54 protein-coding genes, 1 tRNA gene and 1 pseudogene (1 of these 56 cut by a window edge) are annotated in these 54964 nt (G+C 73.1%); 28 read left to right on the forward strand and 28 right to left on the reverse strand.

Annotation, left to right across the window (positions count from 1 at the left end; genetic code table 11):
* On the forward strand, positions 1-303 hold a 303-nt coding region (locus JJV70_RS00005; RefSeq protein ID WP_219045383.1), incomplete at its 5' end, for a transposase.
* A gap of 18 nt (positions 304-321) precedes the next feature.
* On the opposite strand, the gene JJV70_RS22295 is transcribed toward JJV70_RS00005, so the two are convergent.
* The 4 genes and pseudogenes from JJV70_RS22295 to JJV70_RS00020 all read right to left on the reverse strand — a co-directional run bounded on the left by JJV70_RS22295 (position 322) and on the right by JJV70_RS00020 (position 2419).
* On the reverse strand, positions 322-918 hold the full coding sequence (locus JJV70_RS22295; RefSeq protein ID WP_308294610.1) for a DUF2332 family protein: 597 nt from the start codon (positions 916-918) through the stop codon (positions 322-324).
* A 52-nt stretch (positions 919-970) separates the two neighbouring features.
* Positions 971-1372, reverse strand: a pseudogene (locus tag JJV70_RS22300) (DUF2332 family protein); the annotation flags it as partial.
* A gap of 20 nt (positions 1373-1392) precedes the next feature.
* A complete protein-coding gene (locus JJV70_RS00015) occupies positions 1393-2055 on the reverse strand; it encodes a DUF1707 domain-containing protein (protein WP_219045384.1) in 663 nt (220 codons plus the stop codon).
* Positions 2056-2110: 55 nt separating this feature from the next.
* Positions 2111-2419, reverse strand: a complete 309-nt coding sequence (locus JJV70_RS00020; RefSeq protein ID WP_219045385.1) for a hypothetical protein — start codon at positions 2417-2419, stop codon at positions 2111-2113.
* Between the two features lie 398 nt (positions 2420-2817).
* Here JJV70_RS00020 and JJV70_RS00025 point away from each other — a divergent pair, with 398 nt between their 5' ends.
* The 4 genes from JJV70_RS00025 (at position 2818) to JJV70_RS00040 (ending at position 6220) form a co-directional block, all read left to right on the forward strand.
* Entirely contained in the window at positions 2818-3852 is a 1035-nt protein-coding gene (locus tag JJV70_RS00025) for an ATP-binding cassette domain-containing protein (protein WP_219045386.1), read from the forward strand.
* Positions 3849-4700, forward strand: coding sequence for an ABC transporter permease (locus tag JJV70_RS00030; protein WP_219045387.1), 852 nt, complete (start codon positions 3849-3851; stop codon positions 4698-4700). Before JJV70_RS00025 ends, JJV70_RS00030 begins: the two co-directional genes overlap by 4 nt.
* Positions 4701-4838: 138 nt before the next feature.
* A complete protein-coding gene (locus JJV70_RS00035) occupies positions 4839-5705 on the forward strand; it encodes an Fpg/Nei family DNA glycosylase (protein WP_219045388.1) in 867 nt (288 codons plus the stop codon).
* Positions 5706-5722: 17 nt separating this feature from the next.
* Positions 5723-6220: a (2Fe-2S) ferredoxin domain-containing protein gene (locus tag JJV70_RS00040; RefSeq protein ID WP_257573110.1), complete on the forward strand. Its 498-nt coding sequence runs from the start codon at positions 5723-5725 to the stop codon at positions 6218-6220.
* 658 nt (positions 6221-6878) lie between these two features.
* Here the strand turns inward: JJV70_RS00040 and JJV70_RS00045 are convergent.
* The 4 genes from JJV70_RS00045 to JJV70_RS00060 form a co-directional block, all read right to left on the reverse strand.
* The gene (locus JJV70_RS00045; protein WP_219045389.1) at positions 6879-7781 is read right to left on the reverse strand and encodes a universal stress protein; all 903 of its coding nucleotides are present in this window, start codon (positions 7779-7781) and stop codon (positions 6879-6881) included.
* A 95-nt stretch (positions 7782-7876) separates the two neighbouring features.
* Entirely contained in the window at positions 7877-8275 is a 399-nt protein-coding gene (locus JJV70_RS00050; protein WP_219045390.1) for a hypothetical protein, read from the reverse strand.
* On the reverse strand, positions 8272-8511 hold the full coding sequence (locus JJV70_RS00055; protein ID WP_219045702.1) for a hypothetical protein: 240 nt from the start codon (positions 8509-8511) through the stop codon (positions 8272-8274). The genes JJV70_RS00050 and JJV70_RS00055 overlap by 4 nt, the downstream gene beginning before the upstream one ends.
* A 325-nt stretch (positions 8512-8836) precedes the next feature.
* Positions 8837-8923: transfer RNA gene (locus tag JJV70_RS00060), tRNA-Leu, on the reverse strand.
* Positions 8924-9180: 257 nt separating this feature from the next.
* Between JJV70_RS00060 and JJV70_RS00065 the strand changes: the two genes are divergently transcribed.
* The 3 genes from JJV70_RS00065 to JJV70_RS23085 are packed head-to-tail and all read left to right on the forward strand — an operon-like array spanning position 9181 to position 10923.
* Positions 9181-9861, forward strand: a complete 681-nt coding sequence (locus JJV70_RS00065) for a hypothetical protein (RefSeq protein ID WP_219045391.1) — start codon at positions 9181-9183, stop codon at positions 9859-9861.
* A 1-nt stretch (position 9862) separates the two neighbouring features.
* The gene (locus JJV70_RS00070; protein ID WP_219045392.1) at positions 9863-10306 is read left to right on the forward strand and encodes a phage holin family protein; all 444 of its coding nucleotides are present in this window, start codon (positions 9863-9865) and stop codon (positions 10304-10306) included.
* The gene (locus JJV70_RS23085) at positions 10282-10923 is read left to right on the forward strand and encodes a DUF3618 domain-containing protein (RefSeq protein WP_219045393.1); all 642 of its coding nucleotides are present in this window, start codon (positions 10282-10284) and stop codon (positions 10921-10923) included. The genes JJV70_RS00070 and JJV70_RS23085 overlap by 25 nt, the downstream gene beginning before the upstream one ends.
* 250 nt (positions 10924-11173) lie before the next feature.
* Here JJV70_RS23085 and tnpB read toward each other — a convergent pair whose 3' ends face one another.
* The 3 genes from tnpB to JJV70_RS00090 all read right to left on the reverse strand — a co-directional run bounded on the left by tnpB (position 11174) and on the right by JJV70_RS00090 (position 13812).
* Entirely contained in the window at positions 11174-12631 is a 1458-nt protein-coding gene (gene tnpB, locus JJV70_RS00080; protein WP_219045394.1) for an IS607 family element RNA-guided endonuclease TnpB, read from the reverse strand.
* Positions 12628-13212: an IS607 family transposase gene (locus JJV70_RS00085; RefSeq protein ID WP_219045395.1), complete on the reverse strand. Its 585-nt coding sequence runs from the start codon at positions 13210-13212 to the stop codon at positions 12628-12630. Before JJV70_RS00085 ends, tnpB begins: the two co-directional genes overlap by 4 nt.
* Before the next feature lie 111 nt (positions 13213-13323).
* Positions 13324-13812, reverse strand: coding sequence for a hypothetical protein (locus JJV70_RS00090; RefSeq protein ID WP_219045396.1), 489 nt, complete (start codon positions 13810-13812; stop codon positions 13324-13326).
* Positions 13813-13868: 56 nt separating this feature from the next.
* Between JJV70_RS00090 and fdhD the strand changes: the two genes are divergently transcribed.
* Entirely contained in the window at positions 13869-14711 is an 843-nt protein-coding gene (gene fdhD / locus JJV70_RS00095; RefSeq protein WP_219045397.1) for a formate dehydrogenase accessory sulfurtransferase FdhD, read from the forward strand.
* Here fdhD and JJV70_RS00100 read toward each other — a convergent pair.
* Entirely contained in the window at positions 14666-15670 is a 1005-nt protein-coding gene (locus tag JJV70_RS00100; RefSeq protein ID WP_219045398.1) for a bile acid:sodium symporter family protein, read from the reverse strand. The genes fdhD and JJV70_RS00100 overlap by 46 nt on opposite strands.
* A 267-nt stretch (positions 15671-15937) precedes the next feature.
* On the opposite strand from JJV70_RS00100, the gene JJV70_RS00105 reads away from it, so the two are divergent.
* The 5 genes from JJV70_RS00105 (at position 15938) to JJV70_RS00125 (ending at position 21747) form a co-directional block, all read left to right on the forward strand.
* Positions 15938-17764 carry a long-chain fatty acid--CoA ligase gene (locus JJV70_RS00105; protein ID WP_219045399.1) on the forward strand — a complete coding sequence of 609 codons (1827 nt, stop codon included), beginning with the start codon at positions 15938-15940 and terminating at the stop codon, positions 17762-17764.
* A gap of 131 nt (positions 17765-17895) precedes the next feature.
* Complete coding sequence (locus JJV70_RS00110; protein ID WP_308294611.1) at positions 17896-18732, forward strand: aldo/keto reductase; 837 nt, start codon at positions 17896-17898, stop codon at positions 18730-18732.
* A 308-nt stretch (positions 18733-19040) separates the two neighbouring features.
* Complete coding sequence (locus tag JJV70_RS00115) at positions 19041-19625, forward strand: sigma-70 family RNA polymerase sigma factor (RefSeq protein ID WP_219045400.1); 585 nt, start codon at positions 19041-19043, stop codon at positions 19623-19625.
* Positions 19622-20374: an anti-sigma factor domain-containing protein gene (locus JJV70_RS00120; RefSeq protein ID WP_219045401.1), complete on the forward strand. Its 753-nt coding sequence runs from the start codon at positions 19622-19624 to the stop codon at positions 20372-20374. Before JJV70_RS00115 ends, JJV70_RS00120 begins: the two co-directional genes overlap by 4 nt.
* Before the next feature lie 20 nt (positions 20375-20394).
* Complete coding sequence (locus JJV70_RS00125) at positions 20395-21747, forward strand: deoxyribodipyrimidine photo-lyase (RefSeq protein WP_219045402.1); 1353 nt, start codon at positions 20395-20397, stop codon at positions 21745-21747.
* 96 nt (positions 21748-21843) lie between these two features.
* On the opposite strand, the gene JJV70_RS00130 is transcribed toward JJV70_RS00125, so the two are convergent.
* From JJV70_RS00130 to JJV70_RS00150, 5 genes are read right to left on the reverse strand one after another with little or no spacing between them, the layout of a single operon-like run.
* On the reverse strand, positions 21844-22698 hold the full coding sequence (locus JJV70_RS00130) for a DUF1295 domain-containing protein (RefSeq protein WP_374227218.1): 855 nt from the start codon (positions 22696-22698) through the stop codon (positions 21844-21846).
* The gene (locus JJV70_RS00135; RefSeq protein ID WP_219045403.1) at positions 22695-24020 is read right to left on the reverse strand and encodes a cyclopropane-fatty-acyl-phospholipid synthase family protein; all 1326 of its coding nucleotides are present in this window, start codon (positions 24018-24020) and stop codon (positions 22695-22697) included. The genes JJV70_RS00130 and JJV70_RS00135 overlap by 4 nt, the downstream gene beginning before the upstream one ends.
* Complete coding sequence (locus JJV70_RS00140) at positions 24017-25312, reverse strand: cyclopropane-fatty-acyl-phospholipid synthase family protein (protein ID WP_219045404.1); 1296 nt, start codon at positions 25310-25312, stop codon at positions 24017-24019. The genes JJV70_RS00135 and JJV70_RS00140 overlap by 4 nt, the downstream gene beginning before the upstream one ends.
* Entirely contained in the window at positions 25309-26049 is a 741-nt protein-coding gene (locus JJV70_RS00145) for a DUF1365 domain-containing protein (RefSeq protein ID WP_219045405.1), read from the reverse strand. The genes JJV70_RS00140 and JJV70_RS00145 overlap by 4 nt, the downstream gene beginning before the upstream one ends.
* Positions 26046-27317, reverse strand: coding sequence for an NAD(P)/FAD-dependent oxidoreductase (locus JJV70_RS00150; RefSeq protein WP_219045406.1), 1272 nt, complete (start codon positions 27315-27317; stop codon positions 26046-26048). Before JJV70_RS00150 ends, JJV70_RS00145 begins: the two co-directional genes overlap by 4 nt.
* Positions 27318-27552: 235 nt before the next feature.
* On the opposite strand from JJV70_RS00150, the gene JJV70_RS00155 reads away from it, so the two are divergent.
* The 4 genes from JJV70_RS00155 (at position 27553) to JJV70_RS00170 (ending at position 32565) form a co-directional block, all read left to right on the forward strand.
* Positions 27553-29322 carry a molybdopterin-dependent oxidoreductase gene (locus JJV70_RS00155; RefSeq protein WP_308294612.1) on the forward strand — a complete coding sequence of 590 codons (1770 nt, stop codon included), beginning with the start codon at positions 27553-27555 and terminating at the stop codon, positions 29320-29322.
* 118 nt (positions 29323-29440) lie between these two features.
* Positions 29441-30097: a fasciclin domain-containing protein gene (locus JJV70_RS00160; RefSeq protein WP_219045408.1), complete on the forward strand. Its 657-nt coding sequence runs from the start codon at positions 29441-29443 to the stop codon at positions 30095-30097.
* A 236-nt stretch (positions 30098-30333) separates the two neighbouring features.
* On the forward strand, positions 30334-31293 hold the full coding sequence (locus JJV70_RS00165; RefSeq protein ID WP_219045409.1) for a LysR family transcriptional regulator: 960 nt from the start codon (positions 30334-30336) through the stop codon (positions 31291-31293).
* A 123-nt stretch (positions 31294-31416) separates the two neighbouring features.
* On the forward strand, positions 31417-32565 hold the full coding sequence (locus JJV70_RS00170; protein WP_219045410.1) for a S1 family peptidase: 1149 nt from the start codon (positions 31417-31419) through the stop codon (positions 32563-32565).
* Between the two features lie 108 nt (positions 32566-32673).
* Here the strand turns inward: JJV70_RS00170 and JJV70_RS00175 are convergent, their stop codons facing one another.
* From JJV70_RS00175 to JJV70_RS00185, 3 genes are read right to left on the reverse strand one after another with little or no spacing between them, the layout of a single operon-like run.
* A complete protein-coding gene (locus JJV70_RS00175; protein WP_219045411.1) occupies positions 32674-32988 on the reverse strand; it encodes a 4a-hydroxytetrahydrobiopterin dehydratase in 315 nt (104 codons plus the stop codon).
* 50 nt (positions 32989-33038) lie between these two features.
* Entirely contained in the window at positions 33039-34151 is a 1113-nt protein-coding gene (locus JJV70_RS00180; RefSeq protein ID WP_219045412.1) for an MBL fold metallo-hydrolase, read from the reverse strand.
* On the reverse strand, positions 34148-35239 hold the full coding sequence (locus JJV70_RS00185; protein WP_219045413.1) for an aminotransferase class I/II-fold pyridoxal phosphate-dependent enzyme: 1092 nt from the start codon (positions 35237-35239) through the stop codon (positions 34148-34150). The genes JJV70_RS00180 and JJV70_RS00185 overlap by 4 nt, the downstream gene beginning before the upstream one ends.
* 170 nt (positions 35240-35409) lie before the next feature.
* Between JJV70_RS00185 and JJV70_RS00190 the strand changes: the two genes are divergently transcribed.
* Positions 35410-35829 carry a CBS domain-containing protein gene (locus tag JJV70_RS00190; RefSeq protein WP_219045414.1) on the forward strand — a complete coding sequence of 140 codons (420 nt, stop codon included), beginning with the start codon at positions 35410-35412 and terminating at the stop codon, positions 35827-35829.
* 84 nt (positions 35830-35913) lie between these two features.
* Here the strand turns inward: JJV70_RS00190 and JJV70_RS00195 are convergent, their stop codons facing one another.
* The 7 genes from JJV70_RS00195 to JJV70_RS00225 all read right to left on the reverse strand — a co-directional run bounded on the left by JJV70_RS00195 (position 35914) and on the right by JJV70_RS00225 (position 45017).
* Positions 35914-37914, reverse strand: coding sequence for a prolyl oligopeptidase family serine peptidase (locus tag JJV70_RS00195; protein WP_219045415.1), 2001 nt, complete (start codon positions 37912-37914; stop codon positions 35914-35916).
* A 97-nt stretch (positions 37915-38011) separates the two neighbouring features.
* Positions 38012-39400: a M20/M25/M40 family metallo-hydrolase gene (locus tag JJV70_RS00200; protein WP_219045416.1), complete on the reverse strand. Its 1389-nt coding sequence runs from the start codon at positions 39398-39400 to the stop codon at positions 38012-38014.
* On the reverse strand, positions 39393-40223 hold the full coding sequence (locus JJV70_RS00205) for a M55 family metallopeptidase (protein WP_219045417.1): 831 nt from the start codon (positions 40221-40223) through the stop codon (positions 39393-39395). Before JJV70_RS00205 ends, JJV70_RS00200 begins: the two co-directional genes overlap by 8 nt.
* Before the next feature lie 79 nt (positions 40224-40302).
* Positions 40303-41010, reverse strand: a complete 708-nt coding sequence (locus tag JJV70_RS00210; protein WP_219045418.1) for a class I SAM-dependent methyltransferase — start codon at positions 41008-41010, stop codon at positions 40303-40305.
* 64 nt (positions 41011-41074) lie between these two features.
* Entirely contained in the window at positions 41075-43486 is a 2412-nt protein-coding gene (locus JJV70_RS00215) for a SpoIIE family protein phosphatase (protein ID WP_219045419.1), read from the reverse strand.
* Positions 43487-43602: 116 nt separating this feature from the next.
* A complete protein-coding gene (locus JJV70_RS00220; protein WP_219045420.1) occupies positions 43603-44448 on the reverse strand; it encodes an SAM-dependent methyltransferase in 846 nt (281 codons plus the stop codon).
* 125 nt (positions 44449-44573) lie between these two features.
* A complete protein-coding gene (locus tag JJV70_RS00225) occupies positions 44574-45017 on the reverse strand; it encodes an SRPBCC family protein (RefSeq protein ID WP_219045421.1) in 444 nt (147 codons plus the stop codon).
* A gap of 159 nt (positions 45018-45176) precedes the next feature.
* Between JJV70_RS00225 and JJV70_RS00230 the strand changes: the two genes are divergently transcribed.
* From JJV70_RS00230 to JJV70_RS00250, 5 genes are all read left to right on the forward strand, one after another.
* Positions 45177-46205 (forward strand): Rv2578c family radical SAM protein, encoded by a 1029-nt coding sequence (locus tag JJV70_RS00230; protein ID WP_219045422.1) that lies wholly within the window; start codon positions 45177-45179, stop codon positions 46203-46205.
* 193 nt (positions 46206-46398) lie between these two features.
* A complete protein-coding gene (locus tag JJV70_RS00235) occupies positions 46399-47583 on the forward strand; it encodes a helix-turn-helix domain-containing protein (protein WP_219045423.1) in 1185 nt (394 codons plus the stop codon).
* A gap of 433 nt (positions 47584-48016) precedes the next feature.
* Positions 48017-48373: a hypothetical protein gene (locus JJV70_RS00240; RefSeq protein ID WP_219045424.1), complete on the forward strand. Its 357-nt coding sequence runs from the start codon at positions 48017-48019 to the stop codon at positions 48371-48373.
* Entirely contained in the window at positions 48363-48587 is a 225-nt protein-coding gene (locus JJV70_RS00245; RefSeq protein WP_219045425.1) for a hypothetical protein, read from the forward strand. The genes JJV70_RS00240 and JJV70_RS00245 overlap by 11 nt, the downstream gene beginning before the upstream one ends.
* Positions 48588-48781: 194 nt before the next feature.
* The gene (locus JJV70_RS00250; protein WP_219045426.1) at positions 48782-49270 is read left to right on the forward strand and encodes a GNAT family N-acetyltransferase; all 489 of its coding nucleotides are present in this window, start codon (positions 48782-48784) and stop codon (positions 49268-49270) included.
* A gap of 171 nt (positions 49271-49441) precedes the next feature.
* Here JJV70_RS00250 and JJV70_RS00255 read toward each other — a convergent pair whose 3' ends face one another.
* A complete protein-coding gene (locus JJV70_RS00255; RefSeq protein WP_219045427.1) occupies positions 49442-49933 on the reverse strand; it encodes a HEAT repeat domain-containing protein in 492 nt (163 codons plus the stop codon).
* A gap of 508 nt (positions 49934-50441) precedes the next feature.
* On the opposite strand from JJV70_RS00255, the gene JJV70_RS00260 reads away from it, so the two are divergent.
* The 4 genes from JJV70_RS00260 to JJV70_RS00275 all read left to right on the forward strand — a co-directional run.
* The gene (locus JJV70_RS00260) at positions 50442-52226 is read left to right on the forward strand and encodes a 3-hydroxyacyl-CoA dehydrogenase family protein (RefSeq protein WP_219045428.1); all 1785 of its coding nucleotides are present in this window, start codon (positions 50442-50444) and stop codon (positions 52224-52226) included.
* An 86-nt stretch (positions 52227-52312) separates the two neighbouring features.
* Positions 52313-53116: a TetR family transcriptional regulator gene (locus JJV70_RS00265; protein WP_219045429.1), complete on the forward strand. Its 804-nt coding sequence runs from the start codon at positions 52313-52315 to the stop codon at positions 53114-53116.
* 350 nt (positions 53117-53466) lie between these two features.
* Positions 53467-54807, forward strand: a complete 1341-nt coding sequence (ccrA, locus tag JJV70_RS00270) for a crotonyl-CoA carboxylase/reductase (protein WP_219045430.1) — start codon at positions 53467-53469, stop codon at positions 54805-54807.
* Between the two features lie 26 nt (positions 54808-54833).
* Positions 54834-54964, forward strand: the 5' end (the start) of a protein-coding gene (locus JJV70_RS00275; protein ID WP_219045431.1) for a protein meaA. It continues 1900 nt past the right edge of the window; only the first 131 of its 2031 coding nucleotides appear in the window; its start codon is at positions 54834-54836; the stop codon falls past the right edge of the window.

Consider the following 54964-nt stretch of genomic DNA (forward strand, 5'->3'; position numbering starts at 1 on the left):
GACTGCACCGCTTTCCCCGCCTCGGGCGCCGAAGCCGCCTGCGGAGAGGCGATGGTGGTCGCCGATAGCGGCTACCAGGGCACCAGCGCGATCATTCCGCACCGCCGCCGAGCCGGACAGGAGCACCTTCCGGGCTGGAAGGAGGAGCACAACGCCTCCCACCGCCGGGTGAGAGCCCGCGTGGAGCACGTCTTCGCCCGGATGAAGACCTGGAAGATCCTCCGTGACTGCCGCCGCCGTGGCGACGGTGTCTACTGGGCGGCCATCGGCATCGCCCACATGCACAACCTCGCCCACGGCTGACCCCTTACGAGACAACCTTTAGGCGGGTGTACGGGCAGGCAGACCGTGCGGCGCGGCGTAGGCGAGGGTGACGGCGGGCTCGCCGTTCAGCCACGCGGTGAGCCTGAACGGCCGCTCCTCGCCGACCCGTTCGGGCTCGAACGCCAGGTGCAGGAAAGCGCGGCGCGGCCCGGAGTCCGCCGCGAGCCGGTCCAGCTCACCGCGCACCCGGTCCCACTCCTCGCGCGGCACGTACTGACGCATGACGGAGTGCCAGACGACGGTCAGGGTGCCGTCTCGCAGCGAGAGACCGCGCAGGAAGTCCGCCGCGCCGGTGGCCGTCACCTCGGCCGGGACCGCCCGCGCGAGCCGCAGTGCCCCGGCCAGCCGGGCGTGCCGCGCACTCTGGTCAGGCCAGACGTAGGCGCGCAGCGCGAGGGAGCCGCCGGGCGGGCCGGGGTCCACGGGGTCGAGGTCGCAGCCACGGCGTTCGGTTACCTCCAGCGCCGGGTGCCGGGCGGCGCCCCGCGTCAGCCACGAGGGCGGAGTGCCGCGCCAGGCGTCCTCCAGTACCACCTCGGCGTCCGGCGCACCCCAGGCGTAGCCCTCGCCCACGCAGCGGAAGCGGTCGGGCACGCAGGTTGAGCCCCGCGCTGGCGCCCAGTTCGAAGAGCCGGACGGGCAGTACGGCGCGCTCGGTTGCCCACAGCAGCCCGGCGACCAGCAGATTGCCGCGTCCGACCTCGTTGGTCTGCGGCGGGCGCCGCAGCCACGTGCGCACCCAGCCGAGTTCGGTGGCGACGGTGGCGCGGAACGCCCTCCAGACGGCGTTGGCGTCGGCGGGCTCGAACGTTCCGCCCGCGCTCGGGTAGGAGGCGGCCAGCGCGGGTGCGCGGCCGTCCAGCACCAGCGCGTGGACGGCGCCGCCGAGCCGCAGCGCGAGCGCCTGCGGACCGGTGGCGTCCTCGTACCCGGCGATCGCCTCGGCGCACGGGCCGCCCGCGCGGACATCCTCGGCGGCCCGGGCGAAGAGCTCGCCGTACAGCGGCGATCCCAGCTCCGCGCACGCCGTGGCCTGGTGCGCGATCATGTCCGCCGCGTGCTGGTAGGTCACCGCCTTCCCTCCGGGCGGCCCTGGCCGTCCCCGGGCAGTTCCTTGCTCCCCTTGGCCCCCTTGCCCAGCGCCCGCCGCTCGACGCCGACGCCGCCCCAGAACGCGAACCCGGTGACGGTGATCCGCACCGCCCCGGGTGCGCCTGATCCGGCAGCGGAGTGGTCGAAGCCGCCCATGATGCCCACCCCGCGGATGAGGACTTCGGCGTCGGGCGGGACGATGACGTTGACGCCGCCCATGATGGCGGTGGCCTGGATGACGATCTCGCGGTCCTCGAACCGCGCCTCACGCAGGTCGATCTCCCCGCCGCCCCAGAAGGCGACAGCGGTGAACCGCCGTGGGGCGACCCACGTCCCCTTGCGCACGAAGCCGCTCATGAGCGCGAGCGCACCGGTGGACGTCGCCCGCCCGCCGAACCGCGCGGCCCAGTCCCGGCCCCGCGCGGCGGGCCGCACGTCCTGTTCCGGCCCGGCTCCCTGCGGCAGGTCGGCGGTCAGCGGCACCAGTTCGCTCCGGGTGCGGGCCTGGTAGACGGCGTCCAGGCGCTCGCCGAACTCCTCGGTGGTCAAGCGGCCTTCGGCCAGCGCGTCGCGCAGCACTTCGGCGATCTGGTCCCGCTCGGCGTCCGACGCCCGCATCTCGGGCAGCTTGTCGTTCATGCCCCGCACCCTACGCAGCGCCTCCCCCGGCCGCGACGTGCCGGGACAAGGCCGCTCAGCCCCACAACGGCTCAGCCAGCGCGGCGACGACCACACCGCAGGCGAGGACGGCGGTGGCGACGCGGGTACGGCCGCGGCGGCTGAGGACGATGGCCGTGCCGGACAGGATCAGCGCGACGCCGTACAGGCCGAGGGTCAGGATGGACGGCTTGGCGAGGAAGCGGAGCACCATGGTGAGGGCCACCCCGGCCATCACGACCGCCGCCGCCACGCCCCGGACCAGCCGGGCCTGGCGCGGCGTCAGCCGGCCGTTTCCACGGGGGGCCTGGAAGGTGGTCGCGTCATTCTCACCGAGTGCCGTCATAGCCCAGGAGCGTAATGCTTTCCCCAACGGTTCTGCGCCCGCCCCCGGCCCGGACGCCCGACGACACGCGCCTTCGACTCACCTCGGAACCTGGGGTCACCCCCATGCCGGACACGTGTTCGATTCTCTGGTGAGGGTAGCTCCATAGCCACACCCCTCCAGGACTCCGGGTACGGCGGGCGCTGACGTCCGGTGTACGGGCGCGAGCGAGGCACACAGGCGAGGCGCCGGGGGCGGGCAGGGGCGGAGCGAGGACGGCGGGCGGAATACGTTGTCAGTGGTGCGCGTCACACTGAGGGAGTGGCGTGGAGGCTCACTGGAGGTGCCGATGAGAAACGGAGCCGCGGGCCGTCAGCACCACCGCAGGACCACCGGAGCAGAGGGAAAGCGAGCACACCATGACAGCGCACAGGGTGGCGCGCCGCGCCGACCCGGGCGACCAGCCAGCGATCGAGACCTCCGGGCTGGTGAAGACCTTCGGCCAGACCCGCGCGGTTGACGGCGTGGATCTCCTCGTGCCCGCCGGCACGGTCTACGGCGTCCTGGGACCCAACGGGGCAGGCAAGACGACGGCCGTGAAGGTGCTGGCCACGCTGCTGCGGCCGGACGGCGGCGAGGCCCGGGTCTTCGGGCATGACGTGCTGCGCGAGGCCGACGCCGTGCGCAGCCGGGTCAGCCTGACCGGCCAGTACGCCTCGGTCGACGAGGACCTGACCGGCACGGAGAACCTGGTCCTGCTCGCCCGTCTGCTGGGCCACGGCAAGCGGGCGGCGCGCGAGCGTTCCGGGCAGCTGCTGGAGGCGTTCGGGCTGAGGGACGCGGCGAGTCGGCAGGTGAAGAACTACTCCGGCGGCATGCGGCGGCGCATCGACATCGCCGCGAGCATTCTGAACACACCGGATCTGCTGTTCCTGGACGAGCCGACGACGGGCCTGGATCCGCGCAGCCGCAACCAGGTGTGGGAGATCGTGCGGGCTGTCGTCGCCCAGGGCACCACCGTTTTGCTGACGACGCAGTACCTGGACGAGGCCGATCAGCTCGCCTCCCGCATCGCCGTCATCGACAAGGGCAAGGTCATCGCCGAGGGCACCAAGGGCGAGCTCAAGGCATCCGTCGGTGCCGGCTCGGTGCACCTGCGGCTGCGTGCGCCAGAGCAGCGCGCGGAGGCCGCCCACGTCCTGGGCACCGCCCTGGGGGTGGAGCCGCAGCTGGAGGCCGACCCCGTGGCGCTGACGGCCCGGGTGGGCGACGGCGCGCGGGACGCCGCCGAGCAGGCGTCGAAGGCGCTGGCTCAGCTGGCGTGCGCCGGGATCACCGTGGACAACTTCTCCCTGGGGCAGCCCAGCCTCGACGAGGTGTTCCTCGCCCTGACCGACCGCCCCGCCACCCCGCAGCCGACACCGGAGCCGCAGCCGAAGGGAGTTTTGGCATGACCGCCACCCCAACCCAGACCCGCGGCGAGGAGCTGGCCCCGGTCACCGCCGACAGCCTCGCCCCGCTCCTGGTCAGCGCGCAGCGCCCGCCCCGGCCCAGCGGCTGGGCGACGTCCGTCGCCTTCGGCTGGCGGGCGGTGCTCAAGATCAAGCACGTGCCGGAGCAGCTGTTCGACGTCACCGCCTTCCCGATCATGATGGTGCTGATGTACACGTACCTCTTCGGCGGTGCACTGGCCGGGTCCACACAGCAGTACCTGCAGTTCCTGCTGCCCGGCATCCTGGTGATGAGCATCGTCATGATCACCATGTACACGGGCGTCGCGGTCAACATCGACATCGAGAAGGGCGTGTTCGACCGCTTCCGCACGCTGCCGATATGGCGGCCCTCGCCCATGGTCGGTTACCTCATGGGTGACATGCTCCGGTACGCCATGGGCTCGGCGGTGATGCTGGCGGTGGGCCTGATCATGGGGTTCCGGCCTGCGGGTGGCGTGCCCGGAGTGCTCGCCGGGGTGGCCCTGCTGGTCGTGTTCTCGTTCTGCTTCTCGTGGGTGTGGACGATGTTCGGGCTCCTGCTGCGCACCGAGAAGTCGGTGATGGGCGTCAGCATGATGGTGCTCTTCCCGGCCACGTTCCTCAGCAACATCTTCGTCGACCCGAGCACGATGCCCGGCTGGCTGCAGGCGTTCGTCAACAACAGCCCGATCACCCACCTGGCGTCGGCGGTGCGCGGGCTGATGGCCGGTGAGTGGCCCGCAGCGGAGATCGCCTGGTCGCTGGGCTGGGGTGGTGTGCTCGTCGCCGTCTTCGGCACCGTGACGATGCGGCTGTACAACCGCAAGTGAGCCACGCCCGCCGCCCCGTGCCCGGCCGGTGGCCGCTCGGTGTGCCTCCGGCGCTCACCCGCTGCGCGCCGGGCGGGTGACCGGGCGGCCGGAGCCGGAGGGGGTGCCGCGCGGGCGTGGCTGGGGGACACTGGGCGCATGCCCGAACTGCCCGAGGTCGCGGCGCTGCGCGACTTCCTCGCCGAACGGCTGACCGGGCGGACCGTGCAGGCGGTACGCCCGGTCGCCGTCAGCGTGCTGAAGACGTTTGACCCGCCGGTGACCGCGCTGGAGGGTGCCGCCTTCACCGGCGTCGCCCGGCACGGCAAGTTCCTCGCTCTGGCGGCCGGTGAGCTGCACCTGGTGGTCCATCTGGCGCGGGCCGGGTGGCTGCGCTGGCAGGAGTCACTGCCCGCCGCCCCGCCCCGGCCGGGCAGGGGCCCGCTGGCAGTGCGCGTCCAGCTCGCGGGGCCGCAGCGGGCCGGGTTCGACCTCACCGAAGCGGGCACGCGCAAGCGGCTGGCCGTCTACTGCGTGCGCGACCCGGCCGAGGTGCCCGGCATCGCCCGCCTCGGCCCCGACCCGCTCGCGCCCGGGTTCACCGTGGAGACCCTGCGCGCCCTGCTCGCGGGCAAGCGGCACCGGATCAAGGGCGTGCTGCGGGACCAGAGCGTCATCGCCGGTATCGGCAACGCCTACTCCGACGAGATCCTGCACGCCGCCCGCCTCTCCCCCTACCGGCTGGCCGACGACCTCACCGAGCACGAGAGCCAGGTCCTCTACGACGCCCTGGACGCGACCCTGCGCGACGCGTTGGAGCGGGCCCGGGGGCTGGCAGCCGGGGAGCTGAAGGCGGAGAAAAAGGTGGGGCTGCGGGTGCACGGACGGGCCGGGCAGCCGTGCCCGGTGTGCGGGGAGACGATCCGTGAGGTGTCCTTCGCCGACTCCTCGCTTCAGTACTGCCCGCGCTGCCAGACCGGCGGCAAGGTGCTGGCCGACCGCCGCATGTCGCGCCTGCTCAAGTAGCCCGTAGGCTGCGGCGGATGACCACCGCTCCCGCCACCCAGCCCCCGTCCCCCGGCCCCGGCACGTCCACGCCCGTACCACCCCCGGCGCCGGAGCCCGCGTCCGGGCCGTCCGCGTCCGAGCCGTCCGCGTCAGCGCCCCGGGCGCCCGCGCCGTCCGCCTGCACGCTCGTCGTCTGCCGGGGGTGCTGCTGCGGTGATCCGGTCAAACACCCGCGGGTGGACCACGCCGCCCAGCTGGCGCGGCTACGGGCGGCGGCCCGGGCCTCGGGCGGACGGGTCGCGGTACGGACGTCGCCGTGCCTGGGCCCGTGCGGTCAGGCCAACGTGGTGGTGGTGCGCCCCTCACCGGCCGGACGCCGCCGGGGCGGGCGCCCGGTATGGGTGGGGTGGGTCATGGACGACGTCAGTGTGGCGGAGCTGCTGGAGTGGGTGACCACGGGCGGCCCGGGGCTGGCGGACCCGCCCGAGACCCTGGCCCTGCAGTTCGTGGAGCGCCCGAAGCCCCCGCACTGACCCCCGCCCGCCGCGCCATCCCGAAGCCCGGTACGCCGGACGCGTGCGATCCCCCGGGGCAGGCTGCTCCGGGGGATCGCACGCGCGCACCGGCTGGGCCGGTGGGCCGGCTGACCGGCGGCCGGATCAGCTGCGGGCGCACTGTCGCGCGCCGCCCGGGCGGGCACCGGCCCCACCCCGTTTCGGGATGCGCCCGGCGGGGTTCGGCGCCCGGCCCGGGAGACGTGCGCATGCGGCGGCCTCCGGCGTTCCGCGGTAGGCGGGGGCGGCTTGGGGCCGCCACCCCGCCGATCTGCTGCCCGTGGGGATTCCGCACGTGGTGTAACCACCGTTGGCGTGACCACTGTCGGAAAGGTTCGGGGCGCCGCCCGGCGCGCCACGCCACGGTGGGACCTCGGCGTCGGCAGCTGACGCGGGGGCGGCCGGTGCGGCTATCCAGCAGGGCGTGCCCGCCGGGGTCGCGGACACGAGGCGCATGGGGCGCATGGTGACTTTCTCCGGTTTCTCGGGCGCAGCCGCCGCAGACACTCCATGCGACAACATCACTACGCTCCGTCATTGCGACGGTAAGCCACGCCCCCCGGCGCCGCACGCGGAACACCGCCATCCAGGGGCAGCCCCACCGCGTCGGGCGCCCAGCCCCGGCCCGGCGCCCGGCTCAGGACTCCGGCGGCGGAATGACGGCGATCGGGCACCGCGCGTGCAGCAGCACGGCGTTGGTGACCGAGCCGAGGAACATGCCCGCGTGCCGCATGCGGTGCCGGTGCCGGCCGACGACGAGGAGGTCGGCGGCGTCGGAGGCGTCTACCAGGCGGCCCGCGGCATCACCGGGCGCGACCACCCAGTCCACGTCCAGATCGGTGTGAGGGCCGCCCGTGACATGCTCCAGCCGGTCCCGCTGCGCCCGCGCGGTCTCCCGGACGATCTCGGGCCCCTCCGGGTCGGTGACATCCATCTGCGCGGCGCCCAGCAGCGCCAGCGTGGAGAACGGGACCGGGTAAGTGGTGACGACCTGCAGCTGGGCACCGCGCAGCCGCGCCTCACGGACGGCGAACTCGATGACGGTGTCCACGGTTTCGGCGGGCTCCAGGGCCAGCACCACGCGTCCCACCGGCTCCCGCACGGCCCCGCGTCCGCGCTCGTGGTGCGGGACGACGACGACCGGGCAGTGCGCATGCGCCGCACAGGCCCGGCCGTTGGAGCCCAGCAGCAGACTCTTGAACCCGCCGCGCCCGCGCGAGCCCAGCACCAGCAGGTCACCCTGCCCGCCCAGTTCGGGCAGCGTGGCGGCGGGCGTGCCGCTGAGCGTGGTGAACCGCATCTCCGGCAGCCCCTCGCGCCCGGCCAGCTGCCGCCGCACCTCGACCAGCACCGGGTCCTCCTCGGCGGGCGGCGCGGCGGGCGGCGGCTCAGGCGCACCGTGGATGTTGGGCGGCCACGGCCACACATGCACGGCCAGCACCTCCGTGCCGCGCAGCCGCGCGGCCTGCAGCGCCCACTCCAGGCCGCGCATGCTGTGCTCGGACCCGTCCACCGCGGCGATCACCGGCTGCCCGGTCATGTCCGCCACCTCCTTCACCCTCCCCAGCCCGCCCCGTCAACTGGCTGCGCGGCTGAACCTGAAATCCGCCGTCCAGGCTACCCGGGGCGGGCTGGTCAAGAGCCGTGGGGTGCCTGGCGCCTGGCCTTCATCTCCGCCTCGAACACGTGGCGGCGTCCGGCCACGAGCGCGTCGCGGACGTCACCCTCCAGCTGCCGGGACGCGGCGTAGTACCCGTCGTCGTACGCCTCCACGAGCTGGTACGTCCAGTGGCCGGGAACGACGTCCAGCCCCACCAGCTCCGTCTCGACCCGAGCGGCCAGCTCGCCGCGCCCCGCCTCGCGGAGCAGCGCCAGCACATCGTCCAGCATGAGGTCGGCGTGCCCGGTGAGCTGGTGGAAAGCGTAGAGGTGGCCGCGGGCACGCTCCGTGGTCTCCAGTGCCTCGGAAAGCTTGCCCGCGGCCGCCACAGCGGCGTCGGCGTCTTCAAGCCCGCGGCGCGCGGGGGCCGTCACGAAGTGAACAGCTTGCGCTCACGGTGCTCGTACTGGGAGAGGGCTACCCCCAGTGCGAAGAAGGTCGGCGCCCACTCGCCGACGAAGATGCCCCACCGGTCCGCCCGGTCCAGACCCGCGTGTTCCTTGCGGTTGGAGGTCAACCAGGTCAAAAACGCGCCACCGATCGAGGCGAACGCCCCGAGGTAGGCGTGCTCACTGCGAACCCCCGCTTCGTGCATCTTCTTGACGATCATCACGTAGTCCCTCCGTTCGACGCGGCCGCTTGCCACGGCCAGACGACGAGGGAGTAGCCACACCCGGATCAGACGAAACAAAACGGTACGTAACCCACACCGACGACTCGCGAACCATTGACTCCCCAGGTCCATCCCTCGGCACCTGACCAGCCCGGCGTAATCGGTGACCAGGGGCGAGCCGACCGGGCGGCGAGCGAGGAACGCGGCCCGAAGGACGGGAGAGAGCATCGTGGGGCCTCCCCTGCTCCTCCCGGAGACATCCCGCGCCCCCGCCAGTCACATCCGGAAACAGAAAAAACCCCACGTGAAGTGGGGTCTTAGCTGGTGTCCGAGGGGGGACTTGAACCCCCACGCCCTTAACGGGCACTAGCACCTCAAGCTAGCGCGTCTGCCATTCCGCCACCCGGACCGGTGCGTTGCGCGGTCAACGATACCAAGGTTTCCCGGCGCCCCTCACCCAGGTCACCGAGGGGCATCCCGGGGTGAAACGGACGTGACACCGTGTAGCGAGATGGCGAGCGGTGCGGGCGTCGGTGCTGGTCAGGACGCGAAGAGCGAGTGGCGAGCAATGAGGGTATTGCGTCGTTTTACCGCTAACCCTCTGGTTACCCGAATGGAGGCGTAAGGACGCAGCGCCAGACAGACGACGCGTGCCGAGGAGGTGCCATGAGTGAGACGGTGAGGGCCGGGTCGGATCAGGCCCAGCAAGAGGCTTCCGCGACGGCCGGGCGCGCCGGTCAGGCGGCTGGCCGCGTGGCGGACACGGCGGGCGAGCAGGCCAGGGCCGTGACCGGCCAGGCCCGCGAGCAGGGCATGGCGGCCGCGCGGGACCTGCGGGACCGGGCCCGGAGCGAGGCCGACACGCAGACCCACCGCACGGCTGACACCATCCGGCACTGGGCCGACGACATGGCCGCGATGGCCGGCCGGGCTGAGCAGGACACCGCCGCCCGCAGGCTCGTCACCCAGCTCGCCGACGGCGGCCGCCGTGCCGCCGACCACCTGGATGAACGCGGCGTGGACGGCCTGCTGCAGGAAGTTCAGGGCTTCGCCCGCCGCCGTCCGGCGGCGTTTCTCGGCGCGGCCGCGCTCGCCGGGGTGGTGGCGGGGCGGCTGGCGAAGGCCGGTTCCGCCGCGAACGGTGACGGCGGCCACGGTGACACGCCCGGATCTGCCGCTCCGGCCGCGGGCGGCGCCTCCGCCGCGCCGGACGCGGCGGGCGGTACCGGGACAGAGACCGAGACCACCTGGCCACAGGCCGGGCAGGCGCGGACGCCCGGGAGCACGGGGTGGCCGTCCTCGTCCGCGCCCCCCAGCGAGCGGGACGACCCGCGTCCGGAGGTGTGAGATGGCGACGACATGGGCATCGCGACGGAGCCACCGGCACGACAAGCATGACAAGCACGGACACAGCGGTGAGGCGTCCGTGGGCGACCTGCTGTCCAAGGTGACCGAGGACGTGCAGCGTCTGGTGCGGCAGGAGGTCGAGCTGGCCAAGGCCGAGGTGCGTGAGGAGGCGGGCAAGGCGGGCAAGGCGGCGGGGATGTTCGGCGGGGCGGCCTTTGCGGGCTACATGGTCCTGCTGTTCCTGTCGATGACGCTGATGTTCGTCCTGTGGGGGGCCATGGACCTGCGCTGGGCCGCGCTGATCCTGACCGGCGTGTGGGCGCTGATCGCTGCCGGGCTGTTCGCGCTGGGCCGCTCGAAGATGCGCCAGGTCTCCCCCAAACCCGAGCAGACCGTCGAGACGCTGAAGGAGGACGCCCAATGGGCACGTCATCCGACCAGGTGAGGGCCGACATCGAGACCAGCCGTGCCGAACTCGCGCACGACGTGGACCGGTTGGCCGACAAGACCAGCCCCAAACGCATCGCCAGGCGCCGCCGTGACAAGGCGCGCGGGGCGATGGGCCGGACGCGGGAGCGCGTGATGGGCTCGGCGTCCGGGGGCGTGGGCCAGGCCCGGGGGCGGGCGCGGCACACCGCGCACACGGTGCAGGACACCGCAGGGCAGGCGGGCGAGATGGCGCGCCAGGCGCCGGAGCAGGCGATGCGGCAGACGCAGGGCAGCCCGCTGGCGGCCGGACTGCTCGCTTTCGGCGCCGGAGCGCTGGCCGGTTCGCTGCTGCCCAGCTCGCAGCCGGAGGAGCAGGCCGTGACGCGGTTGTCCGAGCGGGCCGGGCCGGTGAAGGAAGCCGCCCTGGAGTCCGCGCAGAACCTGCGCGAGGACGCTGCCCGCTCCGCCCGGCAGGTCGCCGAGGACGTCCGGGACACGGCCACCGAGGCCGCGCGCACGACGCAGGAGCAGGCACGTGGCGAGGCCGGTGAACTGCGCGACCAGGCTCGGCAGTCCGGGCAGACGGTGGCCGACGAGGCACGTGACCGGGGCGGCGGCCCGGCCCGGGCCTGAGCCCGGCGGGCCGGGCCCCAGTCCCGCAGGAAAACAGAGCAGAGGAACGCCGCTGCTGACGCTGGGGTGGCGGGGCGGGCCCGGGGAACGATGGTGGGCGGAGTCCGCAGTGGGGCTCCCCTACGCCACGTGTGCCCCCTGCCCGGCCCCTCCAGCCACATGTTCACGCGCCACACCGCATGGGCTCCGTTGCTGAGGCCGTAGTGAGGTCTCAGCATTCCGGGCATTTCGGCCCGGAAGGTCCGTCTCGTCACCAAAGCGTGAGGGCTTCGGCTTGAGTACGGTCTCTCGTTTCTGTCTGCCGCTGGTGCGGCAGGGTTGCGCCACCTGCCCGCCCCGCCTCCGCCTTGCGGCGGGGGCGGGTGGCGCGGGTCTCACGGTCGGCTCCACGAGGCTTCGAGACCACCACGGTGGTGTCCTGGTCTCCGGCCACTCCGGTACCAGTCATGCAGGCTGCCGCGAGGGCGGCGAGGTTGCGTGCGGCGTTGTCGTCCCGGTCGATGACCAGGCCGCACGTGTCGCATTCGTAGGTCCGGACGTGCAGCGGCAGCTTGGCTTTCACCGCGCCGCACCCGGAACAGGTCTTCGAGGAGGGGTACCAGCGGTTCGCGACTACAAGGCGGGTGGCGTGGCGCTGGCCGGTCTTGTGGGTGAGCAGGCAGCGGATCTCCCCGAACCCGGCATCGGCGATGCGGCGGGCCAGAGGCCGGTTGCGGAGCATTCCGGCGACGTTGAGGTCCTCGACCACGACGGTGCCGTACTCGGCGGCCACGGCGGTGGTGAGCTTGTGCAGGGCGTCCTCGCGGAGGTTCGCCACCCGGTGATGCACGCGGTTGCGGGCCGCGTTGGCCTTCTCCCAGCGGCGGGACGGCTTCTGCCCGGTGCGCCGGTCGGGGCCCTGACGCCGGGACACGATCTGGGACGCGCGGCGCAGCTGCGCGCGGGTGGCGTCGTAGTGGCCCGGGTTCGCGACGGTGCGGATCTCACCGGTCGAGTCGGCCATGACCGCGAGGGTCTTCACGCCGAGGTCGATGCCGACCGCCACATCCGGGCGAGCCACGCGCACGATGTCGCGCTTGACCTCGGCCTGGAACGAGGCGAACCAGCGTCCGCGCTCGTGCCGCACGGTCGCGGACAGGATCCGGGCTGTCCCGGCCTGGACGCGGCCGAGGAGCTTCGCCGTCGGCTCGTGGGTGCGGATCGTCCCGAGGCGGGGGAGGGTGACGTGCCGGCCGTCGGTGTCCACTCGGATGGTGCCCGTGGTGAACCGGCAGGCAAGACGCGCCTTCCGCTTCGGCTTGAACCGGGGGACGCCCATCCGGGCGCCCTTCCGCTTGCTGTTCTTCGACTTCGCGTAGTTGTCGAACGCGGACGACGCGTTCGCGAGGCCGGTGGAGTACGCCTCCTTGGAGTTCTCTTCCCACCAGGCGGAGAAACGCGGGTCGGTGTGCTTGGCCTCGTTGAACGCTTTCCGCAGCGACGGAAGCGACCATGGCCGCCACTTGGTCAGCGACTCCTGGGGGATCCCGTAGGTCTCCTCCGCGCGGCGCTGCCACCACGACGCCGTCACCCAGCCCACAGCCCAGTTGTAGGCGGCCCGCGCGGCACCGCAGTGCGAACGCAGTGCGGCCTCCTGGGTGGCGTTCGGGTCCAGGGCGAACCGGAACGCCTGCACCACGAACCCGGGTTGCGGCTGGAACTTCTTCATTCGGCGGCCTCACCGGTCGCCACGGCCACCGCGCGGGCGGCCCGGTTCTTCGCCGCCCGCCGCCCGTACAGGCGCGCGCACATCGACGTGAGGACTTCGGTGATGTCCCGTACGAGGTCATCGGCAGTCTCGGTGGGGTCGAGGACGACCAGACGCCGCCCGGACGCCGACAGGACCGCTTCGAGGTGCTCGACACCGAACCGGGCCAGCCTGTCGCGGTGCTCGACCACGATCACCGCGGCCTGCGGGTCGCACAGCACCCGGTGCAGCTTGCGCCGCCGCCCGTTCAGCCCCGAGCCGACCTCGGTCACGACTTCAGCGACCGGCAGGCCAAGCCCGTTCGCCCCGTCCACCACCCGTGACGCCTGCCGGTCCAAGTCGGCTTTCTGGTCGGCTGACGAGACACAGCAGTACGCCACCACCCGCCCCGACACCGCAGAGGCATCCGGAGTGGGCTCGGCGACCAGCCACGTCCCGGACGGCGCTTGGGTGACGGGAACGGGCATCTTGCCGTCCTTCACCCATCGCCAGGCGGTCTGGTAACTCACGCCCTGCTGCCGCGCCCACTCCGAAAGCTTCACAAGATCAAGATATCCGGAACGCACAACTAGAAATGACTACGAATAACTAGAAAATCTGTAGCAGCTTTCACCCCCTATGCCACCCCACGCCGAACGCGCCCCACGCGTGCCTCAGGTGCGGCCCTCGTGCTGCTGGGCCTGGCGCAAGGTGGCCTCGGCAGGCGCGGAGACGGGCATCCAGTCGGCCTCGATGACAGGGAAACCGGCCGCCCGGTAGACGGCGCAGACCTCGGCGTCGTCGTCCACGACGACCGCGATGTCCCGGCTCGCGGCGACCTCGCGCAGCAGCTCCAGCTTGGCCACCTTGGAGGGCCGGTAGTCGGAGCGGGCGCGCATCCACAGCTCTCCGGTGGGCAGGCCCTGGGCGGCGAGCCAGCGTTCGGTGGCCCGGCGGGTGCGCTCGGGGCGGCCGGTGACGTAGCCCAGGTCGCAGGTGCGCGCCCACTGGCGGGCCAGGTCGATTCCCTCGGGCAGCGGTGGGTCGGCGGGCGCCGCGCGGAAGAACGCGTCCCAGTTCTTCGGGCGGCTTCGCAGGTGGTGCAGGCGGTGCCGGGCGTCGCTGAGGGTTCCGTCCAGGTCGAAGACCGCGAGGCTGCGCATGCCGCCACCCTACGGCCGGGCGCGGACGCCCGGGGGCGATGCCGCAGGATGGGGGCATGGGTCGGGTTACGGAGCGGCGGCGCGTGGTGCGGGTACGGGACGGCGACGTGTCCGCCCGGGTGGACACTCTGGCGGCGGAGGAGCCGCTGGAGATCAGGCTGAACGGCACGCCGCTGACGGTCACGATGCGCACCCCGGGCGACGACTTCGCGCTGGCCGCCGGTTTCCTGGCCGGTGAGGGCGTGCTGGGCGCGGCGGAGGAGCTGGCGAACATCGTGTACTGCGCGGGGGCGACGCCGGAGGGGGCGAACACCTACAACGTCGTGGACGTCCGCCTGGCGCCGGGTGTGCCGGTGCCGGAGACCGGGCTGGCGCGCAACGTGTACACCACGTCCTCGTGCGGGGTGTGCGGCAAGGCGAGCCTGGACGCGGTGCGCACGACGGCGCGCTGGCCGCTGCCGCCGGGCGGCACGCCCCGGGTGGACAGCGGCGTGCTGGCCGCGCTGCCGGACCGGCTGCGGGCGGCGCAGCGGGTGTTCGAGCGTACCGGTGGCCTGCACGCGGCGGCGCTGTTCTCCACCGGCGGTGAGCTGCTGGACGTGCGGGAGGACGTGGGGCGGCACAACGCGGTGGACAAACTCGTGGGCCGTGCGCTCCAGGCGGGACGGCTGCCGCTGTCGGACGTGGTGCTGCTGGTGTCGGGGCGCGCGTCGTTCGAGCTGGCGCAGAAGGCGGTGATGGCGGGCGTGCCGGTGCTGGCGGCCGTCTCGGCACCCTCGTCGCTGGCGGTGCGGCTGGCGGCCGAGACGGGGCTCACGCTGGTGGGCTTCTTGCGCGGGGCGTCGATGAACGTCTACGCCGGGGCCGAACGTCTGGGTCTGCCCGGCTCGGGGTCCTGAGCCAGCGGCGCCCGGCGGGACGCGCGCCGGGCGAGCACCGCGCACACCATCAGTTGAAGCTGATGGAAGAGCATCAACGGCAGCACGGCGAGCGAGGTCTGCGGCCCGAACAGGACGGCGGCCATCGGCAGCCCGGCCGCCAGGGACTTCTTCGACCCGGCGAAGACGATCGCGATCCGGTCGTCGCGGTCGAAGCCCAGCGCCCGGGAGCCGTAGGTGGTCAGGGTCAGCATGACGGTCAGCAGCACCACCTCGACGCCGAGCAGCGCCGCCAGCCGCCAGGGCTCCAGCTGACCCCACACGCCGTCGGCGACGCCCCGGCTGAACGCGGCGTAGACGACGAGCAGGATCGCGCCCCGGTCCACCAGGCTCAGGCGCGCCCGGTGCCGGGCGACGAAACCGCCGATGCGGCGGCGCAGCAGCTGCCCGGCGAGGAACGGCGCGAGGAGCTGGGTGGCGATGCCGAGCAGCCCGTCGGCGGTGAAGCCGGTGGTGGTGCCGATGAGCAGCGCGGCCAGCAGCGGGGTGAGCACCATGCCCAGCAGGCTGGAGTAGGTGCCCGCGCAGATGGCGGCGGGCACGTTGCCGCGCGCGAGGGAGGTGAAGGCGATCGAGGACTGGATGGTGGAGGGCACCACGCACAGGAACAGCAGGCCGTGCCACAGCTGCTCGGTCAGCACGTGCGGCACCAGCGTCCCGGCGGCCAGGCCCAGCAGCGGGAAGAGGGCGAACGTGCACAGCAGCACGGTCAGGTGCAGCCGCCAGTGCCGCAGCCCGTCGAGGGCCTCGCCGGTGGAGAGCCGGGCGCCGTAGAGGAAGAACAGCAGTCCGACGCCGACGGACGCGGCGGTGCCGACGGCGTCCGCGGCCGCGCCGGTGACCGGGAGCAGCGCCGCGAGCGTGACGGTGCCGATGAGCAGCGCGATGAAGGGGTCGAACAGGGTGGCGAGGCGGCGCATGCCGTCCACTGAACCACGGGCCGCCGGGCTGGCGCGGTGGCGTCCGCTCAGTGGCCGGGACCGTCCGGGCCGGCGACCGCTTCGGGGAGGTTGTGTGGAGATCTGGCGGGCTGCGCCCTGGCGGTGCCCACACGGCGGCACGCGCACTCCCTTATATCACCAATTGACCCTACTTGACCTGCACCAACAGCCTTCCGGGGGTACCCGCGCTTCGGGTACGGTCGCTCACGCTGTGCGCCCTCGCAACGGCCCCGAGGAGGACGGCCCGTGCGCGATTTCACCGTCCCGGCCGTGGTCACGGCGGTCCCGGTCGGCGGCCTGGCCGACTCCGTCTTCGAGCGGGCCGAACGGCAGCCCGGCCTTCCCGTATTGGCGCGCAAGGACGCCGCGGGCCGCTGGCAGGACGTGAGCGCGCTCGCCTTCCGCGACCAGGTGCTGGCGGTGGCCAAGGGTCTGCTGGCGGAGGGCGTGCGCTTCGGTGACCGGGTGGCGCTGATGTGCCGCACCCGCTACGAGTGGACGCTGCTGGATCTCGCGCTGTGGTCGGTGGGCGCCCAGCCGGTGCCGGTCTACCCGACGTCGTCGGCCGAACAGGTGTGGTGGATTCTGCACGACGCCGGGGTCAGCGCGGTGGTCGTGGAGAGTGAGGACCACGCGATGACGGTCGGCTCCGTCATCGGCCGGCTGCCGCTGCTGCGGCGGCTGTGGCAGATCGACGCGGGCGCCGAGGCGCACCTGGTGGCCGCCGGGGCGCACCTGGCCGACAGCGTGGTGCACCGGCACCGCATGGCCCTGACCCCGGACACCCCGGCGACGGTGCTCTACACCTCGGGCACCACCGGGCGCCCCAAGGGCTGCGTGCTGACCCACGGGAACTTCATGGCCGAGTGCGACACCATGCTCGCCCGCTACGAGCGGGTCATCCGGCCGCGTCCGGCCGAGCAGCCCACGACGCTGCTGTTCCTGCCGCTGTCCCACGTCTTCGGGCGGGTGGTGCAGGTGGCGGCGCTGCGCGGCGGGGTGAAGCTGGGCCACCTGCCGGTGCTGAGCGCGGCGGAGCTGCTGCCGGACCTGGCCGCGTTCCGGCCCGGCTTCTTCCTCGCGGTGCCCTACGTCTTCGAGCGCCTGTTCCATGCCGCCCGGCGCCGCGCGGAGAGCGAGGGACGGCTCGCCGCCTTCGACCGGGCGGTGGAGGTGGCGGTGCGCTACGCCGAGGCGACCGAGGCCCGCGCGTTCGGCACCGGGCCGGGGCCGGGCGCGGCCCTGCGACTCCAGCACCAGCTGTTCGACCGGCTGGTCTACGCCCGGTTCCGGGACGCGCTGGGCGGCCGGTGCGCGGCGGCGATGTCCGGCGGCTCAGCGCTGGAGCGCCGGCTCGGGCTGTTCTTCGATGGCGCGGGCATCCGCGTCTACGAAGGCTACGGGCTGACGGAGACGACGGGCGGCACCGTCGTGAACCCGCCCGAACGGGTGAAGTTCGGCACGGTGGGCCAGCCACTGCCGGGCACGTCGGTGCACATCGCGGACGACGGCGAGGTGTGGCTGCACGGCAGGCAGGTGTTCCAGGGCTACCACAACAGCCCGCAAGCCGCCGCTGAGGCGCTGTACGAGGGCTGGCTGGCCACCGGCGACGTCGGCTCGCTGGACGAGGACGGATATCTGACGATCACCGGGCGCAAGAAGGAGATCGTGGTGACCTCCGGGGGCAAGAGCGTCTCCCCCGCGCTGCTGGAGGACCGGGTGCGCGCGCACCCGCTGGTGGCACAGTGCGTCCTGGTGGGCAACGACCGGCCCTACGTCGCGGCGCTGATCACACTGGATCCGGAAGCGATGGCGCACTGGCTGGCGATGCGGCACAAGCCGGCGCTCCCGCCCCAGCGCGTGGTGCGCGACGCGGAGGTGGAGGCGGAGATCCGGCGGGCGGTGCTGGCGGCCAACACCCACGTCTCCCAGGCCGAGTCGATTCGCGCCTTCCGCGTGCTGGGCACCCCGTTCACCGAGGAGCGCGGGCTGCTGACGCCGTCGCTGAAGCTCAGGCGGGCCGCTATCGAGCGCGCGTACGCGGCGGACGTCGAGGAGCTGTACCGGCGCTGAGGGGCCGCGTGCGGACGGGCGCGGCCAGGCCCGCCGGACCGCGCCGCCGGGCCGCCGGGAATGCGCGAAGGCCCCGGCACGTTGACGGTGGGAGTACGTGCACTGTCAAACGACGTTAGGACCCCTCACACGTGAGCAGCGTTCCCAGCATCACCCTGAACAACGGCGTCACGATGCCGCAGCTCGGTTTCGGCGTCTGGCAGGTCCCGGACGACGAGGCGGCCACCGCCGTGGCCCACGCTCTGGAGGTCGGCTACCGCAGCATCGACACCGCCGCCGTCTACGAGAACGAGACGGGGACGGGCCGGGCCATCGCCGCGTCCGGGGTGCCGCGCGAGGACATCTTCCTCACCACCAAGCTGTGGAACAGCGAGCAGGGCTACGACGCCACGCTGCGCGCCTTCGACGCCTCCCTGGAGCGCCTGGGCACCGGCTACGCCGACCTGTACCTGATCCACTGGCCGGTCCCGATGTTCGACCGCTACGTCGAGACCTGGCGGGCGCTGGAGAAACTGGCCACCGACGGCCGGGTGCGGGCCATCGGGGTATCCAACTTCCAGCCGCCGCACCTGGAGCGGCTGCTGGCCGAAACCTCCACGGTGCCGGTGCTCAACCAGGTCGAGCTGCACCCGCACTTCCAGCAAGAGCAACTGCGCACCTTCCACACCGCGCACCACATCGCCACCGAGGCGTGGTCGCCGCTGGGGCAGGGCAAGGACGTGCTGACCGAGCCCGCCATCCGCGCGATCGGCGAGAAGCACGGCCGTACCGCCGCCCAGGTGATCCTGCGCTGGCACCTGCAGCTGGGCAACGTGGTGATCCCGAAGTCCGTCACCCCTTCCCGGATCAGGGAGAACTTCGAGGTCTTCGACTTCGAGCTGGACGCCGGTGACCTGGCGGCTATCGCGGCGCTGGAGACGGGCAGGCGCCTGGGCCCGGACCCGTCCACGATGGACTTCATGGGCTGACGGCCGCTGCCCGGCCCGAAAGCAGCTCGCTCCACGCCCGCACGGCTACGACAGACCACGCGCCGCGTCCCGGCCTTCCGGGTCGCGGCGCGTAATGTGTGGTTGCAGGGTGGAACAGGCAGGAGAGGGTGGAGTACGCGGCACAGGCGGCCACAGCGGGCATGGTGCCCGCGCAGGACGCACCAATCCGCCCGGCCCCGTGCTCCGAACACTACGCGAAGCCTGCCCTGGGAGGAACACATGCCGTCCACCTGCCCGGCCGCCCACGCCCGGTGCACCGCAGCGGCACCCGCCGGAGGGTGCGCCGTATGAGGGAGCCGGTACACATCACCGGGCCCGCCGCGACCGGTCCGGACCTGCAGGAGCTGATGGGCGAGGTGGCACGCGGGGACGGCGACGCGTTCGCCGCCGTCTACGACCGGGTGGCCGGGCCCGTGCTGGGGCTGGCCCGCAGCATTGTGCGCGACCCGGCCCAGGCCGAGGAGGTGACGCAGGAGGTGCTGGTGGAGGTCTGGCGTCTCGCCGCGCACTACCAGCCGGACAAGGGCAGCGCCATGGCGTGGATCATGACCATGGCACACCGGCGGGCGGTGGACCGGGTGCGCTCGGCCCAGGCCGCCACCGACCGCGAGCAGCGCGCCGCCCTGCTGGAGCGCACCCCGGCGTACGACGAGGTCACCGAGCAGGTGGAGTCCCGCCTCGAACGCGAGCAGGTGCGCCGGTGCCTGCGGAACCTGACCGAGCTGCAGCGGCAGTCGGTCACGCTCGCCTACTACCGCGGTCTCACCTACCGTGAGGTCGCCGAACTCCTGGCCCTTCCGCTGGGCACCGTCAAGACCCGGCTGCGCGACGGGCTGATCCGGCTGCGCGACTGTCTGGGGGTAAGCGCATGACCACGGTGGACCTGCACACGCTGACCGGCGCCTACGCCGTGCACGCGCTGTCCGACACCGAGCGGGCCGAGTTCGAACGCCACCTCGCGGTGTGCGGCGCGTGCGCGCAGGAGGTGCGGGAGCTGACCGCCACCGCCGAACGGCTCGGCCTGGCCGTCTCCGCCACCTTGCCGCCGCAGCTGCGCGCCCGGGTGCTCGCCCGCGTGACGACCGTCCGCCAGGAGCCGCCGCGGGTGCCCCGGCAGGGCGGCGGCTCCTGGCTGTCGCGTCGCACCAGGGCGCTGCCGCGTATGGTGCTCGCCGCCTCCGTCGCGGCGGCTGCCGCGTTCGGCGGCCTCGCGGTGTGGCAGTACCAGGCGGCCGAGGACGCCCGACAGCAGGCGGAGCAGGCTGACCAGCGCTCGGACGCGCTGACGCGGGTGCTGACGGCCGGTGACGCCCTGGTGACCTCGGGCGAGCTGCCCGGCGGCGGCACCGGAACCATCGTCGTCTCGCACGACCAGGGCCGGGCCGCGTTCCTGGCCGCCGGGCTGCCGCGGCCGCCGAGTGGCCAGGTGTACCAGCTGTGGTTCGCCAAGGGTGAGGAGATGCGCCCGGCGGGCCTGCTCGATCCGCACGCCACGACCACGGCCACCCTCATGGAGGGCCAGGTGCGGGACGCGACGGCGATGGGCATCACGCTGGAGCCGTCTGGCGGCTCGCCCAAGCCGACCTCCGATCCGATGGCGGTCATGGACCTACCCGCCTGAAGTCCGCGAAGGAGCACGCCGTGACAACGGTGTCGATCGTGCTGTTCACCTCCGACCTCCGGGTGCACGACCACCCGCCGCTGCGGGCCGCGCTGCGCGCCGCCGACGAGGTGGTGCCGCTGTTCGTGCTGGACCATGGCGTGCGGCGGGCGGGCTTCGACGCGCCCAACCGCCGTGCGTTCCTCGCCGACGCGCTCACCGGCCTGGACGACGCGCTGACCCGGCGCGGCGGACGGCTGGTGCTGCGCGAGGGCGAGGTGGTGGACGAGGTGTGCGCCCTCGCCCGCGAGACCGGGGCTGGCGAGGTGCACGTCGCCGCGGGAGTCAGCGGCTACGCGCTGGACCGCGAGGAGCGGCTGCGGTCGGCGCTGCCGTCGGTGGGCTGCGCGCTGCGGGTGCACGACGCCGTCGTCACCGCCGTGCCGCCGGGCGAACTGACACCGCACGGCAACGACCACTTCGCGGTGTTCACACCCTACTTCCGCCGCTGGGAGAAGGCGGCGCTGCGGCAGCCCGTCGCGGCACCCCGCCGGGTGCCGGTACCGCAGGACGTCGGCTCGGCGAAGCTGCCGGACCGGGACGTCCCCGGCGCCTCCCCCGGGCTGCCCCCCGGCGGGGAGCACGCGGGACGGGCCCGGCTGTCTGGGTGGCTGGCGGGCGGGGTGCGCGACTACGCCGAGCGGGGCGATGACCTGGCCGGTGACGCCACCTCCCGGCTCTCCCCGTACCTGCACTTCGGCTGTCTGTCCCCCACCGAGCTGGTGCACCGGGCCCGCGAGCGCGGCGGCGAGGGTGCGGACGCCTTCGTCCGCCAGCTCGCCTGGCGCGACTTCCATCACCAGGTGCTGCACGCCCGGCCCACGGCGTCGTGGACGGACTACCGCACCAGGGACGACCGGTGGCGCACAGACGCCCAGGCGGCGCGGGCCTGGCGGGAGGGCGAGACGGGCTACCCGATCGTGGACGCCGCCATGCGGCAGCTGCGGCACGAGGGCTGGATGCACAACCGGGCCCGGCTGCTGGTGGCCAGCTTCCTGACGAAGACGCTGTACCTCGACTGGCGCGTGGGGGCCCGGCACTTCCTGCACTGGCTGGTGGACGGCGACCTCGCCAACAACCAGCTCAACTGGCAGTGGATGGCGGGTACGGGCAACGACACGCGGCCCAACCGCGTGCTCAATCCGCTCACCCAGGCCCGGCGCTTCGACCCGCAGGGGGACTATGTGCGGCGGTGGGTGCCGGAGCTGGCAGCGCTGCCGGGCAGGGAGGTACACGAGCCGTGGAAGAGCGGCGTGTCCGTGACGTACCCGGCCCCGATCACCGACCTCGGTGCGGCCCTGGCCCGCTTCCGCACGGCCCGCGGGCTGGACTGACCCCCTGCCATGGGTCCCGGCTTCCTGCCATGGGCTGCCGAAGGGACTGAGGCGTCAGCCCCTTCGGCAACTCCGGTCGCGCTCGAAGGGGCGAGCCTACTGGCGACGCACGGGTGACCGTGGTGGGCGCGGGAAGAAGCCGGAGACCCGGGCCGCGTACCGCGCGTACCCCGGGCGGGACGCCATGTGCTCCTCCAGCAGCCGCTTGCCGCTGCCACGCGTCAGCAGAAAGCTCATCACCAGCGGGGAGACGAGCACCGTCAGCCCCACCCGCCAGTCGGCGGCCGCCAGCAGGAACAGGCCCCACCAGACGCAGAAGTCACCGAAGTAATTGGGGTGACGCGTCCAGCTCCACAGGCCCCGGTCCATGACGCGGCCCCGGTTGGCGGGATCGGCCTTGAACCGGGCGAGCTGCCAGTCGCCGACGGATTCGAAGAACAGCCCGGTCGCCCACAGCAGCACCCCGAGCACCGCGAGCGGACCCAGCGGCGCGGGCAGGTACGCCGCGGCCTGCACCGGCAGCGAGACGAGCCACACCAGGGCGCCCTGGAGCAGGTAGACCATGCGGAACGCGTAGGCGTCGCGGCTGCCGGGGGCCTTGGCCAGCATGCGGTCGTAGCGCGGGTCCTCACCGTGCCCGCGGCCGCGCCAGGCGATGTGCGCGGCCAGGCGCAGCCCCCACGCGACGGTGAGCGAGGTGACCAGCAGGCGGCGCGCGTCGTCACCGGCGCCAGCGGTGGCCGACAGCGTACCGCTGACGACCGCCACCGCCGCGAAGCCGCAGCCCCAGGCGATGTCCACCACACGGTGCAGCCCGCGCACGAGGGCAACGGCGAAGGTGACCAGCATGACGGCCAGCGCCGCGCCCGCCGACGCCGCCAGGTTCAGCGCGAAGTCGGACCAGTCAAACGCCGAGTCGGCCCCGGGGATCGTCCAGGACATGGAGGTCATGCGCGCTCACCGGTGAACCAGGCCGCCGGGGTACCGGTGATGCCGCTGTCGCCCTCGGCGTCGGGGCGCACGGCGAGGATCTGATCGACGCCCATGCGGCGCTCCTCGAACGCCAGCGCGCCGCCGGCCAGGTACAGCCGCCACACCCGAGCGGCCTGGGGGCCGATGAGGGCGGTGACGTCGTCCCAGCGTTCTTCCAGCGTGGTGTGCCAGGCGCGGACGGTACGCACGTAGTCCTCACGCAGCGACTGCACCGAGCGCACCTCCAGACCGGCGTCCTCCAGCAGACAGACGGTCTCGCCGAGCGGGCGCATGTGCATGTCGGGGGCGATGTAGGACTCGATGAACGCGCCGCCGCCGGGCGCCACGCGCCCCCGGGACATCTGCTGCACCAGCACCCGGCCCCGGGGACGCACCAGGCGCCGCAGCCGCGCGGCGAAGGCGGGGTACTCGGCGTCGCCGACGTGCTCGCCCATCTCGATGGAGGCGACGGCGTCGAAGCCGCCGCCGCCCAGGTCGCGGTAGTCGCACAGCTGGACCTCCACCTGGTCCGCGAGGCCGCGCTCGGCGGCCCGCTCACGGACGAACGCGGCCTGCTCCCGGGCAAGGGTGACGGCGGTGACCCGCGCCTTGTGGTGCTCGGCGGCGTACAGACTGAGCGAGCCCCAGCCGCAGCCGACGTCCAGCAGCCGCAGGCCCGGACGCAGCCCCAGCTTGCGGCAGATCAGTTCCAGCTTGTCGCGCTGGGCGTCGGCCAGGCCATAGGCGGTGCCGGGGTCGTCGCAGGCGTCAGGGTGGTCAGGGTCAGCCGTCCAGTAAGCGCAGGAGTAGGCCATGGAGGCGTCGAGCAGCAACGCGTAGAAGGCGTTGGACAGGTCGTAGTGGTGGCTGATCGCGGCGCGGTCGCGGCTCTTGCTGTGCAGCGCGCCCGAGAGGCTGGCCTGCTCGCGCGGTGACGGCGGCTTGGGGCCGAGCGCGCCGAGCCGTGCGGCGGTGCCGAGCGCGCCGAGCAGCAGGCGGGTGTCGGCGGGGCGCGGCCTGGGCGGGCGCAGACCGCGTTCGCGCACCGCGCGCCACACGCCGCGCAACCCGTCGGCGAGGTCGCCCTCCACGTCGAGTTCGCCGGTGATGTACGCCTCGGCGAGGCCGAGTTCGCCGGGCTGCCACAGCAGGCGGCGCAGGGCGCGGCGGGAGCGCAGGACCACCACGGGGGCGCCCGCGGGTCCGCTCTCGCTGCCGTCCCAGGCGCGCAGCCGCACCGGCAGCGGGCCGCCGAGCAGGCGGGAAGTCAGGTCGGTGATGCGGTGGGCGACGCCGTTCACGGGGCGTTCGTCTCCTCGGTGTCGGTCGCGGTCCCGGTCGGACTCTCGGCGGGCGCGGTGAGCTGGATCTGGTGGACGTCGAGGTATCCGGCGCGGAAGCCCGCCTCACAGTAGGCGAGGTACAGCTCCCACATGCGGCGGAAGGTGGCGTCGAAGCCGAGGGCGGCCACGTCCTCGGCGTGGTCGGTGAAGCGTTCGCGCCACAGCCGCAGGGTCTCGGCGTAGTGCGGTCCGAACGCCTCACAGCGGGTGACGCACAGCCCGGTCTCCCGGGCGGTGATGTCGCGGATCGCGGTCGTGGAGGGCAGGAAGCCGCCGGGGAAGATGTACTTCTGAATCCAGGTGTGGGTGGAGCGGGTGGCCAGCATGCGCGCGTGCGGCATGGTGATGGCCTGGAGCGCGATCCGTCCGCCGGGCGCGGTGAGGCGTTCCAGGGTGGTGAAGTACGCGGGCCAGAACTCCGCGCCGACGGCTTCGATCATCTCCACGCTGACCACGGCGTCGTAAGCGCCGGTGACTTCACGGTAGTCGGACAGCAGCACGGTGACGGCGTCGGCGTGCCCGGCGGCGGCGACCCGCTCGGTGGCCAGGGCGCGCTGTTCGGCGGAGAGGGTGACGGTGGTGACGCGGGCACCGCGCTCAGCGGCCCGCAGAGCCAGTTCGCCCCAGCCGGTGCCGATCTCCAGCAGCCGGGTGCCCGGGCCGACGCGGGCGAGGTCGAGCAGCCGGTCGATCTTGCGGTGCTGGGCGGCGGCCAGCGCGTCGAAGGCGGCCGGGAAGCCGCGGAAGAGGGCCGCGGAGTACGACATGGTCTCGTCCAGGAAGAGCGCGAACAGCTCGTTGGACAGGTCGTAGTGGCGGTGGATGTTCTCGCGGGACCCGGTGGTGGTGTTGCGCTGGGCGGCGGGCTGGCGCGGCGCCCACAGCCCGCGCAGCCGCTGGAGGGGGGCGGGCACGAGGTCGGCGACGTGCGCGGCGAACACCGTCAGCACGCCGACGAGGTCCTCGGCCTCCCACTCCCCGGCCATGTAGGACTCACCGAAACCGATGAGGCCCCCGGCGGCCAGGCGGCGGTGGAACGCGGCGGGGTCGCGCAGTTCGAGCAGTGGGCCGCCCAGGCCCAGGGTGGAGCCGTCGGGCAGCTGGACCCGCAGCGGCAGCCGGGCCAGGGCTCGCCGCACGATCCGCTCGGCGACTTTCGCGCGCACCGGGGAGACCCGCGGGACGCGGGCCACGTCGGGCCACCGCTGCTCGTCGGTCGCGGCGGCTCGGGCAGATACGGTGACGCTCACTCCACACCCTCCTGGGGTCGGTGTCGGGGACGGGGGCGCACGGGCAGGCCGCGCAGGTACAGCGCGATGCCGTGCAGCCGGATGGCGGCGGACACCGCGAGGGTGGACCACGGGTGCCGCAGGGCCGCCCTGAGCAGGGCGGCGGGGGTGGCCGCCCGGCGGTGGCCGCGCACGGTGGCGGTGAACGGCCGCCCGCCGTCACGTTCGAGGTGGACGGTCACATCCAGCCGCTCGCCGGGCTCGGGCAGCCGCATGCGGTAGCGGCCGTCCACGGGGAAGAACGGCGAGACGTAGAACTCCTTGGCCGCACCAGCCCGGTGGTCGCCGCCGGGACGCAGCAGGTAGCAGTGGCGTTCGCCGTAGGTGTTGTGCACCTCGGCGACGACGCACTCCCCGGTGCCGTCGGCCGGGCGGCACCAGTAGAGCGTGAGCGGGTTGAAGACGTATCCGAGCACGCGGGCGTGGGCGAGCATCAGGACGCGTCCGGCGCCGAGGGTGACGCCGTGCGCCGCCAGGTAGCGGGCGATCCCGGCCCGGATGGTGGGGGCGGTGCCGCCGAAGTGGTCACGCGCGTCGAACCGGGCCAGCGGGCGCAGCGGCCGGGGCAGGCGCGGCGGGTGGTCGAGGTCGATCAGCCACAGGTAGGTGCGGTGCCGCAGCCGGTGCCGCAGCGGGCTGGTGCGCACGTGCACCACCTCGCTCGGGTAGAGGCTCGGGTGGCGGGCCGCGCTGGTCACCAGCGCACCCCCAGGGCCGTGGCCGCCGTGACCCCCGAGCGGCAGCCGTCCTCGTGGAACCCCCAGCCGTGGTAGGCGCCCGCGAAGGCGGTGACGGAGGTGTTGAGCGCGGGCAGCCGCCGCTGCGCGGCCACCGATTCGGGGGTGTAGAGGGGGTGTTCGTAGACCATCTCGGCCAGGACGCGGGAGCGGTCCACGTCCTGCGCGCTGTTCAGGGTGACGACGTAGGTGTCGGCGGCGTCCAGGCGCTGCAGCCGGTTCATGTCGTAGCTGACGCGCACGCCGTCGGAGGAGACGTCGCAGGCAGGCATGCGGTAGTTCCACGACGCCCGGGCGCCGCTGCTGCGGGGCAGTACGGAGGTGTCGGTGTGCAGCACGGTGGGGTTGCGGGAGTAGCCGAACGCGCCCAGGACGGCCCGCTCGTCGTCGCTGGGATCGGCCAGCAGGCGCAGGGCCTGGTCGGGGTGGGTGGCGATGACGACGGCGGCGTAGCGCTCGGTGGTGCCGGAGGCGGTGGTGACGTCGGCGCCGTCGGCGTGCCGCCGCACCGCGCGCACTTCGGTGCCGGTGTGCACGGCGGTGAGCTGCTTGGCCACGCGTTCGACGTAGGCGCGGGAGCCGCCGGTGACGGTGCGCCAGGTGGGCGACCCGGTGACGGTGAGCATGCCGTGGTGGTCCAGGAAGCGGAACAGGTAGCGCGCCGGGTAGCGCAGCGCGGTGCGCGGGGCGCAGGACCACACGCAGGCGACCACCGGTGTCATGAAGTGGGTGACGAAGTAGCGCGAGAAGCGGCCGGCGGCGAGGAACTCCCCGAGGGTGGGCTCGTCCGGCGACTCGGGGGCGGCCAGCAGCGCGCGGGCGCGGCGGTGAAAGACCGGCACCTCGGCGAGCAGGCGCAGGTAGCGGGCGCGCAGGGCGTGCGCGGGCCGGGCCAGCAGGCCGCGCGGGCCGCGGGCCCCGGCGTACTCCAGGCCGCAGCCGTCGCAGCGCACGGACATGCTCATTTCCGACTCCTGCGTGGCCACCCCGAGTTCGGAGAACAGCCGCAGCAGGTGGGGGTAGGTGCGGCGGTTGTGCACGATGAAGCCGGAGTCCACCTGGTGGATGCGCCCGGCGGCGTCGGGGAGGTCGTGAGTGTGGGCGTGGCCGCCGAGCCGGTCGTCGGCCTCGTAGAGCGTCACCTCGTGTGCCGCGCTCAGGATGTGGGCGGCGGTCAGTCCGGCGATACCGCTGCCGATGACCGCCATGCGCCGTCGCTCCCCTGTCATGCCGCTCCCTCCCGGCGCGCGGGCCGTGCGCCGTCGTTCGCTGGTGCTTCTGGGTCCTCCGGACGCGTGTCGCCCGGCATGCTCACGGAGTGATTCGGAACCGGCTCGCCTGGGGTTTGGTGCGGACCGGGGCGCGTTCACCCAGCTCGTCCACCGGCACGCCGGGCGCGGACCCGTTTCTCACTCGTTCGAAGGACCCACCAATCCGCCGCACGGCCCGCGCCGAATGCGGGGTGTGAAGGGAAACCGGGTACAGCACATCGGCTGGCTGGCACTGGGCGCGCTGAGCGGCCTGCTGGCCGGGGCGGCGGCGCTGGGCGCAGCCGAACTGGTCGCCGCGGCACTGCGTCCGCAGGCGAGCGTCCTGACCGTGGTCAATGAGGCGGTCGTCCGGCACACCCCAGCGCCGGTCGCGCAGTGGGCACTGGACACGTTCAAGCCGAACCACAAGACGTACCTGCAGCTCGGCACCGCGGTGTCCGTGGGCCTGATCGCCATGGGTCTGGGCGTACTGGCACTGCACCGCCGGCGCACGGGTGCGGCCGGTGTGCTGCTGTTCGGTGCCGTGGGTGCGGCGGCCGCGCTGAGCGGCCCGGCGAGCCAGGCGTGGGACATCGCGCCCCCGCTGCTCGGCGCGCCGGTCGGCGCGGCCGTGCTGTACCTGCTGGCCGGACGGCTGACCACACCGGCGCCGGGCCCGTCCGTGACCGAGGCTCCGGACGGGTCCGGGCAGGCGGACGACGCGCCGTCCCCGGTGACGTCCGCGCCCACCGCGGGCGCGGCGACAGCGGGCGAACCGGCAGCGGGTGAACCGGCAACGGGTGAACCGGCAACGGGCGAGCCGGCGACAGTCGGTACCGGCGGCGGGAAGCCGTACCTGCGGCTGACCGACGGCGGCGCGGGCGACCGGCCCACCTTCGATCGCCGCGGTTTCGTGATCGCGGCGTCCGCAGCAGCGGCTGCCTCGGCGGGCGCAGGTGTCCTGGGTCGGCACCTGAACGCGTCCAGCGGGGCCGAGGCAGCCGCGTCCCGCACCGCGCTCAGCATCCCGGCACCGGCTGACGCGGCCAAGCCGCAGCCTGCGGGCGCGGATCTGGACGTGGACGGGCTCAGCCCCTTCTTCACCCCGAACGACGAGTTCTACCGCGTGGACACCGCTATCCGCGTGCCCCGGGTGGACGCCACGACCTGGCGGCTGCGGATCGGCGGGCAGGGGGTGCGCACGCCGCTCACCCTGAGCTTCGACGACCTGCTGGGCCGGGAGCTGGTGGAGCGGGACATCACGCTGACCTGCGTATCCAACCAGGTCGGCGGCCCCTACGTGGGCACCGCCCGCTGGATCGGCGTCCCCCTGGCAGACCTGCTGCGGGAGGCGGGCGTGCGTCCGCCGTCCGCGGGCGGTCCGGCTGACCAGCTGGTGTCCCGCTCGGTGGACGGCATGGCGATCGGCACCCCGGTGGAGACCGTCATGGACGGCCGGGACGCGTTGCTGGCCTTCGGCATGAACGGCAAGCCGCTTCCGTTCGACCACGGCTTCCCGGTACGCATGGTGGTGCCCGGCCTGTACGGCTACGTCTCCGCCTGCAAATGGCTGCGGGAGCTGGAACTCACCACGTTCGCCGCGTACGACGCGTACTGGGTCAAGCGCGACTGGGCCGCCAGGGCGCCGGTCAAGACCCAGTCACGCATCGACACCCCGCGCCCGCTGGCGTCACTCTCCCCCGGCCGGGTACCGGTGGCCGGTGTCGCCTGGGCCCAGCACCGTGGCGTGGCCCGCGTGGAGGTCCGCGTGGACCAGGGGCCATGGGAGCGGGCCGAACTGGCGCCCGCCGCCACGGAGGACACCTGGCGCCAGTGGCTGTGGGAGTGGGACGCCACTCCCGGGCGGCACACCCTGGAGGTCCGCGCCACCGACGGCGAGGGCCGCACCCAGACCAGCGAGCGGGTCGGCACCGTACCCGACGGCGCGACCGGCTGGCACTCGGTGGTGGTCACCGTCACCTGACGCTGCCCACAGCCCACATGCACCCACTTGGGCAACAACCACACAGACCACTTGTCGTTGGACACAACGTCCAGCCCTTAGGGCTTCACAGCGAAGCTCCGTCACATAGGAGAATCACATGAACACGTACAGCCGCATCCGTCGTTCCGCCGTGGCCGTCGCCGCCGCCGCCGTCCTCCCGCTGGCCCTCACCGCCTGCGGCTCGGACGGCGACACCACCTCCGACGAGTCCACCCCGGCGGCGCAGGAGCAGACCAACGAGCCCACCGAGGAGGCCACCACCGACGACGGCATGGGCACCAAGCCGTTCGGCGAGGGATGCGCTGCCGTACCGGCGGACGGCGAGGGCAGCTTCGACGGCATGGCCGACGACCCGGTGGCCACCGCGGCCTCCAACAACCCCGAACTGTCCACGCTGGTGAAGGCCGTGCAGGAGGCCGACCTGGTGGACACCCTCAACAGCGCCGAGGACATCACCGTCTTCGCGCCGACCAACGATGCCTTCGCCGAGATCCCCGAGGAGGACCTGAACGCGCTGCTGGCCGACAAGGAGCAGCTCACCGAGGTGCTGACCTACCACGTCGTGGGCGAGCGTCTGGCCCCGGCCGACCTGAAGGACGGCACCTTCAAGACCCTGGCCGAGCAGGACCTGACCACCTCTGGTTCCGATGAGGACTACACCGTGAACGACAGCGCCAACGTCGTCTGCGGCAACGTCCCGACGGCCAACGCCACCGTGTACATCATCGACGAGGTCCTCATGCCGCAGTCCTGAACCACGCGGTGCGTGCCGCCGTCCGGCCTCCCGAGCCCGGACGGCGGCATTCCGCATGTCTGCCTGGTGGTGCCGGAGATGCGCCGGAGCGTATTGCCCGGCGCGGGGACGCCGCCTAATTTTTGGTGTGACCTGCGTCGTCAGGGCCCACCCGCTCCCCCACGCGGGCGCAGGCCGCGCATCGCCCCCTCCGGCACCCTCCGGAAACGGGCACGGGCCACCGAAAAGAGGACGCCATGGACCTGGAGCTACGGCATCTCAAGGTCGTCCGGGCGATCGCCGACGCGGGAAGCCTCACCCGCGCCGCCACCGCCCTCGGACTCGCCCAGTCCGCCCTGAGCGCCCAGCTCAAACGCATCGAACGCGCCCTGGGCGGCCCCCTGTTCGTACGGGACCGGGGCGGTGCCCGCCCCACCCCGCTGGGCGAGCTGGTACTCGACCGCTCCCGCGTTCTGCTGCCCGCGATGCGGCAGCTGGAAGAGGACGCCCGGCGGTTCACCGGAGCCTGGCAGGCCACCCCGCGCTTCCGCCTCGGCGGTACCCACGGGCTGCTGCTGGGCGCCCTGCTGGACCGCCTGTCGGCCGCGCACCCCACGGCCCCGGTACGCACGTACACCTCGTGGTCACAGGAGGCGATCGCCGCGCTGGTCCGTGAGGGGCGTCTGGACTTCGCGCTCACCGGCGTGTGCGCCGACGCGCTGCCGCCGGATCACGACCGGCTGGAGTGGCACACCATCGCCGAGGACCCCATCTTCGTCCTGCTGCCCGAGGACCACCCGCATGCCGGGGAATCCGCGCTGGAACTGGGCAAGCTGGCCGAGGAGCAGTGGACGTCCACCCCGGGTGACGGCTGCTTCGGCGACTGTTTCGCCGCCGCCTGCGCCCAGTCCGGCTTCGCCCCGGGGCCGCTGTTCGAGACCGACACCGCCTCGTGCGTGCACCTGGTGCAGGTGGGCCGCGCCGTCGGCCTGTGCCGCGCCACGTTCCCGCCAACGCCCGGCGTGGTGACCGTCCCGCTGGCCGGAACGCCGCTGAGCTGGCGGCACGTACTGGGCCACGACCCCGCCTCCCCCGCCGTCGGCGCCGCCCCCGCGGTGCTCGCCTACGCACGTCAGGCGCACCGCGAGGCCGCCGCCCGCAACTCCGCCTACGTGCGCTGGCTGGAGACGAACGCGCACCACAGAGCCGAGGGTTGACGCCACCGACACCCCGCACGGCGTTTTCCATCACATCATAAGAGGGGTTGGTTGACAGGTGCACGACCTGTCGCGGGGTGGCTAGCTTGATCAGCGCACCCCCCAACCCTGAGGAGAACCCCCATGCTCCACAGACGACGTGCGTTCACCGGCGCTGCCGTCGCAATCGCCGCACTGGGCATCAGTACCCTCCCCGTCACCGCGGGAGCCCAGGAAGCCCCCCAGGCCAAGCCCGCCGTGGACATGCCCGCGGGCATGCTGAAGGCGATGGAGCGCGACCTCGGCCTCACCCCGGCCGAAGCCCGTGCTCGCGTCGCGAACGAAGCCGAGGCCAGCAAGCTCGCGCCGAAGCTGGAGAAGGCCCTGGCCAGCGAGTTCAGCGGGGCCTGGGTGACCGGCGCCACCGCCGAACTGGTCGTCGCCACCACCGACCGCGGCCAGGCCGCCGCGATCGAGAAGGCTGGCGCCACCGCCAAGGTCGTCGAACACAGCCTCGGCGACCTCAACGCGAGCATGAAGAAACTGGACCAGGCGTCCAACAGCGCCGCTGGGGACGCCGCGTCGGTCTGGTACGTCGACGCGCAGTCCAACACCGTCGTCGTGCGGTCGGCGAACCCGGCGAAGGCGCGCCAACTCGTCGCTGCCAGCGGCGTGGACGCGGACACCGTGCGCGTCGTGAACTCCAGCGAGGCACCCAAGCCGCTGTACGACGTCGTAGGCGGCGACGCCTACTACATGGGCAGCGGCGGCCGCTGCTCCGTCGGCTTCTCCGTACGCCGCGGCTCGACGCCGGGCTTCGCCACCGCGGGCCACTGCGGCCGCGCGGGCACCTCCACCTCCGGCTACAACCGCGTGCGCCAGGGCACCTTCCAGGCGTCCCGGTTCCCCGGCCGCGACATGGCCTGGGTGGCGGTCAATAGCTCCTGGAACACGACCCCGTACGTGCGCGGCTCTCGCTATCGCGTGGCTGGCTCCCGCCAGGCACCGGTCGGCTCCTCGATCTGCCGCTCCGGCTCCACCACTGGCTGGCACTGCGGCACCGTCCGGCAGCACAACACCTCCGTGCGGTACCCGCAGGGCACCGTCTACGGCGTGACCCGCACCTCGGTGTGCGCCGAGCCCGGTGACTCCGGCGGCTCCTTCATCTCCGGCAGCCAGGCGCAGGGCGTCACCTCCGGCGGCTCCGGCAACTGCCGCAGCGGTGGCACCACGTACTACCAGCCGCTCAACCCGATCCTCTCCGCGTACGGCCTGACCCTGGTCACCGGCTAACGCACCCCCGGCGAAACCGGCTTCGGCCCCGGTCAGCACACCCGCTGACCGGGGCCGAAGCGCGACCGGCGGCCCCGACCCCGGAGCAACGGCCGCCGTGGTGCGGGATCAGGTGTCCGTGGCGCGGTGGGCGGGGGCCACCGCCTGGATGCGCTGGGCCAGTTGGACGTCCAGTTCCGTGATCCGGCTGCCCGCGCTGTGGGTGGTCACCGACACCGCCAGCGTGTTGTAGCCGAGGGTCAGCTCGGCGTGGTGGTTCAGCTCGTCCTGGATGGCGGCGAGGTGGGCGACCATCGCCGCGGCCTGGCGGTGGCTGGGCAGCCGGTAGGTGCGGGTCAGCTGCCCGCTCTCAGTGGACCAGCCTGGCAGGCCCTCCAGCGCGGCGGTGAGGTCGGCGTCGGACAGCGGTTCCGGCTTGGCCATGGCGGGCGTTCCTTCCGGTAGGCGTCGGTCGCGGCAGGCGCAGACGTGGGTCATAGGGCGCGGGAGCCGCCGACGGGCAGGTCCCACAGGTCGGCGGGGGACCGCCCGGCCGCCGCCCACGCCGCGCGGGCCCGGGTCAGGGGTTCCAGTGGCGGTTCGCCGGACAGCAGGAACGTCGCCCAGTGCATGGGGGCCATGCGCCCAGCGCCCAGGTCAGCGCAGGCGCGCACGGCTTCCTCCGGGTTGGTGTGCACCGCGCGCAGCAGCGGGCGCGGTGCGTAGGCGCCGATCGGCATCAGCGCGAGGTCGATGCCGGGCAGACGGCGGCCGATCTCCGCGAAGTAGGGTCCGTAGCCGGTGTCTCCGGCGAAGTAGACGCGTCGTCCGTCCGGTGCGGTGAGCACCCAGCCACCCCACAGCGAGCGGCAGCTGTCCAGCACGCCGCGCCGCGACCAGTGGTGGGAGGGCACGAAGTCGAACCGGACGTGGCCGCCGCCGGGGGCGGGCAGTTCGGCGGCCTCCCACCAGTCGAGGTCCGTCACGGTGGTGAAGCGGCGGCGACGGCACCAGGTGGCCAGGCCCGCGGGCACGAAGAGCGGCGTGTCGCGCGGCAGCCGGGCCAGGGTGGGGGCGTCGAGGTGGTCGTAGTGGTTGTGGCTGATGACGACGGCGTCGATGGGGGGCAGCGCGTCCCACGGCACGCCGACGGGTGTGATGCGTTCGGGTGTGCCCAGGATGCGGCGGGACCACACCGGGTCCGCGAGGACGGTGAGCCCGGCGATGCTGATCACCCAGCTGGCGTGGCCCGCCCAGGTGACGGCCACGGTGTCCGCGTCGGCGCGGGGCAGCGGGCCGGGCTCGACAGGCAGCTGGGGGCGCTGCGTGCGCAGGGCCTCCTCGTCCGGGCGCATGGCGCCGCCACGGGCAGCGCGCAGGATGGCCAGGGGGCCAGGCAGCGGCTCGGTGAGCCGGTCGCCGAAACCGCGCGGCCACCGGCGGCGCGCGCCTACAGGCCGCAGGGCTGTGCCGTCGCTTCGCGCGCCCGCCAGCCCGGGCGGGGCTGCTCGCCGTTTGTGGCCCCCGAGCGGGTCGCTGGCACGCCCCCGTGCTCGCTTATGGGTCTGGGTCTGTTCCTGGTGAGCGTGATGGTCCTGTTCCGTCATTCTTCTTCGCTTCCCGTCAGCTCGGCCAGCGCGGCCTCCACCCGGGCCAACGCTTCGGCCCCCGCGTGCGGTTCCGCCGGGTCGGGGGTGGAAAGCCGGAAACGCAGGGCGTGCGCGTCGTCCCCGAAGCGGTGACCGCCCAGTACCGCGTGGACGCCGAGTCTGGGCAGGAGAACGGCCTCCAGGGTGGCCGCGTCGGTCACCCCGTGCTCAGCCAGGCGAGGACGGAGCGGGTCGAGGTCGGGGTAGAGGTGGCGTCCGGCGTGCGGGGGGCGGCAGAGCCCGCCGACGGCGGTGACCGCGTGGCACAGGGCGGTGGCGTACTGGGCGTGGGTGCGCGCGGCGGTGGTCCACTGGGTGCGCAGGCGTGCGGGCTCGGCGAGCGCGGAGGCGGCATCCGCGCAGGTGGCCGGGTCCGGCTCGGGCAGCCGCAGCGCGGCCAGCACCCGGCGTACGGCGTCCGCGAGGGCTCGGCCCCGCCCGGTCGCGGGCAGGCGGGCGAGGGCCGGGGCGGGGCGGGTACGGGTCGGTCCGGGCGGCAGCAGGGCGGCACCGAGGTCGGTCAGCACCACGACGTCCTCCGCGTCCGGTGTGCCGGGGGTGTGCAGGATCTCGGCGGGGCTGACGATGACGGTCTCGTGCGGGTCGTGCACGGTGTCGCGCCAGCTCTCGTCGCTGACGACGAGCAGCCCCTCGTCCGCCGCCGCCTCACAGACCTCGTGCAGCAGTTCGGGCGGCGGGACGGTGCCGGTGGGGTCGTCGGCGACGGACAGGACCAGCACGCCCGGGTCGCCTCCCTGGGCGCGGGAGCGGCGCACGGTCTCCAGCAGCACGAAGGGGTCCGGGAGGCCGCCGCACTCGGCGGGCGTGGGCACGAGGTGGACGGCCCGGCCCAGCGTGCGGGCCTGGGCGGCATGCCACGGCGGGCCGGGGCGCGGCAGCAGCACGCCGCGCGGCCCGGCGGCGGCGAGCACGGCCAGCAGCAGGACCGGCGCCCCGGGTGCCGTGATCACGTGCGGCGGCTCAGTGGGCAGGCCGCGGCGGTGCCAGTACCCGCAGGCGGCACCCGCCACGTCCGCTCCCGCCATCACGCCTCCTCGTCCCGTCCCACGATGGCAGACGCGCGCGCGACCCGCCTGACCAGAGGACGGACGGGCTGAGCCGCGGTTGCCGGGTGTCGGGCCCGGGCGCAGGATGGGCGGTGTCGTCACGGATGCACCCGGACGGCACCGCACAAGCGTCCACGTGGAGGTAACCCATGACCACGGCGAAGGACATCATGCATCCCGGTGCGCAGTGGATTCCCGCCACCGAAACCCTCGACCGCGCCGCGCAGCTCATGCGCGAGATGGACGTCGGCGCGCTGCCGGTCAGCGACGCGGACGAACGGCTCTGCGGCATCATCACCGACCGCGACATCGTGGTGAAGTGTGTGGCGGCCGGACACGATCCCTCCCGCGTCACCTGCGGCGACCTGTGCCAGGGCACGCCCCGCTGGATCGACGCCAGCGCCGACATCTCCGACGTTCTGACCGAAATGGAGTCCCACCAGATCCGGCGGCTGCCGGTGATCGAGAACAAGCGGCTCGTCGGCATGATCAGTGAGGCCGACCTGGCCCACCACCTGTCAGACGGGCAGATCGCGCACTTCGTCGAGAGCGTCTACAGCCACCACTGACCCCTCAGACCGCCCCGCCCGTCGCAGCGGACGTAGCGACGGGCGGGGCCCCACCGGCCGCCACCGGCCCGGCGAGTGGGCCGGTCAATCCGTGCCTGCCGCGTCGGCGAAGCCAAACACCTGTGCATACAGGGCCAGTTCGGCTTCCGCACAGCGTGCGATCGTCTCGGCGCGGCGGAAGCCGTGCGACTCGCCTTCGAAGGTGAGGTAGGTGTGCGGCGGGGGCGGCGCGCCCGCACGGCGTTCCAGTGCGGCGAGGAACCGCTCGCACTGCTCGGGCGGGCAGATCGGGTCGTCCAGTCCCTGGAGCAGCAGGAACGGCACCCGGACCCGGTCGGCGTGACGCACCGGGGAGCGCTCCCGGTACCGCTCGGCGTCCCGTTCCACGTCGCCGATGAGGCTGTCGAGGTAGCGGGACTCGAAGTCGTGGGTGCCGCCGCCCGCCCAGCCCTCCGGCTCCAGGACGGGGTAGCTGATCGCGGCGCAGGCGTAGACCCCTTCGGCGGCCGGGGACGTCAGGGACACCGCCGACGTCCAGCCGCCCGCGCTGCCGCCACGGATGGCGAGCCGGGAGCGGTCGGCGGCGCCCTCCGCCACCAGGCCCAGCGCGACGGTCGCGCAGTCCTCGACGTCCACCACGCCCCAGGCGCCGCGCAGCCGCTCCCGGTAGGCGCGGCCGTACCCGGTGGAGCCGCCGTAGTTGACCTCCGCGACGCCGATGCCACGGCTGGTGAAGTAGGCGATGCCCAGGTCCAGCACGAGCGGCGCCCGCCCGGTGGGACCGCCGTGCACCCACACCACGTAGGGCGGGAGTTCGCCTGGCTGACCGGTGTGTTCCGGGTGCCGTGGCGGGTAGACCTGCGCGTGCACCGCGCGGCCGTCCGCCCCGGTGAACGTGCGCTCCACGGGCTCGGGGTAGTAGGCGGGGTCCACGCGGTCGGTGTGCGGCCGGGCCAGGACGCGGCAGTGACCGGTCTGGGTGTCCAGCTCGACGATCTCGAAGGCGCGGTCCGGCGCGGCGGCGACCCCGATCACGCGGGTGCCCTCGACGGCCAGCGCCGCCGCCCACTCCGTCCACGGCCCGGACGCGTCCACCAGCTCCCCCGCATGCGGGTCGAGTATGCCCAGCCGCTGCCCGCCCTGGCCGTGCAGCACCGCGACCGGGCCCTCGGGCAGCGGCGCGAACCAGCGCTGCCCCACGCGCCACAGGGGCCCGGCGCACTCCTCCTCGCACGGCCACAGGCTGACCGGCGCCCCGCCCGCCGGGTCCACCCGGTGCAGGTTCCACCAGCCGGTGCGGTCGGTGACGGCGAGCAGGGTGCCATCGGCCGCCCACTCCACCTGCGCCACCGACTCCGCTGGCCCGCCCAGCACCGTGCGCGCGTCCGTCAGCCGCCCGTCGCCGGTGACGTGGGCCAGGCGCAGTTCGGTGCCGTCCCAGGGCATGCGCGGGTGGTCCCAGGCCAGCCAGGCGGCCCGGCGGCCGTCCGGGTCCAGCCGGGGGCCGGTGACGAAATCGTGGGTCGGGGCGGTGAGTTCGCGGACGGCGGCGCGGTCGTGCGCGGCTGAGCCGTCCAGCGGTACGGCCGCCAGGACGCGGCGCACGTCGGTGGGCGCATCGCCGGTGAACTCCTCCAGCACGCACCACACCTGGCCGCGCGCGGGCAGCACCACCGGGTCCGCCCAGCGCAGCCCCTGGCCCACCGGTGATACCGGGGTGAGCGGGCGGGGCGCGGCACCGGGCGCGTCCGGCTCCAGGGCGTACAGGCGCTGGTCGGCGTGGTGGGCGAACACCAGCAGCGGTCCGCCCTCGGCGCGCGGCGCCCCGGCCCACGCCGCGCCGCCGTACTCCATGACCCGGGTCCGCACGTCCCACGGCGGCGGCAGTACGGACTCCGGTTCGCCGTCGCCGTCGCCGCGCAGCCGCAGCAGGGCGTGCCGTCCGCCCTCGCCCGGGCGCGGCTCGGTCCACCACAGCTCCGCTCCCACGGTGCCGGGGAAATCCGGGCGGCCAGCGTCCGCCGCGACCAGGGCGGCGTCCACGGGTGAGGGCCAGGTGCCGTACGGGGCCGGGGTGCGGGTCATGGGCGGCCGTCCTCCTTCGGGAGCGGGCGGAGTGGTGGCAGGGCGCGCGGACGGTGGCAGCCCCGGCGGCGGGCCTGCGGGCTGCGGGCGCGGGCCGTCACAGGGCGCGCAGGGCGCGGTCGAGGACGCGCAGGCCGAAGTGCAGGGCGTCGGCGGGCACCCGTTCGTCCACGCCGTGGAAGAGCGCGCCGTAGTCGAAGCCGGGCGGCAGCCGCAGCGGTGAGAAGCCGTACCCGGCGATGCCCAGGCGGGAGAACTGCTTGGCGTCGGTGCCTCCGGCCATGCAGTACGGCACGGCGTACGCGCCGGGGTCGAAGTGCTCGACCGCCTCGCACAAGGTGGCGTACGTCGGGGAGTCCACCGGGGCCTGGAGCGGGATCTCGCGGTGTGCGAACTCCCAGGAGACGTCGTCGCCGGTGAGCGCGTCCAGGGTGCGGACGAACTCGTCCTCGGCCCCCGGGAGCATGCGCCCGTCCACGTGTGCCGTGGCGCTGCCGGGAATGACGTTCACCTTGTAACCGGCGTCCAGCATGGTGGGGTTGGCGCTGTTGCGCAGCACGGGGCGGACCAGGGTGGCGGCCGAGCCGAGCTTGTCCAGCAGGGCGTCGGCGTCGAAGCCGGGCGCGTCCAGATCGCCGGTCTCGACGCCGTGCAGGGCGGCCAGCCGCCGCAGCGCGGCGCGGACCGTGGGCGTCAGGCGCACCGGCCACTCGTGGGCACCGATGCGCAAGACGGCGGCGGACAGCCGGGTGACGGCGTTGGCACGGTTGACCTTCGAGCCGTGTCCGGCGGTGCCGCGCGCCGTCAGCCGCAGCCAGGCGGTGCCGCGTTCGGCGGAGCCCACCGGGTACAGGCGCAGCCCGTCGTCGGTGTGGAAGGTGAACGCGCCGGACTCGCTCAGCCCCTCCGTGCACCCCTCGAACAGCTCCGGGTGCCGCTGGGCGAGGAAGCGGGCGCCGTACTCGGCGGTGTCCTCCTCGTCGGCGGTGAAGGCCAGCACCACGTCCCGGCGCGGGCGGACCCCCGCACGGGCCCAGGCCCGCATCAGGGTGAGGACCATCGCGTCCATGTTCTTCATGTCGATCGCGCCGCGCCCCCACACGCAGCCGTCCCGCAGCTCGCCGGAGAACGGGTGCACCCTCCACTCGGCCGGGTCGGCCGGGACGACGTCGAGGTGGCCGTGGACCAGCAGCGCGTCGGCCGCCGGGTCCGTGCCCGCGATCCGGGCGACGACGTTCGTCCGTCCCGGCGCCTTCTCCAGCAGCTGGGCCGCGATACCGGCGTCCGCCAGCTGCCCGGCGACGTACTCGGCCGCCGCGCGTTCGCTGCCGTCGCCACCGCCACGGTTGGTGGTGTCGCACCGGATCAGCTCGGCCGTGGCGCTCACCACCTCCTCCAGCGCCCTCGCGTCGATCGCCGCCGTGGCCACCACGTTCTCGCCGTTCTCGCCGTTCTCGCCGTTCTCGCCGCTGCCGCCTTCAGCCATACGCTTCCTCCACCGCCGCGGAGACGATCGTCGTCACCGCCTTGAAACACCGGATTCCCTCGTACATGTCGGGCGCGGTGTAGGCCACGCGCCGCTCCCCCGCGCGCTCCACGCCCGGCACCACCGTCGCCGCTCCGGCCAGGTGTTCGGCGTCGAACTCGACCGCCACCTCGTGCGCGGTGACCACCGGCTCGTGCCGCACCGCCAGGGCCACGGCCTCGCGGGCCGCCGCCTCGATGGCCGCCGCGGTCACGGCGGGTGCCCGGCAGACGGCGGCGTAGCGGGAGACGTAGTCCTTGACGGCCGCCGTGCGGGCGGTGGGCGCGTAGCCCTTGGCGTCCTGGCAGGCGCGGTCGTCCCCGGTGACGAGCACCACCGGCACCCCGAACTCGGCGCAGACCAGGGCGTTCAGCAGGCCCTCGCTGGCCCGGGCGCCGTCCACCCACACACCGGTGACCGAATTGGCCAGATAGGTGTGGGCCAGGACGCCTTCGGCCCCGGCTGCGGCGTGGTAGCCGACGAACGCCACCCCGTCCACGTCGCCGTGCTGCACCCCCTCGACCATCGACAGCGCCTTGTGCCGCCCGGTGAGCAGTTCGGCGCGTGCGTCGAGCTGTTCGAGCAGCAGGTTACGCATCGTCCAGTGTGCCTCGTTGACCAGCACCTCGTCGGCGCCCCCGGCGAAGAACCCGGCGACGGCGGCGTTCACGTCCCCGGTGAACAGTGTCCGGCAGCGCTCCCACTGGCGGTGACCGGGCAGCACGTCGTCCGGCCAGGTGACGCCGGTGGCGCCCTCCATGTCAGCGCTGACAAGGATCTTCATAGTCCGCACGTTACGCCACACGGCCCGCCCCGGGGGGTATTCCCCGGGGCCGGGAAGGGGCGGGACCGGACGGGCCTGGCTACCCCTTGCCCACCACCAGCCACTGCGAGGGCAGCTCCACCGGCGCGCCGTCGGCCCCGTGCTCCACCGTGCGCAGCGGCTCCCGCCCGGCCGCGAACACCGCGAGCCCCGCCGCTTCGCACACCACCCCGACCTCCGCGTCGTCCATCTCCATCGGCGTGAGGCCGTGGGTGAAGACCGCCGCCAGGCTCTCGGGGGGACCCTCCGGGCGCCGCATGAGCTCCGTCAGCGTGTCCTTCGCCGCCACCGCCGGTTCCACCAGGAACGCGCGACCGCGTGCCCCGAGGAGTACCGCGAGTGAAGCGGCGACGCGGGCCCGGCCCTCTGGTGTGCACTGGTGCAGCACACCGCGCATATAGACGTGGACGTCGCCCAGTTCGGCGTGCAGCGCGGCCGCGGCCTGTGCGTCCGTCAGGTCCAGAACCCGGAACTCCGCGCCGCCGGTGTCGGACAGTTCGCGGGCGCGGGCTATCGCGGCGGGTGAGAAGTCGACGCCGACGACCCGGGCGAAGTGGGCCGCGAGGATCACGCTCTGCGTGCCGTTGCCGCACCCGGCGTCCACGACCGGCAGTCCGGCGCTGAAGTGCGGGGCGAACAGCGGCAGCTGGCGTGCCACGGTGTGCTCGGGACCAGCGTCCCAGAACACGCTGCCCGGGGCGGGTGGTGCGGCGCGCCAGAAGGACTCCCACTGCTCGGTCGTCGTCATACCGTCCCGCATGCGCATCCCGCCCCGCTCTCTTTGTTTGTCAGCTATCCCGGTGTTCCCGGCTTCAGCGGCGCCTGGGCAGCGCCAGCTCGAACCACACGGTCTTACCCCGCGCGGTGCGGTTCGTACCCCATCGGTGGGCGATCCGGCTCACCACGCGCAGTCCGCGTCCCGCGTCGGCGTCCGGCGGGATGTTCAGCAGCTGCGGCAGTTCGGGGTCCTCGTCCCACACCTCGCACAGCAGCGCGTCGGTACGCACCAGACGCAGCTCGACGCGGTCACCGCGGGCGTGCTGTACCGCGTTGGCGACCAGCTCGCTCACCAGCAGCTCGGCGCTCTCCCGCACCGGCAGCGCCCACGCCGCGAGCTGTCGCCCCACCAGCTCCCGGGCCCGGGCGGCCGCGCGCGGCTGGGCGTCCAGCTCCCAGCGGGCGACATCCTCGGCCGTGATCCCGTTGAGCCGGGCCATCAGCAGCGCCACGTCGTCCCGTCGGCCGCCGGGTGCGGAGGAGCTGGCGGCGGCCAGCGAGCGGATGATGGTGTCGCAGGCGTCGTCCATGGACGCGGCCGGGTGCGCGGCGTACTCGCACAGCGCGGCCAGCCCGGCGCCGATGTCCTGGCCGCGTACCTCCACCAGGCCGTCGGTGCACATCACCAGCCGGTCGCCGGGCGCGACGGGGACGACGGCGGTCTCGAACGGCACGTCGCCCACGCCGATGGGCGCGCCGGTGGGCAGGTCGAGCAGTTCGCTGGTGCCGTCGGCGGCGTGCACGAGCACCGGCGGGATGTGACCGGCGTTGGCGATGTGCAGGCAGGAGCCGATCGGGTCATAGACGGCGTACAGGCAGGTGGCGAGGTAGGTGTCGCCGAGCCGCTGGGCGAGGTCATCCAGGGAGCGCAGAAGCTGGGCGGGTTCGAGGTCGAGCCCGGCCATGGTCTGCACGGCGGTGCGCAGCTGTCCCATCATGGCGGCGGAGTTCAGCCCGTGACCCATGACGTCGCCGACGACGAGCGCGGTGCGGGAGCCGGGGAGCTGCACGGTGTCGAACCAGTCGCCGCCGACCCGGCCGAGCCGGGTGCCCGGCAGGTACCGGGTGGCGGTGTCGCAGCCGGGCATGCGCGGCGCGATGCGCGGCAGCATGCTGTCCTGGAGGGTGTCGGCGACATTCTCCTGCAGCGTGTACATGCGCGCGTTGTCCAGCACGAGCCCGGCGCGGGCGGCGAGTTCGGCGCCGGTGACGCGGTCCATGTCGTTGAACTCGACGCGTCCGGCGTGCCGCAGCAGGATCATGAAACCGAGCACGACGTGACGGGCCTTCAGCGGCACGACCAGCATCGAGCGGCCGGTGATCAGCGGCCGGATGTCGCGCTTGTCGAACTGCGAGGCGATGGCGTGGCCCATCTCCTCGGTGATGGGCGGCACGAGCACCGGCTCGCCGCTGGTCATGCACTGGAAGAACGGGGTGTGGGCCGGGAAGGGCATGGACTCGCCGACGGGCACGACATCGTCCCAGCGGCCGGGTTCGTCGGTGTGCTCCACCGCCACCCGGTGCCACATGGTGGTGGTGTCCGGCACGCCGTCCGGGAAGCCCTCTCCGGCGACGACCTGCTCGCGCAGGTAGGTACCGGCCACGTCGGTGAAGCGCGGGACGACGGCGGCGCTGACCTCCTCGATGGTGCGGGCCAGGTCGAGCGAGGTGCCGATGCGCGAGCTGACCTCGTTGAGGAACTCCAGGCGCTCGCGGACGGCGGCGTACTCCAGGTCCGACTCCAGCTCGGCGGCGGCCGCGGCGGCCGCGGTGGCGTCAAGGTCGGTCTCGGCGGCGGCCCGCAGCAGGCGTTCGCGCCGCTCCACGCGCCGGGGCACGCCCCAGTCGGGGGTGACGGGCACCCGTTCCTGCTGGCTGATCTCCAGGACGGGGTAGCCGAGTTCGAGCACCTGGGAGGCGACGCGGGCGCTCTCCTGCGGGCTCATGCTGGGCAGGATCTCCGGCAGGCGGCGGGCGAGCGTGTCCGCGCCGGGGAAGTCGGTGTGCTGGGCGAGGCCCGGGGCGATGCGCTCGCCGAGGTCGCGCCCGCCCGGGTCCTCGCGGGTGGCGCCGGGTTCACGCAGGGCGCCTATGCCGGTGGCGAGGACGAGCAGGCGTTCCGGGCCGGGGCCGACGAGTGGGTAGGCCCACCACAGCACGTCCTCACTGCCGCTCCCCTCGGTGCCCCGGGCCCGGCCCGTCGTGGCGTAGCCGGTGGCGTAGGACGCGTCGTCGCGCAGCCCGGCCTCCCAGCCGGGATCGCCGAAGGCGCCGGAGACCGGGAGGAGTTCGACCGCCGGGCGGCCCACCGCCTCCGCGCGGGTGGCGCCGAAGAGCTTGCGGGCGCCAGTGCTCCAGTGCGAGACGCGGCCCGCCCCGTCGATCACCACGACGGCGAGTGGCACGCGCCCGGTGTGCCCGGGGACTGCCGGCTGCTGGTGCTCCATGCGCTGCGGGTCTCCTTCCAGGGGTGCCCGGTTCCCACCGTAGGGTCGCGCGGGGGTTCGCGCCGCACGTTCGCGGGAAAAGGGGCGCACGCCCGGCACACGTGAGTGACTTGGCGTCAACTCTTGTGCGCCACACCGCAGTAGAAGGCAACCTCCTCGGCCTCCTCCGGCTCGCCGAACGGCGCTGGCTCTGGACGCCACCGGGAGCAGGAGACAACACCGGGCTCCAGCAGGTCCAGCCCGTCGAAGAACCCGGCCACCTGCTCCGGCGTACGCTGGGTCAGCTTCGGGGTGCCCACCGCGTTCCAGAACCGCACCGCCTCGTCCACGTCCTCGAGCCCGGGACCGGTGATGGTGTGGGACAGCACGAGGTAGCTGCCCGGTGGCATCGCGTCCATCAGCTGGCGCACGACGCGGTACGCCTCGTCGGTGTCGGCGACGAACATGGCGACGCCGAGCAGCATCACCGCCGTGGGCCGGGACAGGTCGAGCGTCTTGCGCGCCTGGTCGAGGATCACCCCGGGGTGGTGGAGGTCGGCGTCGATGTAGTCCGTGGCGCCTTCGGGTGTGCTGGTGAGCAGGGCCCGGGCGTGGGTGAGGACGAGGGGGTCGTTGTCGACGTAGACGATGCGCGCCTCAGGCGCGACCCGCTGCGCGACCTCGTGGGTGTTGTCCGCGGTGGGCAGCCCGGTGCCGATGTCGAGGAACTGGCGGATACCGGCCTCGCCCGCGAGGTGGCGCACCGCGCGCCCGAGGAACGCGCGGTCGGCGCGGGCGTAGTCCAGGATGCCCGGGTGCAGGCGCTTGATCTCGTCCCCTGTGCCCCGGTCAACCTCGTAGTTGTCCTTGCCGCCCAGCCAGTAGTTCCACATCCGCGCCGAATGCGGCTTGGTGCTGTCGATCGCCGCGTTCGTGCCGTTCACAGCGCTCGCGGCGGTGGTGCCCGCGGGGTGCTCCGTCATACCAACTCCCGTTATCGCGCGGCCCAGTGGGCGCCAGCGTACCTCCCGTCGGCAGGCCACGGGCCTGGTGTTCGAACGCTGGCCGCACCGGGCCGGAGCAGGGCAGCGGGGTGCCCGGGGCGGCGTCAGCTCACCGCTGCCGCCAGGCGCGCCAGCACGTCGTCGTAGATGCGGCCCAGCCCCTTCGGCGCGAACGTGCGCTCGAAGAAGCCGCCGATGCCTCCCGCGCCCTGCCACGTGGTGTGGACAGTGACCCGGCTGGTGTCCTGCGCGGAGCCAGGGGTGACCGTCCACGTCGTCACCATGGAGGAGTTGCGGTCGCGCTCGGTGAGGCGGCCCGGTGAGGGCTCCTCGACGTCGAGCAGGCAGTCGCGCACACGCTTGCTCGTCGCCTGGAGCTTCCAGTGGACGACGGTGCCCGTGCCCTGTCCGCCCTCGCGCACCTCGTACTCGCTGAAGTGCTCCGGCAGCAGCCGCTCGCGCGTGCTCCGGTAGTCAGCGAGGGCGGCGAAGACACCTTCCGGCGCCGCCGCGATCTCCCGCTCCCTGCTGACCTCGACCTGTGCCATGCCGTTCCTCCTACGCGATCAGTGCTGCGTGCGCGCCGCCATCCCACCACCGCACGGGCGCGCCGCGCCAATCCGCGTGCGGCCCGGTTGACAGACAGGCGCACGAACGTGTGTTCTATTTATGGAGATGGGGGTGGTCAGCGACAGGAGGAGGCAGGCATGCGCTGGGAGCACCTGAGCGGAGACGGTCCGGCGGCGCTGTTCGAGGCGGACGCCGTCACCACGCGCACGTTCGACACCCCGGAGTTCCGTGGGGTCACCTTTCACGAAGTGCGGGCACGTTCGATTCTCAACCGGGTGCCCGGCGCGTCCCGGATGCCGTTCGACTGGACGGTGAACCCCTACCGTGGCTGCACCCACGCCTGCGTGTACTGCTTCGCCCGCGCCACGCACAGCTACCTCGACCTGGACACCGGCGTGGGTTTCGACTCCCAGATCGTGGTGAAGACCAATGCCCCCCAGCTGCTGCGCCGCGAGCTGGCGTCGCCGCGCTGGCGGGGCGAGCACGTGGCCATGGGCACCAACGTGGACTGCTACCAGCGCGCCGAGGGCCGCTACCAGCTGATGCCGGGCATCCTCACCGCGCTGCGCGATACCGCCAACCCATTCTCCATCCTCACCAAGGGCACGCTGATCCTGCGCGACCTGGACCTGCTGCGCTCGGCAGCGGCGGTGACGGAGGTCGGGGTGGCCGTCTCCGTCGGCTTCACCGACGAGGAGCTGTGGCGCACGGTCGAGCCGGGCACCCCGGCGCCCGAACGGCGGCTGGAGGCGGTGCGCACACTCACCGGAGCCGGTATCGGCACCGGCGTGCTGATGGCCCCGGTGATCCCGTTCCTCAGCGACAGCCCCGCGCAGCTGCGGGCCACCGTGCGGGCCATCGCCGCCGCTGGCGCCAGCTCGGTCACACCGCTCGCGCTGCACCTGCGCCCAGGCGCGCGGGAGTGGTTCATGGCGTGGCTGGCCCGGCACCACCCGCACCTGGTGCGGCCGTACGAGGCGCTGTACGCGGACGGGCCGTACGCGCCGAAGTGGTACCAGCGCCGCATCACCGGCCAGGTGCACGAACTGGCGGCCGAGTACGGGATCGGCCCGTCCCGCGCCGACGCACCCCGCCGCCTCCAGGCGCATCACCCGCCGCCGCAGGAGGAGCCCGACTCCGCAGGCGTGCAGCTGACGCTGCTGTAACGGACGACCGGCGACCGTGCGTCCACTCGTGCTCCGCTCGGCTCACCCGGCACGACGCGATTGAGCCCCCGACAGGGGCCAGTTGGCAGCGTCGGCTCAGCACTGCGGACCCGTTCGCACGGGGGCCGCAGGCACGTACCCCGATGCAGGGCCGGGGGTACTGTTCTGTTGTCGAGGCAGAACGGAGCGCAGTATGCCCCTGCACACTGACGAGCACACCGGCGCACGTGTCGCGCACGCGCGTAAGGTCCGCCGACTGACCCAGCGAGAACTCGCCGACCTGTCCCACGTCTCGTACAGCACCATCACGAAGGTGGAGCAGGGCGTCATGCCCGCAAGCCCTTCGGTTATCGGTGCACTGGCGCGTGCCCTGTCCATCCCGGTCGCTGAACTGACCGGCCAGCCATACCTCGAAGAACTGCGCCGTGACCAACTGGACGGGCTCATCCAGCCGATCCGTGAAGCGCTGGACGTATACGACCTCGGTCCCGATCCGGACGTCGCACCTCGGGTGTTGGAGGATGTGGCCCGGGACGCTGAGCAGTTGTGCGCCCTCGTACGCGCCACCGACCTCAAGGCAGTGGCCACGACGCTGCCGAGCCGCATCCACGAAGCCACGACGGCGGCCCACTCCGATGCCTCAGACCGGTCCTGGCAGGTGCTCGCGTCCACCTACCGGACCGCCTACGACGTGACGACGAAGCTCGGTTACCACGACCTGTGCACGGTCGCCCTTGACCGCATGGAGTGGGCGGCACAGCATGCCTCGGACCCGGTGCTCTCCGGGGTGCGTCAGTACATGCGCGCCCTGGCCTATCTCCGAGCGGGCCAGTACCGAACCGGCAAGCGTCTGGTCAGTCTCGGACTCGCCACGCTGGACGGCGCCCCGAGCAGCCGGGAGCGCGACGTGGCGTCCGGGCAGCTTCACCTCGGGGCGTCCGTGCTGTGCGCACGCAGTCAGGACGGGGACGCGGCACAGGGGCACCTTGACGAAGCCGAGCGGATCGTGGCGCGTACCGGCCCTGCTGAGCGCGTGCACTGGCTCGCCTTTGGCCCGACGAACGTCGGCGTGCACCGCGTGGCGGCACTGGCCGAACAGGACTTGTACCCCGAAGCCGTCGAGACGGCTTCCACGCTCACGATCCCCGAGAATTGGCCGAAGTCGCGCACCAGCCACCACTACGCCGAGGTCGCCCGCGCCCAGCTGTGGATGGGCCGCACCGAATCGGCGTTCAAGAGCCTCCAGCACGCACGGAAGGTGGCCCCCCAGCAGACGAAGTACCACCCCTTGGTCCGGGAGACTTACGCCGGGCTGGAGTCCGCCAAGCGCAGGATGCCGGAGACCTTCTTGAACTTCGGCGCATGGCTGGGCGTATGACTAAGAGTCACCCTTTGGCCGACGCTATCAGCGAGCCCTGATAGTTTCTGTCTGTGCATGTCGAGAGGCTGTGAGTGACAGCACCCCCGCGACCGCGCGACCGGCCCGGGGGCATGGCCCACGCTTACTGGAGCGTCGACATGATCGAGACTATCCGCCCCTGGTTCGAACCGGTGAGGGGGCTTGCGGTCCCACTGACCAGCCGCCCGCCCTCCGCCGCGCGCCGTCGTCCTGTCCCGCCGTCGCAGCCGGCACCGAGGCTGTGGGCGTGCCGACCGGGAAACACGATCATCGACTCCGACGCCCGTCCGGTGGTTCGGCCCCACCTCGTCGCGCACGAGCAGCACCAGCGGCGGCAGGCCCTGGCGTTTGCCCTCGACGGTGTCAACGTCGGCGCCGAGGGTATCCACGGCGGGTACGCCGGGAGGTTGGCGTGAACGTGCTCACGTGCGGCGCTCACCACCCCGGCGAGCGCTACCGGCCCTTCGGCCACCCCGACCGCTTCCCCTGCACCGAGCCAGCAGACCATGACGGCCTGCACCGGAACCGGCACGGCGCCGAGTGGGGGCCAGAGCGGCCCGTCAGCGGCCCGCTTGACCCAAACAAGGTCTGCAACCTGTGCAGGCAGCCCGGTGCGGAGATCATGATTGACCTCTTCGAGCGGAGCAGCGGACCCGCGTTCGCGCACTACGGCTGTAAGGAGTGCGCCCGCTGGTACGCGGGGCAGCCTCACTCCCCCGACTGGCTCAAGGCCGAGATGGGTAGGGAGGTGACACCCGATGGATGCTAACTGGCGCATTGAAATGATCACCGGGCAGCCCCTCCGGCTGAGCGAGAACGGGCGCATCATCGTGCCGCTCTGGCTCCTGCGGAACGAACGACACCACGCGGACCTGTCGCTGACGCTGCCTCTGCACGAAGCTGAGTCACTGCACGCCCGGCTGTGTCGCCTGCTCGCCACAGCGAACGGCGAACAGACCGAGCAGGTACCACCCTGCCGCTGAGCCCTCAACCCAGCTCAGCACGTCGCCCGCTTGCCCCCTCGGCGCAAGCGGGCGACGCTGACGTAACGAGAGTTGACTCCGCAGGCGTGCGGCTGAGGCTGCTGTGGCGAACGACCGGTGACCGTGCGGACCTGGGGGCCGGGCGGAGGGCATATCCGTTGGCGCGGTGCTCGGCCACGGGCCATGCTGTCCCGGTGCTGATCAGAGAAGCGACCGAAGAGGACTGGCCCGCGATGTGGGCCTTCATGGAAGGCGTCATCCGGGCGGGCGACACCTACACCTACGACCGCGACCTCACCGAGGAGCAGACCCGCGACTCCTGGCTGGTGCCGCTGCCAGGCCGGGCGTTCGTCGCCGTGGACGACGACGGCAGGATGCTGGGCACCTCAAAGGTGACCCGCAACCACGGGGGCGGCGGCGCGCACATCGCGAGTGCCAGCTACATGGTGGCCCCGGGCCACCATGGGCGCGGGGTCGGCCGGGCGCTGGGCGAGCACTCGCTTCAGTGGGCCAGGGCGGCCGGGTTCCGGGCGATGCAGTTCAACGCCGTGGTGGAGACCAACACCCGGGCCGTGGCCCTGTGGCACTCGCTCGGCTTCGCGACCATCGCCACGCTGCCGGGCGGGTTCGAGCACCCGGACCAGGGCTTCGTCGGCCTGCACATCATGTATCGGGAATTGTAGAGGCAGCCTCCCCCGCGCCGCGCCCGTAGGCGCGGGGGTACAGGCCGGGGGCGGTCCCGGCGGTGTCCCCGGCCGCGCTCCCCTTGCGCCGTTGGCGGTTCGGGCAGGCTTCTTTGCCGCCTCCCCGCACCCGCCTCGCATCCGGCGGGTTCGTACCGCCGGATGCGGCCATCAGGCGGGTGGCAGGGCCGCGAGCGCGGCGGCGGCGAGCTCAGCCAGTGGTGGGCGGGCGGCGGCCTGCTCCAGGACGGGCCGGGCCCGGGCGTCGCCCAGCTGGCCCAGCCCCTCGGCGCAGGCGCGCGCGACCGGCCAGTGGTGCGGCGGCCCGGCCAGCAACCGCGCCAGCAGCGCGGTGAGCGTCGGTACGGACTCCGGCGCGCGCAGCGCGGCCAGCAGGCGCACCGGGTGCAGGGCGTAGGCGGTGCGCAGCTCGTTGGCGGCCAGCGCGGCGGCGGCGCGGGCGGTGCGCGGGTCCCCCAGCCGCAGCAGGGCCGCGGCGGCGGCCTCACCCCGGGCCGGGTCCCGGTAGTTCAGGAGGAACACGAGCGTCTCGAAGGCCCGCGCGTCCCCGGCCTCGGCCAGCGCGCACGCCGCACGCTGCTGGGCGTCCACGGGGTGGCCGGGCTCGCTCAGCGTCCGCGCGTACTCGTCGAGCCGGTCCATACGGTGGGGTTCCCCGCTCTCGCTCCTTTCCGAACCTGGACAACTCCCCGGGCGTCCTTTCAGTGCCTCGCCGCTGTCCGGAAAGCGCCGGGCGGGCTTCACCGCCCTTATCTAAGGTCCCTCGCGGTTGCCAGGCGGAGGTGCTGGAGGTGGCGCGGCCCGTGCGGCGGAAGGCTGAGGGGTGGGTGCCCACCGGGTTTCGGGAAGGCGGGTCCCCCGGCTGAAGGCTGGGGGCGGACCGTGGCGGGGACCACACGGGCCGGGGTATGGCGTTCCCATTACTGACCAGTTAACCTGCTCATCAGAGCGGGACACCCGCTCAGGCGGTCTGGTGACGCAGCCGCCGAGAGTGCAAAGCGGTTCAGCTGACACGCGCGGCCCGGGGCAGGGGCCGTGCCGATTCCCTCACCCAACCTGACCAGGCACGTCCGCATGGCGGCGGTCCACCACGCCCCGCAGGCGCCGGTCAGCACCCTCGTTCTCAAGTCGTCACCCCTGGAGTCCCGTGATGGACCGTCCCTCCCTCAGCACCGTGGCCGTCGTCGGCCTCGGCACCATGGGCACCGGAATCTCCGAAGTCCTGGCCCGCGCGGGCCGCGAGGTCATCGGCATCGACGTCAGCGAGGAGGCGGCCGCGCAGGCCGTGACCGCGCTGGAGACCTCCACCGCCCGTGCCGTGGCGCGCGAGAAGCTGACCGAGCAGGAGCGGCGGAGCATCCTCGCCCGCTTCCGCACCTTCACCGACCTGAACGCCGTGGCCGAGGCCGGGCTCGTGATCGAAGTCGTGCCCGAGGACTACGCGCTCAAGCACGAGGTCCTCCGGGCGCTGGACGAGATCGTCAAGCCCACCGCGATCCTCGCCACCGGTACCAACGCGCTGTCGGTGACCCGGCTGGCCGCCGACTCCGCGCACCCCGAACGCGTCGTGGGGCTGCACTTCTTCAATCCGGCGCCCGCGATGAAACTGGTCGAGGTGGTCTCCTCGGTGCTCACCGCGCCGGACGCGGTGGAGGCGGTGACCTCGCTCGTCCAGCAGCTGGGCAAGGAGCCGATCCGGGCCGGGGACCGGCCGGGGTTCGTCGCCGACGGCCTGCTGTTCGGCTACCTCAACCAGGCTGCGGCCATGTACGAGGCGCGGTACGCCACCCGGGAGGACATCGACGCGGCGATGAGGCTCGGGTGCGGCCTGCCCATGGGGCCGCTGGAGCTGCTGGATCTCATCGGCGTGGACACCGCCCGCACCGTGCTGGAGGCGATGTACGCCGAGTCGCACGACCGGCTGCACGCCCCGGCCCCGATCCTGGGCCAGCTGACCCGGGCCGGGCTGACCGGACGCAAGGCGGGGCGCGGCTTCTACACCTACGACGCCCCCGGCTCGGCCACCGTCGTCCCCGACGCCCTCACCCCGGCCGCCGACGCCACGGCCGCCGCGCCGCGCGAGGTGCGGTCGGTGGGCGTCGCGGGATCGGGCACGATGGCCAGCGGCATCGCGGAGGTCTTCGCCAAGGCCGGGTACGCCGTCACCCTCGTCGCGCGCAGCCAGGAGAAGGCCGAGACGGCCACGGCGCGCATCGCCTCCTCGCTGGACCGCTCGGTGAAGAAGGGTCGCATGAGCGCCGAGGACCGCGACGCGGTGCTCGGGCGGGTGACGCCCGCCGGTTCGCTGGAGGCCATGGCCGGGGTGGACCTCGCCGTGGAGGCCGTCGCGGAGGACCTGGCCGTCAAGCAGGAGCTGTTCGGCACGCTGGACCGCGTCTGCAAGCCCGGCGCCGTCCTGGCCACCACCACCTCCTCGCTGTCCGTCGTCGCCTGCGCCCGCGCCACGAGCCGCCCGCAGGACGTCATCGGTATACACTTCTTCAACCCGGCGCCCGCGATGAAGCTGGTGGAGGTGGTGCGCACGGTGCTGACCGGCGACGACGTGCACGCCACCGTGCGCGCCGTGTGTACGAAGATCCGCAAGCACCCGGTGGACTGCGGCGACCGCGCCGGGTTCATCGTCAACGCCCTGCTCTTCCCGTACCTGAACAACGCGGTGAGGATGCTGGAGGAGCACTACGCGACGCTGGAGGACATCGACGCGGCCATGAAGCTCGGCGGCGGTTACCCGATGGGTCCGTTCGAGCTGCTGGACGTCGTCGGCCTGGACGTCTCCCTGGCCATCGAGCAGGTGCTGTACCGGGAGTTCCGCGAGCCCTCGCTGGCGCCCGCGCCGCTGCTGGAGCACCTGGTGGCGGCCGGATGCCTGGGACGCAAGTCCGGGCGGGGCTTTCGCGAGTACGCCCGTCGGTGAGCGCCCCCACCGGGTGGGGCGGGCTGCTGGAGCCCTCGGCTGGCGGCCCGCCTCCCCCGCTTCGCGGCCCGTGTAACGTTCCCCACATGTCGCAGCCCGCCAAGTCTTCCCCTACGCCTTCCCGCAGCTCCGCGTCCTCCCAGCGCCTGAAGATGCGCCGGGAGCTGGCCGCGGCGGCGATGGAGCTGTTCGCCAGCAAGGGGTACGAGGAGACGACGGTTGACGAGATCGCCGCCGCCGCGGGCGTGGCCCGGCGCACCTTCTTCCGCCACTTCCGCGCCAAGGAAGAGGCGATCTTCCCCGACCACGACGACACCCTGGAGCGCGCCAAGGCCGTCCTGGAGGCCGCGCCGCCGCACGAGCATCCGCTGGACACGGTGTGCCGGGGGATCAAGGAGGTCATGCGCATGTACGCGGCCTCCCCCGCGGGCAGTGTCGAGCGCTACAAGCTGACGCGGGAGGTCCCGGCGCTGCGGGAGCGGGAGATCGCCTCCGTGGCACGGTATGAGCGGCTGTTCACGCGCTATCTGCTGGGTCACTTCGACGAGGCGGCGCACCGGGACGGCGATGACGATCCGCTGCTGGCGGAGGTCGCGGCGTCCGCGGTGGTCACCGCGCATAACCATGTGCTGCGGCGGTGGCTGCGCTCGGGGGCGCGCGGTGACGTCGAGGCGCAGCTGGACCGGGCCTTTGCCATCGTGCGGTCCACGTTCGGCACGGGTTTCGGGGCGCGCAGCGCCGCGCTGGGCGCCGGGGTGCCGCAGCGGGCCGCTGCCGCCCCGGCCGCTGCCGCCGAGGGCGACGTGCTGGTCACGGTGGTCCGCACGGACACCCCCCTCCCCCAGATCATGCGCACGATCGAGCAGGCGCTGGCCCCGCACCGGGGGTGACCGGCGTCCCTCGTCCGCCCCGGCTGGCCGTCTTCCGCCAGCCGGGGCTTCTTGCTGAGCACGCTGCTGGGTAGCGCGCCACCGGTACGCGGGGACGGGTGGGCGGAACGGTCTCAGCACAGCAAATGGCACCGGGTGTCTTGTGGGCTGGCACTGCGTGTCATATGGTGAGGGCGTCGGCCACGGGCGCTGTCCCCGCGGTACATCCACACCGCGCGCCCGGCCACGCCTGCGTCACCAGGCGAAACGCGCACCCCGCGTACCGCGCGTCAGCGCACCACGTCATTGCGGCGAACCGCATTGCCTCACATCCCACCCGCGTCCCCGTCCACGCTCGCCGGAGGCATACCGTGACTCACCCGATTCTCGACGCGATCCTCTCCCCCGACAGCACCAAGGAAGACTTCGCCGCCCTGCCCCTGCCCGAGTCCTACCGCGCGATCACCGTGCACAAGGACGAGCAGGAGATGTTCCAGGGCCTGGAGACCCGGGACAAGGACCCGCGCAAGTCGCTGCACCTGGACGACGTGCCCGTGCCCGAGCTGGGGCCGGGCGAGGCCCTGGTGGCGGTCATGGCCAGCTCCGTCAACTACAACTCGGTGTGGACGTCGATCTTCGAGCCGGTCTCCACCTTCGGTTTCCTGGAGCGCTATGGCAGGCTCTCCCCGCTTGCCCAGCGGCACGACCTGCCCTACCACATCATCGGCTCCGACCTGGCGGGCGTCGTGCTGCGCACCGGCCCCGGCGTCCACACCTGGAACCCGGGCGACGAGGTGGTCGCGCACTGCCTGTCGGTGGAGCTGGAGTCCGCCGACGGCCACAACGACACCATGCTCGACCCCGAGCAGCGCATCTGGGGCTTCGAGACCAACTTCGGCGGCCTGGCCGAGATCGCCCTGGTCAAGTCCAACCAGCTCATGCCCAAGCCCCAGCACCTGAGCTGGGAGGAGGCCGCCGCCCCGGGCCTGGTGAACTCCACCGCCTACCGCCAGCTCGTCTCGCGCAACGGCGCGGGCATGAAGCAGGGCGACAACGTCCTCATCTGGGGCGCGAGCGGCGGCCTGGGCTCCTACGCCACCCAGTTCGCCCTCGCCGGCGGCGCCAACCCCATCTGCGTGGTCTCCAGCGACCAGAAGGCGGAGATCTGCCGCTCGATGGGCGCCGAGGCGATCATCGACCGCAACGCCGAGGGCTACAAGTTCTGGAAGGACGAGCGCACCCAGGACCCCAGGGAGTGGAAGCGCTTCGGCAAGCGCATCCGCGAGTTCACCGGCGGCGAGGACATCGACATCGTCTTCGAGCACCCCGGCCGCGAGACCTTCGGCGCCTCCGTCTACGTCACCCGCAAGGGCGGCACGATCACCACCTGCGCCTCGACCTCGGGCTACATGCACGAGTACGACAACCGCTACCTGTGGATGTCGCTCAAGCGCATCATCGGCTCCCACTTCGCCAACTACCGCGAGGCGTGGGAGGCCAACCGGCTCATCGCCAAGGGCAAGATTCACCCCACCCTCTCCAAGACCTACAGCCTGGAGGACACCGGGCAGGCGACCTTCGACGTGCACAAGAACCTGCACCAGGGCAAGGTCGGCGTGCTGTGCCTGGCGCCCGAGGAGGGCATGGGCGTCAGCGACCCGGAGACGCGCGCCAAGCACCTGGACGCGATCAACCGCTTCCGGAACGTCTGAGCACCCGAGTAGAGACGCGAGACGTCATGACTGAGCGTCAGAACACCAGCGGGCGCCCGCCGCGCGACCGGCCCTGGCTGATGCGGACGTACGCCGGGCACTCGACGGCCGAGGCGTCCAACGAGCTGTACCGCCGCAATCTCGCCAAGGGCCAGAC

This window comes from Streptomyces sp. JJ66 (genome assembly GCF_019303495.1).
Taxonomy (GTDB): domain Bacteria; phylum Actinomycetota; class Actinomycetes; order Streptomycetales; family Streptomycetaceae; genus Streptomyces.

What these genes read in the sequence shown, in the direction of transcription:
- JJV70_RS00030 (WP_219045387.1), top strand. Translation starts at nt 3,849, where the DNA reads ATGACCGCCACCCCAACCCAGACCCGCGGCGAGGAGCTGGCCCCGGTC.
- JJV70_RS00200 (WP_219045416.1), bottom strand. Translation starts at nt 39,400, where the DNA reads ATGGCTGAAGGCGGCAGCGGCGAGAACGGCGAGAACGGCGAGAACGGC.
- JJV70_RS00065 (WP_219045391.1), top strand. Translation starts at nt 9,181, where the DNA reads ATGAGTGAGACGGTGAGGGCCGGGTCGGATCAGGCCCAGCAAGAGGCT.
- JJV70_RS00185 (WP_219045413.1), bottom strand. Translation starts at nt 35,239, where the DNA reads ATGGCGGGAGCGGACGTGGCGGGTGCCGCCTGCGGGTACTGGCACCGC.
- JJV70_RS00115 (WP_219045400.1), top strand. Translation starts at nt 19,041, where the DNA reads ATGAGGGAGCCGGTACACATCACCGGGCCCGCCGCGACCGGTCCGGAC.
- JJV70_RS00035 (WP_219045388.1), top strand. Translation starts at nt 4,839, where the DNA reads ATGCCCGAACTGCCCGAGGTCGCGGCGCTGCGCGACTTCCTCGCCGAA.
- fdhD (WP_219045397.1), top strand. Translation starts at nt 13,869, where the DNA reads ATGGGTCGGGTTACGGAGCGGCGGCGCGTGGTGCGGGTACGGGACGGC.
- JJV70_RS00040 (WP_257573110.1), top strand. Translation starts at nt 5,723, where the DNA reads ATGACCACCGCTCCCGCCACCCAGCCCCCGTCCCCCGGCCCCGGCACG.
- JJV70_RS00190 (WP_219045414.1), top strand. Translation starts at nt 35,410, where the DNA reads ATGACCACGGCGAAGGACATCATGCATCCCGGTGCGCAGTGGATTCCC.
- JJV70_RS00070 (WP_219045392.1), top strand. Translation starts at nt 9,863, where the DNA reads ATGGCGACGACATGGGCATCGCGACGGAGCCACCGGCACGACAAGCAT.
- JJV70_RS00045 (WP_219045389.1), bottom strand. Translation starts at nt 7,781, where the DNA reads ATGACCGGGCAGCCGGTGATCGCCGCGGTGGACGGGTCCGAGCACAGC.
- JJV70_RS00015 (WP_219045384.1), bottom strand. Translation starts at nt 2,055, where the DNA reads ATGAACGACAAGCTGCCCGAGATGCGGGCGTCGGACGCCGAGCGGGAC.
- JJV70_RS00235 (WP_219045423.1), top strand. Translation starts at nt 46,399, where the DNA reads ATGCCCCTGCACACTGACGAGCACACCGGCGCACGTGTCGCGCACGCG.
- JJV70_RS00175 (WP_219045411.1), bottom strand. Translation starts at nt 32,988, where the DNA reads ATGGCCAAGCCGGAACCGCTGTCCGACGCCGACCTCACCGCCGCGCTG.
- JJV70_RS00230 (WP_219045422.1), top strand. Translation starts at nt 45,177, where the DNA reads ATGCGCTGGGAGCACCTGAGCGGAGACGGTCCGGCGGCGCTGTTCGAG.
- JJV70_RS00210 (WP_219045418.1), bottom strand. Translation starts at nt 41,010, where the DNA reads ATGACGACGACCGAGCAGTGGGAGTCCTTCTGGCGCGCCGCACCACCC.
- JJV70_RS00150 (WP_219045406.1), bottom strand. Translation starts at nt 27,317, where the DNA reads ATGACAGGGGAGCGACGGCGCATGGCGGTCATCGGCAGCGGTATCGCC.
- JJV70_RS00195 (WP_219045415.1), bottom strand. Translation starts at nt 37,914, where the DNA reads ATGACCCGCACCCCGGCCCCGTACGGCACCTGGCCCTCACCCGTGGAC.
- JJV70_RS00180 (WP_219045412.1), bottom strand. Translation starts at nt 34,151, where the DNA reads ATGACGGAACAGGACCATCACGCTCACCAGGAACAGACCCAGACCCAT.
- JJV70_RS00090 (WP_219045396.1), bottom strand. Translation starts at nt 13,812, where the DNA reads ATGCGCAGCCTCGCGGTCTTCGACCTGGACGGAACCCTCAGCGACGCC.
- JJV70_RS00165 (WP_219045409.1), top strand. Translation starts at nt 30,334, where the DNA reads ATGGACCTGGAGCTACGGCATCTCAAGGTCGTCCGGGCGATCGCCGAC.
- JJV70_RS00215 (WP_219045419.1), bottom strand. Translation starts at nt 43,486, where the DNA reads ATGGAGCACCAGCAGCCGGCAGTCCCCGGGCACACCGGGCGCGTGCCA.
- JJV70_RS00170 (WP_219045410.1), top strand. Translation starts at nt 31,417, where the DNA reads ATGCTCCACAGACGACGTGCGTTCACCGGCGCTGCCGTCGCAATCGCC.
- JJV70_RS00130 (WP_374227218.1), bottom strand. Translation starts at nt 22,698, where the DNA reads ATGACCTCCATGTCCTGGACGATCCCCGGGGCCGACTCGGCGTTTGAC.
- JJV70_RS00205 (WP_219045417.1), bottom strand. Translation starts at nt 40,223, where the DNA reads ATGAAGATCCTTGTCAGCGCTGACATGGAGGGCGCCACCGGCGTCACC.
- JJV70_RS00020 (WP_219045385.1), bottom strand. Translation starts at nt 2,419, where the DNA reads ATGACGGCACTCGGTGAGAATGACGCGACCACCTTCCAGGCCCCCCGT.
- JJV70_RS23085 (WP_219045393.1), top strand. Translation starts at nt 10,282, where the DNA reads ATGGGCACGTCATCCGACCAGGTGAGGGCCGACATCGAGACCAGCCGT.
- JJV70_RS00100 (WP_219045398.1), bottom strand. Translation starts at nt 15,670, where the DNA reads ATGCGCCGCCTCGCCACCCTGTTCGACCCCTTCATCGCGCTGCTCATC.
- JJV70_RS00255 (WP_219045427.1), bottom strand. Translation starts at nt 49,933, where the DNA reads ATGGACCGGCTCGACGAGTACGCGCGGACGCTGAGCGAGCCCGGCCAC.
- JJV70_RS00055 (WP_219045702.1), bottom strand. Translation starts at nt 8,511, where the DNA reads ATGATCGTCAAGAAGATGCACGAAGCGGGGGTTCGCAGTGAGCACGCC.
- JJV70_RS00260 (WP_219045428.1), top strand. Translation starts at nt 50,442, where the DNA reads ATGGACCGTCCCTCCCTCAGCACCGTGGCCGTCGTCGGCCTCGGCACC.
- JJV70_RS00265 (WP_219045429.1), top strand. Translation starts at nt 52,313, where the DNA reads ATGTCGCAGCCCGCCAAGTCTTCCCCTACGCCTTCCCGCAGCTCCGCG.
- JJV70_RS00220 (WP_219045420.1), bottom strand. Translation starts at nt 44,448, where the DNA reads ATGACGGAGCACCCCGCGGGCACCACCGCCGCGAGCGCTGTGAACGGC.
- JJV70_RS00225 (WP_219045421.1), bottom strand. Translation starts at nt 45,017, where the DNA reads ATGGCACAGGTCGAGGTCAGCAGGGAGCGGGAGATCGCGGCGGCGCCG.
- JJV70_RS00160 (WP_219045408.1), top strand. Translation starts at nt 29,441, where the DNA reads ATGAACACGTACAGCCGCATCCGTCGTTCCGCCGTGGCCGTCGCCGCC.
- JJV70_RS00245 (WP_219045425.1), top strand. Translation starts at nt 48,363, where the DNA reads ATGGATGCTAACTGGCGCATTGAAATGATCACCGGGCAGCCCCTCCGG.
- JJV70_RS00025 (WP_219045386.1), top strand. Translation starts at nt 2,818, where the DNA reads ATGACAGCGCACAGGGTGGCGCGCCGCGCCGACCCGGGCGACCAGCCA.
- JJV70_RS00120 (WP_219045401.1), top strand. Translation starts at nt 19,622, where the DNA reads ATGACCACGGTGGACCTGCACACGCTGACCGGCGCCTACGCCGTGCAC.
- tnpB (WP_219045394.1), bottom strand. Translation starts at nt 12,631, where the DNA reads ATGAAGAAGTTCCAGCCGCAACCCGGGTTCGTGGTGCAGGCGTTCCGG.